Consider the following 57,671-nt stretch of genomic DNA (forward strand, 5'->3'; position numbering starts at 1 on the left):
AAACTACTGTTAAGGATCAATCTTCTACAGAGGATGCGATTTCGGGAGTACAACCTAAATCGGATAATTCTTCGGAAATTACTGGACAACCTCGAACAGTTGAAACTACTGTTAAGGATCAATCTTCTACAGAGGATGCGATTTCGGGAGTACAACCTAAATCGGATAATTCTTCGGAAGTTACTGTACAACCTCGAACAGTCGAAACTACTGTTAAGGATCGATCTTCTACAGCGGAAGAAACTCCTGTCTTAGAAAAAAATAATGTTACTTTAACAGGGGGCGGAGAAAATGTTACTAATGAGTTAAAGGATAAATTTACTAGCGGTGACTTTACTGTAGTGATTAAGTACAATCAGTCTAGTGAGAAAGGTTTACAAGCTCTGTTTGGAATATCTAATTCTAAACCCGGTCAACAAAATAGTTATGTAGATGTGTTCCTTAGAGACAATGGTGAATTGGGAATGGAAGCGCGTGATACTTCTTCCAATAAAAATCACCTAGTATCCAGACCTGCTTCAGTTTGGGGTAAGTACAAACAAGAGGCTGTGACTAACACTGTTGCAGTAGTAGCAGATTCAGTCAAAAAAACATATTCTTTATATGCTAATGGTACAAAAGTAGTAGAAAAGAAAGTGGATAACTTCCTAAACATCAAGGATATTAAAGGTATTGATTACTATATGCTTGGGGGAGTGAAACGTGCAGGAAAAACGGCGTTTGGTTTTAACGGGACACTAGAAAATATCAAATTCTTTAATAGTGCATTGGATGAAGAAACTGTTAAAAAGATGACAACAAACGCTGTTACTGGACATTTAATTTATACGGCTAATGATACAACAGGTTCTAACTATTTCCGTATTCCAGTTCTGTATACTTTTAGCAATGGTCGGGTTTTTTCAAGCATTGACGCTCGTTACGGTGGAACTCATGATTTCTTGAATAAAATTAATATTGCTACAAGTTATAGTGATGATAATGGTAAGACATGGACTAAACCAAAATTAACATTGGCATTCGATGATTTTGCGCCAGTACCATTAGAATGGCCTCGTGATGTTGGTGGACGTGACTTACAAATCAGCGGTGGTGCAACCTATATTGACTCTGTTATTGTTGAAAAAAATAACAAACAAGTACTCATGTTTGCTGATGTTATGCCTGCTGGAGTAAGTTTTAGAGAAGCTACTAGAAAAGATTCAGGTTATAAACAAATTGATGGTAATTATTACCTTAAATTAAAGAAACAAGGTGATACTGATTATAATTATACTATTCGTGAGAATGGTACTGTATACGACGATCGTACCAACAGACCAACTGAATTTTCAGTAGATAAAAAATTCGGTATTAAACAAAATGGTAATTATTTGACGGTAGAGCAATATTCGGTTTCATTTGAAAATAATAAAAAGACTGAATATCGTAATGGGACTAAAGTCCATATGAATATCTTCTACAAAGATGCATTATTCAAAGTAGTGCCAACGAACTATATTGCATATATTTCTAGTAATGATCATGGCGAATCTTGGTCTGCACCAACTTTATTACCTCCTATAATGGGACTTAATCGGAATGCGCCTTATTTGGGTCCTGGACGTGGAATCATTGAAAGCTCAACTGGACGTATTCTTATTCCGTCTTACACTGGTAAAGAGTCTGCATTCATTTATAGTGATGATAATGGAGCGTCTTGGAAAGTTAAAGTTGTGCCACTTCCTTCTAGTTGGTCAGCAGAAGCACAATTTGTAGAATTGAGTCCAGGAGTAATTCAAGCATACATGCGTACAAATAATGGTAAAATTGCATATTTAACAAGTAAAGACGCAGGTACTACTTGGAGTGCTCCGGAATATTTGAATTTTGTTTCAAATCCAAGTTATGGAACACAATTATCAATCATCAATTATAGTCAATTGATTGATGGTAAAAAGGCTGTCATTTTAAGTACTCCAAACTCCACAAATGGTCGTAAACACGGACAAATTTCGATTGGTCTAATTAATGATGATAATACAATTGATTGGCGTTATCATCACGATGTTGATTATAGTAACTATGGATACTCATATTCAACATTGACAGAGTTACCAAATCATGAAATTGGATTGATGTTTGAAAAATTTGATTCATGGTCTCGTAATGAACTTCATATGAAAAATGTTGTACCATATATAACATTTAAGATTGAAGATTTGAAAAAGAATTAAAGCTGAAATTTAAAAATATATAGAAAGAGGATAAAAATTATGGTAAATTACGGTATTGTTGGAGCTGGATATTTTGGAGCTGATTTGGCTCGCTCAATGAACAAAATTGAAGATGCAAAAGTGGTTGCGGTATTTGACCCAAATCATGGAGAAGAAGTTGCTCAAGAGTTGGGATCAGATGTTTGTGCAAGTTTAGATGAACTTGTAGCACGTGAAGATATTGATTGTGTGATCGTAGCTTCACCTAGCTACCTTCACCGTGAACCTGTTGTGAAAGCTGCTCAACATGGCAAACACGTATTTTGTGAAAAGCCAATTGCATTGTCTTATGAAGATTGTAAAGCCATGGTTGACGCATGTAAAGAAAATAATGTTATCTTTATGGCTGGTCACATCATGAACTTCTTTAATGGTGTACACCATGCTAAAGAATTGATTACTCAAGGTAAAATCGGTAAAGTTCTTTATTGCCATGCCGCTCGTACAGGTTGGGAAGAACAACAACCAACTGTATCATGGAAGAAACTTCGTTCTCAATCTGGAGGACATTTGTACCACCATATTCATGAATTAGATTGCATTCAGTTCATCATGGGAGGACTTCCTGAAAAAGCGACAATGGTAGGAGGCAATGTATATCATAAAGGTGAAAACTTTGGTGATGAAGATGATATGCTCATTGTAAACCTAGAATACTCTGATGATCGTTATGCTGTTTTGGAATATGGTAATGCTTTCCGTTGGGGTGAACACTACGTCTTGATTCAAGGAACTGAAGGAGCTATCAAACTTGACTTGTTCAATACTGGAGGTACTCTTCGTGTTAAAGGTGAAGGAGAATCACACTTCTTAGTACATGAAACTCAAGAGGAAGATGATGACCGTACAGCTATCTATACCGGTCGTGGTATGGATGGAGCAATTGCGTACGGTAAACCAGGAGTACGTTGCCCATTATGGTTACAAACATGTATTGATAAAGAAATGGAATATCTACATGACATCATTAAAGGTGGAGAAATTACAGAAGAATATGAAAAACTTCTCAATGGTGTAGCTGCTTTAGAATCAATCGCTACCGCTGATGCATGTACTTTATCAGTTAAAGAAGATCGAAAAGTAAGTCTTTCAGAAATCACAAATGCTTAACTATTGTAAAACAGAATAGTAAATTCTTGTCATTATATAATTTCTAAAGTTCTGTGATACAACTCATTGAATAAAGAAATAGAGATGGGACTGGGATAATGCCCAGTCCCATTTTTTATCAAAAAGTAATGAGATCAAAAATGTGGGAGTGATGAAATGAAGATTATAGGGATCGATATTGGCGGAACAACAATTAAGGCAGATTTATACGATGATTTTGGAACGAGTTTAAATCAGTTCAAAGAGATTGAAACAATTATTGACTATGATTTGGGAACGAATCAGATATTAAATCAGGTCTGTGATTTAATTGGTGAGTATATTTTAAATTATTCAATTGATGGTGTTGGTATTTCCACTGCTGGAGTTGTTAATGCTAATACAGGAGAAATCATCTATGCAGGCTATACAATACCAGGGTATATCGGAGTAAACTTTACTTCCGAAATAGAAAAACGTTTTGGGTTGTCTACTTTTGTTGAAAATGATGTTAATTGTGCTGCATTAGGTGAATTATGGAAGGGACAAGCCAAAGATAAGAAAAATGTAGTAATGGTTACTATTGGAACAGGTATAGGAGGCAGTATTATTGTTAATGGACAAATTGTTAACGGATTTAACTATACTGCTGGTGAAGTAGGCTATATTCCTGTAGGTAATTCGGATTGGCAAAGCAAAGCCTCAACAACCGCATTGATTCATTTATATCAAAAGAAGAGCTTGAAAACTAATCAAACTGGACGTACTTTCTTTACTGATTTAAGTTCTGGAGATAAAGTCGCTAAAGAAACTTTTGAAATTTTTGTAGAAAATCTAACAAAAGGTTTATTAACTATTTCTTATCTACTTAATCCAGAAATTCTCATATTAGGAGGTGGGATTCTGGCTAAAAAGGATATTTTGTTACCTGAAATTCAAAGTTCTTTAGCTAAAAATGCAATGGATAATAGGTTTTTGCCTAATAATGTTGTGGCAGCTACATTAGGAAATGAAGCTGGTCGTATAGGAGCTGTAAAAAATTTCTTAGATAGAATTTCTAATAAATAGTGTGAAAGATAAGGAGGTGTCACAATGACTAACTCTGTATTTTCGACAATGCAAGATATTGAGAATGTTGCAACCGATATTATAAAATCATATGATAATGAGATTTATACGTATAAAGCTGTCTCCCAAGAAGAATTGGAAGAACTAGAAAAAAGTTATGATGAAAAAAGTCACGAAGAATTAATTTCAATAGAAAGCAATTTGGAAATGCAACAACAGAACCTCATTGATGTGGTTAATAAAACAATCAAGGAAAATGATGCAAAGATTCAGTATATTTCATCAAGTAGGAGAGGAGAATTTGTAGAAAAAATTATTGGTAGGGTGGTAGAAAAATATGGCTATTAGTCAGATGAAAAGAATTTCTCTACTATTTTCTAAGAGTAGTCTTGATGATGTTTTAAAAACTATTCAAGAACTAGAGTCAGTGCAGTTCCGTGATTTAAAGGTTCAGGATAACTGGTCAGAAGCTCTAGAAAAAGATGAGGTTGTATTTCCAACTATTCAAATTTCTCATACTTCTAATTCCAATCATGGGGTTATTGAAGGAAATGATGCCTTGACTTATTTGATGAATAAACAACAACATTTGGAAGCAACTGTAGAGAAATTACAAGAATACCTACCGAAAGAAAACACGTTTAAGTTATTACAGCAACCTCCGATAACAACCTCTTATGAAGAATTAGAAAAATTTGGTAAAGCTAATGTTGCTGAGGGTGTTCTTAAAAAAGTGAATCATCAAATAAACAGAGTTCATGAATTAGAAAGAAACATTCAAAGTAATAATGAGGAAATAGAGAGATTAATAAAGTGGGAAAAATTAGAAATTATTCCTGCGCATTTAGAACAATTTTCTTTCTGTAGAGGAAAAATCGGAACAATTCCAAGGACTGTAGATAATCGCTTATACAATAATTTTTTAGAAAACAATATTGAAGTTCAAGAAATATTTTCTAATGATAGAGAGTACGGTGTTGTTGTTTTCTATCAGTCCAGTTGCTCTATTGATTTTGATGAATACTTATTTGAACCATTTGATTATTCTAGAAAGGAATTACCGAAGCAGCGAGTAGTAGATTTGGATCAAGAAAACATGCAGTTAATAACTGAAAAAGAGAATATTATCGCATCGTTGCAAGATTCAAAGAAAAATTTGATAGATTTACAATGGCAAATTGACTATATTTTATCTATCTATGCTCGTCAAATCTCTAAGAATAACCTTTTGAGCACTCCGCATCTAGTTGCATTAGAAGGATGGATAGAAGAAACTCGTATTTTATATTTTATAAAAGTTATGGATGAGCGTTTTGGACATTCTATTTATATTTATGAATCGGAAACATTGTCGGATAATCAAGATGAAATACCTATCAAATTAACGAATCACTCTTTAATTGAACCATTTGAATTATTGACAGAAATGTATGCTCTGCCCAAATATTATGAGAAAGATCCTACACCTGTATTAGCACCATTTTACTTTACATTTTTTGGAATGATGGTTGCTGATTTAGGCTATGGTTTACTATTGTTTTTAGGAACAATGTTAGCATTAAAAATTTTTCATCTACCTTCAGTAACTAAGAGATTTTTAAAATTCTTTAATATATTAGGGGTAGCCGTTGCAATTTGGGGTGGAATCTATGGCTCATTTTTTGGATATGAGTTGCCATTTCATCTGATATCTACAACCTCGGATGTCATGACTATATTAGTAGTGTCAGTTGTGTTTGGATTTATTACAGTATTTGTAGGTTTGTTAGCTTCAGGTCTACAAAAAGTAAGAATGAAGAAATATGCAGAAGCATATAATTCAGGATTTGCGTGGTGTGTTATTCTGCTTGGCTTGTTATTTATTGCTGTCGGAATGTTGATGCCTGATATTAGACCGTTATTTGTATTAGGGAAATGGGTATCTATTTTTAATGCTGTGGGGATTTTGATTGTTTCTATTATTCAAGCCAAAAGCTTGTCAGGTATTGGATCAGGATTGTTTAATCTATATAACATTTCATCTTATATAGGTGATTTAGTTAGTTTCACTCGATTGATGGCATTAGGATTATCTGGAGCAAGTATAGCATCAGCTTTCAATTTAATTGTTGGTTTGTTTCCGGGGACATTGGCTAAACTGACAATTGGATTAGTATTATTCATTCTTTTACATGCGATCAATATTTTTCTATCGTTACTATCAGGGTATGTTCATGGAGCACGTCTGATATTTGTTGAATTTTTTGGTAAGTTTTATGAGGGTGGAGGAAAACCATTTCAACCTTTGAAGGCTTCTGAGAAATATATTAAGGTTATTACAAAGAATTAATGGAGGATATATATAATGGAACATTTAGCAACTTATTTTTCAACCTATGGAGGAGCTTTCTTCGCTGCATTGGGAATTGTATTAGCGGTAGGATTAAGCGGTATGGGGTCTGCTTATGGAGTTGGTAAGGCTGGGCAATCTGCCGCAGCTTTACTGAAAGAACAGCCAGAAAAATTTGCCTCAGCTTTGATATTGCAACTACTGCCCGGAACACAAGGATTATATGGTTTTGTTATTGGAATTTTGATTTGGTTGCAATTAACTCCAGAACTTCCTTTGGAAAAAGGAGTTGCTTATTTCTTTGTAGCTCTTCCAATTGCTATTGTAGGATACTTTTCGGCTAAGCATCAAGGAAATGTAGCAGTAGCGGGAATGCAAATCTTGGCTAAAAGACCAAAAGAATTCATGAAGGGAGCAATTTTGGCTGCCATGGTAGAAACCTATGCAATTCTTGCCTTTGTCGTATCATTCATTTTGACCCTTCGTGTATAAGAAATTAATTTGCTATTCAAAGGAGGTGTCTAAATGAGCAATTTAGAAAACTTACGAGAGTCTGTTATTGAACAAGCTCATGAAAAAGGGCGTATGAAATTATTGGATTCCAAAAAGAAGATTGATGATGAATTTGAAATGCAAAAGTCGGTCATTGTAAAGAAAAAAGAAGCTGAACATGAACGAAAGTTAAAAGAATTACAACAGAAATATCAAATAATTTTTCAACAATTAAAAAATAAGGAACGCCAATCAACGTTAGTATCAAAACAGAAAATATTAAAAGAACTTTTTCAATCTGCTTTAATAGAAATGGAATCTTGGAGTGCAGATAAAGAAATGGAGTTCATCTATCGAATTCTGGAACGATATTCACAACAAGAGGTCATAGTAACTTTTGGGGAGCGGACTTTAGCTAAATTCAATTTGGAACAATTAGAGAAATTGAAATTCTCTTTTCCAAATCATTTATTTAGTGAACAGCCTATCTCAAATGAATCAGGCTTACTTATTTCAATAGGTAAAATTGATGATAACTATTTGTATAAAACATTAATTGGATCGATTTCTAAGGAAGAAAGTTCAAGTATCGCAAATCAAATTTTTATCAATTAAGGATGAAATTGGTTAATCCTTCTTAGAAATTTGGAGTATTCCAATAAAATTAGAAAGGTATTTTATGGATACTAATCTTTTTTCAAAAATAAATACGACGATTTCGGTAAAAGAAAACGATTTTATTACAGAAGAAAAATTTCAAAAAATTATACAATCCAAAGATACGGAGACATTGGCATTTATCTTAGAAGCAACTCCCTATCATTTATCGATTGACGTTTTAGAGAATCCTAGTCAGACAGAGATTTCGCTAATGACAAAATTAGTCAATGATTATAGATGGGCATATGCTGAAAGTCCGTCTGATAAAATTGTGACTTTATTTGCTTTACGATATGTTTATCATAATATCAAAGTTTTATTAAAATCTAAGGCGGCAATTAAGAAAGATTTTTCTAAATTATTAATTCCAATAGGGATTTTTGATATAGAAAGTTTAAAACATTTAGTTTCTTCCTTACATTCAGATACACTTCCTGATTTTATGGTTCATGAAGTAGAATCAATTTGGAATGAGTATGAAACTTTTAATAATATTCGTGTACTTGATGTCGGAGCTGATCTAGCATATTTTAAACATCTGAAACTTTTATCTAATGAGTTAGATGAGGTGCTGTCTCAGGTTATTGTTGCAATGATTGACTTTTATAATATTATTACTGTAAAACGTGGTTTATCTCAAAATAAGAGTCATGGGGATATTTTACAATTACTTTCAGATGAAGGAAGTATTTCTGCTAAAGAATTTATATACATTGTAGAAAATCAAGAAATATTTGTGTGGTTCAATAAAATAAATCCAAGCTTAGATTCAATCTTTTCAACTTACGAATTGAAGATGCAGGACGCAACAATTTCATCTTCTGAGTTAGAATTTTTATGTGATTTACTATTGTATAAAACTTTAGATCAAGGAAGGTATAATGTAGATGGGCCGTTAGTTCTTGCTAGATATTTATTGGGATGTGAGTTTGAAGTAAAGAATCTTAGAATGATCATATCAGCTCTTCAAAATACAATTCCTTTTGAATCAATAAAAGAAAGGATACGCCCGCATTATGGAAGCTAATAAGTATAAAATTGGCATAATTGGTAGCCATGATATTATTTTACCCTTTAGCATGATTGGGTTTGATATATTTCCTGCCTATCAAGAACAAGAAGCTATAAATACTCTAAGAAAATTAGTTCAATCTGATTATGGTGTCATTTATATCACTGAAGACATTGCTTCAATGATATTAGATACAATTCGCCATTATGATTCTCAAGTTGTGCCTGCTATTATTTTATTACCGACTCATAAACAAAGTTTAAATTTAGGATTAAAACGTATAGAGGATAATGTAGAGAAAGCAGTAGGACACAATATTTTATAATAATGTACAAAATTGTCTGTAATATTATTCTATAATTTTTGGACTTAGTAAGGAGAATAACTTTGACTCAAGGGAAGATTATAAAAGTATCGGGACCTCTAGTTATTGCATCAGGTATGCATGAGGCTAATATTCAAGATATTTGCCGTGTAGGTAAGCTAGGGTTAATCGGTGAAATTATTGAAATGAGAAGAGATCAGGCATCTATCCAAGTCTATGAAGAAACATCTGGTCTTGGTCCGGGAGAACCAGTTGTTACAACTGGAGAACCTCTCTCGGTTGAATTAGGGCCAGGATTGATTTCTCAAATGTTTGATGGCATACAACGCCCATTAGATCGATTTAAATTGGCTACTCATAATGATTTTCTAGTTCGTGGGGTAGAAGTTCCAAGTTTGGATAGAGATATTAAGTGGCATTTTGATTCCACTATAGCAATTGGTCAAAAAGTGAGTACGGGTGATATTCTTGGAACTGTCAAGGAAACCGAGGTAGTTAATCATAAAATTATGGTTCCTTATGGAGTATCTGGAGAAGTCGTTTCTATTGCATCTGGCGATTTTACAATTGATGAAGTTGTATATGAAATAAAAAAATTGGACGGTAGTTTCTATAAAGGAACGCTTATGCAAAAATGGCCTGTCCGCAAGGCGCGTCCTGTTTCTAAACGTTTAATTCCAGAAGAACCATTAATCACAGGTCAACGAGTTATTGATACATTCTTTCCAGTAACCAAAGGGGGAGCTGCAGCAGTTCCTGGACCGTTTGGAGCAGGAAAGACAGTTGTACAACACCAAGTAGCTAAATTTGCCAATGTTGATATTGTTATTTATGTCGGTTGTGGAGAACGTGGAAATGAAATGACGGATGTACTGAATGAGTTTCCTGAGTTGATTGACCCTAATACCGGACAATCAATTATGCAACGGACAGTTCTGATTGCTAATACTTCAAATATGCCTGTTGCTGCTCGTGAGGCTTCAATTTATACAGGAATTACCATGGCTGAGTATTTTCGTGATATGGGCTACTCTGTCGCCATTATGGCTGATTCAACTTCACGTTGGGCAGAAGCGCTACGTGAAATGTCAGGACGTCTAGAAGAAATGCCTGGTGATGAGGGTTATCCTGCTTATCTGGGAAGTCGTATCGCTGAATATTATGAAAGAGCAGGACGTTCTCAGGTTCTAGGGCTTCCAGAACGTGAAGGAACGATTACTGCTATTGGTGCTGTATCGCCACCTGGTGGAGATATTTCAGAACCAGTTACTCAAAACACTTTACGGATTGTGAAAGTTTTTTGGGGGCTTGATGCTCCGTTGGCACAGCGACGTCATTTTCCTGCAATTAACTGGCTTACATCTTATTCACTATATAAAGACAGTGTGGGCACTTATATAGATGGTAAAGAGAAGACAGATTGGAATAGTAAAATAACTCGTGCGATGAACTACTTACAACGGGAATCTAGTTTAGAGGAAATTGTTCGTCTTGTTGGAATTGATTCTCTGTCTGATACTGAACGACTAACGATGGAAATTGCTAAACAAATTCGAGAAGATTATTTGCAACAGAACGCCTTTGATTCGGTAGATACATTCACTTCGTTTGCAAAACAAGAAGCAATGCTAAGTAATATCCTAACTTTTGCTGATCAGGCAAATCATGCTTTAGAGTTGGGTTCTTACTTTACAGAGATTATGGAAGGTACCGTGGCAGTTAGAGACCGTATGGCTAGAAGTAAATATGTTTCAGAAGATAGATTAGATGAAATCAAAATTATATCAAATGAGATTACACATCAAATTCATTTGATATTAGAAACAGGAGGTCTATAAATGAGTGTTATAAAAGAATACAGAACTGCTAGTGAAGTTGTTGGGCCTCTTATGATTGTTGAACAAGTAAATAATGTGTCTTACAATGAGTTAGTTGAAATTCAACTTCATAATGGAGAAATTCGTCGTGGACAAGTTTTAGAGATCCACGAAGATAAAGCAATGGTTCAGCTTTTTGAAGGATCTAGTGGAATAAATTTAGAAAAGTCTAAAATTCGTTTTGCTGGTCATGCATTAGAATTGGCCGTATCTGAGGATATGGTTGGTCGTATTTTTAATGGGATGGGAAAACCAATTGATGGTGGACCAGATTTAATTCCAGAGAAATATTTAGATATTGATGGTCAAGCTATTAATCCTGTATCTAGAGATTATCCAGATGAATTTATTCAGACAGGGATCTCCTCTATTGATCATTTGAATACTCTTGTACGTGGTCAAAAATTACCAGTATTTTCAGGTTCGGGCTTACCTCATAATGAATTAGCTGCTCAGATAGCAAGACAAGCGACTGTTTTAAATTCTGATGAAAATTTTGCGGTTGTATTTGCAGCAATGGGTATTACTTTTGAAGAAGCTGAGTTTTTTATGGAAGAGCTCAGAAAAACAGGAGCGATCGATCGTTCGGTTTTATTTATGAACTTGGCAAATGATCCTGCAATTGAGCGTATTGCAACTCCCCGCATTGCTTTAACTGCGGCAGAGTATCTAGCTTTTGAAAAAGATATGCACGTTCTAGTTATCATGACGGATATGACCAACTATTGTGAAGCGTTACGTGAAGTCTCAGCAGCTCGCCGTGAAGTTCCAGGGAGACGAGGCTATCCGGGATATTTATATACAAATTTATCAACTCTATACGAAAGGGCTGGTCGCTTAGTTGGTAAAAAAGGTTCGGTGACACAGATTCCTATTTTAACAATGCCAGAAGATGACATAACACATCCAATTCCTGATTTAACTGGATACATTACTGAAGGGCAAATTATTTTGTCGCATGAGTTGTATAATCAAGGTTATCGTCCACCAATCAATGTTTTACCTTCTCTCTCTCGATTAAAAGATAAGGGTTCTGGAGAAGGTAAAACTCGTGGAGATCATGCTCCAACTATGAATCAACTGTTTGCAGCCTATGCCCAAGGGAAAAAGGTTGAAGAGTTAGCAGTAGTATTAGGAGAATCGGCTTTATCTGATGTAGATAAATTGTATGTGAGGTTTACAAAGCGTTTTGAAGAAGAGTACATAAATCAAGGATTTTATAAAAACCGAAATATAGAAGATACGTTGAATCTTGGGTGGGAATTACTATCAATTCTTCCTAGAACAGAGTTAAAACGTATCAAAGATGATTTGCTTGATAAATACTTACCTTTGGTAGAAGTTTAATCCAGAAATGGAGTGATTATCTATGGTACGTTTGAATGTAAAACCAACTCGTATGGAATTGAATAACTTAAAGGAACGTTTGAAAACAGCTGAACGTGGACATAAGTTATTAAAGGATAAAAGAGATGAATTGATGAGGCGATTTATTTCTTTGATTCGTGAGAATAATCAACTTCGGAAAGAAGTAGAAAGTTATCTAATTGATAATCTAAAATCCTTTGCAGTTGCTAAATCATTAAAGAGTTCTCAAATGGTGGAGGAATTATTTTCAATTCCATCGAAAGAAATTGAACTATTTGTTGAGAAAGAAAATATCATGAGTGTAACAGTTCCTAGAATGCATATGAATATTACTTCTCAAAATGAGAACAGTGAATACAGCTATTTATCTTCTAATAGTGAAATGGATGATGTATTTGCTACAATGAATAGTTTAATTGATAAATTACTAAGACTGGCAGAAGTTGAAAAAACGTGTCAGTTAATGGCTGATGAAATAGAAAAAACACGTAGACGTGTAAATGGTTTAGAATACTCGATTATTCCAAACTTGTCGGAAACTATTCATTATATAGAATTGAAACTAGAGGAGGCAGAAAGAGCCAATTTAGTTCGTATTATGAAAGTGAAGTAGATCCTTTAATTAGATTATTAATTAGATGAACAAAATATCAGCTTGGATAAGGCTTTTAGCCTTTCTAAGCTTTTTTTATTGACAGTATCAGGATATCTTTTTCAAAATTTTGGTTTGTTAGATAATGAAGATGTTTCTACTAATCTAGATTTAGGATTAATAAATCGTAAATGTAATTATAAAGAAAAAAATAAATTAAAAAAAGATGTATTAGCAAGAGTTGGTCTAACTCATATTCATCTGGAACAAAAGATATATGAATTGTCTGGCGGTGAAGCACAACGTGTTGCTTTAGCGAAAATCATTCTTAAAAATCCACCATTAATACTTGCGGATGAGTTGACTGCATCGCTCGACCCTACGACTTCACAAGGAATTATGAAATTATTATTAGATATGAAAAATGAAAATCGTCTAATCATCATTGCAACTCATAATCCCGATATTTGGAATCAAGCAGATGAAGTTATAAATTTAAATCAATTATAGTTACAGTCAATAGATATCTTCTATATTTTAAAGTTATTTTATCTGAATCCGTAAAAGCAGTTCAATCTTGTACTGCTTTTTTTCTTTTACGACTTACGCTGTTTGGTTTCATGAGCAAGTCCCTCAAAGTGAATTAATAACAAATCATTAGAAGTCATAGTGATGAAATTTATGTAACGGAAGTAGAGCGAATTGCTGAACCATTAAATGAGTATCTCTCGAAGTAGAAGCGCCTATTTTGACTTTTAATCTGATAGAGTGGTAGTTTGAAAATGTAAATGATAGCTACTGTTCATAAAACATAGAATGTATGTAGGGTGTTGTGAGAGGAGCTAGAAATTAGCACTTACCTGATTATTCCAACAACCCCAAAAATGTGATAAAAATTTCAACTACTCTTATCTATAATAAAGTTACCTGTTCTTTGAAAATTGAATCCACTCCGTCTTGATTAGCGTGCCTGTGTAAGTAGGGACTGAGAGTATTTCCCTGTGAAGGGCAACTGGCACAAGACGTGTGTGAGAATTTTCTAACAGACACGGAGTTTATCGTTACCAGACTCAAACGATGCGACAAACTAGATAAAGGAGTTAATCATGAAGGTAGTAAACTTGTATGATTTGAAACAAATGGGAAATAAAGGTGGTTGTACCATCCAATTGATTCATCACTTTCCCTTTGGTATGGGCTTAGGACATCTCAAAAAAGACTACATTGAATTTAAACGTGTTGGTATCTTTGATGGGAAAGCAGTAGAAGTCACTCTTCGAGAACCTTATTCGAGAGATCTACTGCAGGTTGTCAAGTCGATTAAGCAACATCAGAAATTGATAGCTTATCGCTATAAAGAAGGAAAACTGCTATTTGTTAAGAAGGAGGCGTCAGATGTCCTCTGAACAACAGGAACGAATGGCAGTTCAATATGCAGAGCGTAGTCTTTTATTTACTGTAAGAAGTCTCTTAAAGATTCTAGAATGGTCTAGACGTCAGGCTTTAGCACAGGATTCCGCCTATAAGATAGGTGTGCAGAAATTAGAAGAATTGCTACAATCTCCCTATGCGATTGATACGATTAATCTGAAGAAAGATTTTTTAGACAAACCAATTGATATAGAGAAATTTAAAGCTTTTTTAGAAAAAGAAGAGATTCCTTTGGCCATAGCTTGGCAAGGGGATTCTCTACATTTCTATACGAAAGACCGTTCGATTCTAGACAATCATTTAGACCATCTGTTAGAAAAAATGGTCAATGATCCGGAGAAATTAGCTGATTTTACCATGGATAAGTCATTAGACGATGCAATTGATGAAGCTAAATCCCAAATTACCTTTAGACAAGAAGGGGCCGTCAAACAGAAAGAGATGGTGAGATGATGTACAGTGGAAAGAAATTCCTACTATTCTCACTGTTAGGCGTCTTACTAGGCTATCTTTTTCATCGTTTGACGCTTTTGTATGATTCCTATACTGGAAATAGCTTAGATAAATGGACTCGTCTCCTGATGGAAGGTCAAGATGAAGTTCTTCAGTCGCCATGGAATCTTTCTTTTACTGGAAAATCAAGTGCTTTTTTTCTACTAGGTTTTGTGATGATGTTGCTGGTTTATCTCTATCTAGAGACCGGTAAGAAACAATATCGAGAAGGAGTAGAATACGGGAGCGCCCGTTTTGGAACTCTAAAAGAAAAGAAGCTCTTTTACGGTAAGGAATTTTCTCATGATACAATCTTAGCCCAAGATGTTCGTCTAACTTTGTTAGATAAAAAGCCACCCCAGTATGATAGAAATAAGAATATTGCGGTGATAGGAGGTTCAGGAAGTGGGAAGACATTTCGCTTTGTGAAACCCAATCTGATTCAGATGAATAGTTCTAATATTGTAGTGGATCCTAAAGATCACTTGGCTGAGAAAACAGGCAAACTCTTTATAGAACATGGCTACCAAGTAAAGGTGTTAGATTTAGTCAATATGAAGAACTCGGATGGCTTCAATCCTTTTCGATATATAGAGACAGAAAATGATTTGAATCGCTTGCTGACGGTTTATTTCAATAACACCAAAGGCTCTGGCTCCCGTAGTGATCCATTTTGGGATGAAGCTTCTATGACTTTGGTACGAGCTTTAGCCTCTTACTTGGTCGATTTCTATAATCCACCCAAAACAAGAGAACAGCTCATAGAAGAAAGTCGTTTAAGTCAAAAAGAATACCAAAACTTGTTGAAACGTCAAAAAAAAGAAGTGGAAGAGCGAAAAAAACGAGGGCGTTATCCAAGTTTTGCTGAAATCTCAAAACTCATTAAACATTTATCCAAGGGTGAAAACCAAGAAAAAAGTGTCTTAGAAATTCTATTTGAAAATTATGCTAAAAAGTATGGGACTGAAAATTTTACCATGCGAAATTGGGCAGATTTTCAAAATTATAAGGATAAGACTTTGGATTCTGTTATAGCTGTAACCACTGCTAAATTTGCCCTCTTTAATATTCAAAGTGTCATGGATTTGACCAAAAGAGATACCCTTGATATGAAGACATGGGGCCAGGAAAAATCAATGGTTTACTTAGTTATCCCAGATAACGATAGTACCTTTCGCTTTCTTTCAGCCCTCTTTTTTTCAACCGTGTTTCAAACCCTAACAAGACAAGCAGATATTGATTTTAAGGGTCAATTGCCTCTTCATGTAAGAGTTTACTTAGATGAGTTCGCAAATATCGGAGAAATTCCAGATTTTGCTGAACAAACCTCAACAGTCCGTTCTCGGAATATGAGTCTCGTTCCTATTCTACAAAATATTGCCCAACTTCAAGGGCTCTATAAAGAAAAAGAAGCTTGGAAAACCATTTTGGGGAACTGTGATAGCTTAGTCTACTTAGGTGGTAATGATGAAGATACCTTTAAATTTATGAGTGGATTACTCGGTAAACAAACCATTGATGTTCGAAATACTAGTCGTTCCTTTGGCCAGACAGGTTCAGGATCCCTTTCTCATCAAAAGATTGCTCGTGATTTAATGACACCTGATGAAGTCGGAAATATGAAACGGCATGAATGCTTGGTTCGAATTGCCAATATGCCTGTCTTTAAAAGTAAAAAGTACAATTCCATTAAGCATCCAAACTGGAAGTACCTAGCCAATCAAGAAACCGATGAACGGTGGTGGAACTATCAAATCAATCCTTTGAATCAAAGACAAGAAAATCATCTTGAAGGCCTTAGAATTCGTGATTTAACTTTTGAATCTAGTTTAAAATAAAAATAGAAAAGAGGAAATAGATGATTACGCATTTTAAAGGTTTTGTTTATGGAGTAGACGCAAGTGCTATGTTTGCACAAGCTATGTCTTTGTTACAGAAGGGATTGATTGCGGTTGGTGCCTTTCTCGTTGTTGTGGGGATTGTCAACCTTGCAACCAATATTAAAGATGGTGGACCAGGTGTTCGGAATGCCATTCTTGAAATTGTCGGTGGTGTTATGGTCGGGGCTGCTGGAGCCTTTGTAACCCAGATTTCAATTTAGGAGGATAAACAATGACATGAATCTTAGTTTAGTCTCACCCTTTGTTTACCTTGCATCTGAAAAAATATCAGCTGAAAATTTATTTGAAGGATTTAATGTGGATTTACAATCTACTGTAGATCTGATTAAATCTCTATCTAGCTACAATCCAACAGTTTGGACTTATATGTCTAGTATTACTAAAAGTGTCATGCAACCTCTTGGAGTTGCGATTTTATCAGTTGTTCTCATCCTAGAATTTTCGAAGATGGCAAAGAAAATTGCTAACTCTGGTGGAGCGATGACCTTTGAAGCATTAGCGCCGATGTTGATTAGTTATATTATGGTCGCAGTTGTAATTACCAATACTACCGTTATTGTAGAAGCTATCATCGGGATTGCGAGTCACGCCATTGAACAAGTGGCCTCGATTGTGGCTCACGGTGGGGCGAAGTATGATACCATCTCTGGATTAAAAGGGTCAGGATTTATTGGCCGGATGATTGTGGGCTTTTTCGCCCTCCTCATTTGGCTAGTTCGGATAGTAAGTGCAGCCATGGTCAATCTTTTGGTATCTATTCGATTTATTCAACTCTACCTTATGATTCCATTTGCCCCTCTTACGATTCCAACATTTTTAAGTGATGAGTGGAAGTCTATTGGTATTGGCTATTTAAAAAATATTATGGTCTATGCGGTACAAGGGGTTCTTATTTTTCTGATTGTTTCTCTTGTTCCTTTGTTTGAATCTGCTGGGAAAATAGCCGTTTCAAATGGTGCAGGAGTCCTGCAATCTCTTGCGATTATGTTTGGTAGTTTGGTACAAGCTATCTTACTGATTATTGCCCTCGTTGGTTCTCAACGTACGGCTCGCTCAATTTTAGGTATGTAATTAGATAAAGGCTAGGAAGTGATTGCTTCTTAGCCTTTTTAGAAAGGAAAGTCATGAATACACGTGTCTTTAAGGACATCTCAAAATACCAACACAGGGCTTGGTTAGGTTTCACCACAAGGCAAATCATCTTTGTTTTACCAGCCTTTATTGTCACAGTTATTGTTTTGGGCTTGAATCTCTTTTTCTGGCAATTAGGAGATTGGTTTGTTTACGGTTTTGTGTTTGCTTTTACCATCCCCCTCATGCTTTTTGGAGTCTATAAACCCAATGATTTATATTTTGAACATTATTTGAAATACCGTCTTCATTTTGAATTAACGGTTCCCCTACGCACAATTACAGGAAAGAAAGGACCTGAACATGAAAAGAAAATCAAATACATTAAAGAAACAAAAAACTTCAATGACTAATCAGAAAGAAGTAGTTAAAGGAAAAAAAGAGGAAGTGTTACCCTCAACGGCTAATACTCTTTCCTATCAAGCCCTGTATCAAAATGGTCTGATGCAGGTAAAAGAAGATTATTTCTCACAAAGCTATTTACTTGGTGATGTCAATTACCAGACCGTTGGTTTAGAAGATAAGGGCGCAATCATTGAGAAGTATTCTGATTTGATTAACTCCTTAGATGACCAAACCAACTTCCAATTGACCATCTTTAATAAAAGATTGAATTTAGAAAAGTTTAGACAAAGTGTTTTGTATGAGGAAAAAGAAGATGGATATGATACCTACCGTAAAGAATTGAATCGGATGATGAATCAGAATTTAGACAGTGGGGAAAATAACTTTTCAGCTGTGAAACTGATTAGCTTTGGTAGAAAGGATTCTAATCCCAAACAAGCTTATCGTTCCTTGTCTCAAATTGGAGAATATTTCAAGAGTGGTTTCTCAGAAATTGATGCTCGCTTTGAATCCTTGGCTGGAGAAAACCGTGTGAACTTGTTGGCGGATATGCTTAGAGGAGAACATCATCTTCCTTTTTCTTACCGTGATTTAACGAGATCTGGTCAGACAACTCGTCACTTCATAGCCCCTAATCTCTTGGATTTTAAAAACAAGAATTACCTACAAATCAATGACCGCTTATTACAGATTGTCTATGTGAGAGACTACGGCATGGAATTAGGAGATCAGTTTATCCGAGACCTCATGCAAGGAGATTTGGAATTGATTGTGAGCCTCCATGCTCAAAGTTCGACCAAGGCGGATGCCATGAAGAAACTACGAACAAAGAAAACCTTGATGGAATCCCAAAAGATTGGGGAACAACAAAAACTAGCTCGTACAGGTATCTATTTGGAAAAAGTAGGCCATGTATTAGAAAGCAATATCGATGAAGCCGAGGAACTCTTAAAAACCATGACCGAGACAGGAGATAAACTATTTCAAACAGTCTTCTTGATTGGGGTCTTTGGTCAGGATGAAGAAGAACTTAAACAAGCTCTAGACACTATCCAACAAGTGGCCGGCTCAAATGACCTAATGATTGATAAACTTCCATATATGCAAGAAGCAGCCTTTAATAGTTTGCTGCCATTTGGTTGTGATTTTTTAGAGGGAGTATCACGGAGTTTATTAACATCTAATGTAGCAGTGAACTCTCCATGGACTTCAGTAGATTTACAAGACCGTAGTGGGAAATATTACGGTATCAATCAAATATCAAGTAATATTATTACCATTGATCGCAGCCTATTAAATACACCGTCTGGTCTGATTTTAGGAACTTCTGGAGCTGGGAAAGGGATGGCAACCAAGCATGAAATTATCACGACCAAAATCAAGGAATCTGGTGAAAATACTGAAATTATCATCGTGGATCCAGAAGCAGAGTACAGTGTTATTGGACGGGCTTTTGGTGGAGAAATGATTGATATTGCGCCAGATTCCCAAACCTATCTCAATGTCCTTGACTTGTCTGAGGAAAATATGGATGAAGATCCTGTAAAGGTTAAATCAGAATTTCTTTTATCCTTTATCGGCAAGTTATTGGATAGGAAAATGGATGGGAGAGAAAAATCGATTATCGACCGAGTTACCAGACTCACCTATCAGTCATTTAAAGAGCCTTCTTTGGAAGAATGGGTTTTTGTCTTGAGTCAACAGCCAGAAGAAGAAGCGCAGAATTTGGCACTTGATATGGAACTGTATGTCGAAGGTTCTCTTGATATTTTTTCTCATAAGACCAATATTCAGACCGGATCCAATTTCTTGATTTATAACGTTAAGAAGTTAGGAGATGAGCTGAAACAAATCGCCCTTATGGTTGTTTTTGATCAGATATGGAATCGTGTCGTTCGGAATCAAAAATTAGGGAAGAAGACCTGGATTTATTTTGATGAAATGCAGCTTCTCTTATTAGATAAATATGCCAGTGATTTCTTCTTTAAATTGTGGAGTCGTGTTAGAAAATATGGAGCCAGTCCGACTGGAATAACCCAAAACGTCGAAACCTTATTGTTAGATCCAAATGGTAGACGGATTATTGCAAATAGTGAATTTATGATTCTTCTCAAGCAAGCAAAAAATGACCGAGAAGAACTAGTTCAACTCTTAGGATTGTCAAAAGAACTTGAAAAATACCTAGTCAATCCAGAAAAAGGTGCAGGACTGATAAAAGCTGGTTCCGTTGTCGTTCCCTTCAAAAATAAGATTCCTCAAGGTACTCAATTGTTTGATATCATGAGTACGGATCCTGATAAAATGGCTTCTAATTAAGGGGAAGGTAAATGAAGGATAAAAGAGAAATCATACGTGCCCGAAAGGCATTTAGAAGAAGTCTAAAAGATGAGAAGAAATTCTTGAAAAAAGGAAAGAAGGAGGTGAAGAAACAGAAAAAAAATTCTGCTGTACTGGATGAAAAAGCATGGAAAAAAGAGATAAAAGAAAAGCTAGAGGAGATGAGAGAAGCTTCAAAGGAGAGAGTAAAACAAGCAAATGAAGACTACAATCATATTCTTCAAAATAGTCCTCCATCTTTTTTGAATCGTAAAGAATTAAGAGACAGACGATTACCTCATGCTAGGAAACGATTGAAAATAGCCAAGAAGAAATTTAGAGAAGCAAAGGCACAGTCAAAAGAAGAAAGAAAAGAGAGTCGTAAAGAAAGAAAAACCAATCAAAAATTTCTTTATGGTCAGGAATCGAAAGCAAAATCTAATTTTTTCTTTCAAGGGAAGAGTTTAGAAGAATTAAAAGCTAAGAAAGAAGTCAAGGCCGCAAAAGAGAATCTAAAATCTACTAAACAAGCCTATAAGTCTAAAAAAGTCAGTAGGAAAGCTAAAACTTTTCTTTATGTCCTTGGACGTGAAGGAGGAGAGTTAGCTTCAGAAAATGAAGATTTAGAAGGCTATCGCACACTTCAAGAGACCATTAGAAAAGGGAAACGCTACAGTCGGCTTTCTTATAATCTGGGGAAAGCTAGTGTCAAAACAGGACAAGCAACAGGTCGTTTTACCAAGAAAAGACTGACCAACACAAAAGAGCGATACCATCATTTTAAGGATGGAAAAGGATGGAAACTAGCAAAAGATAACCCAAGTTCCTTTAAAAATCGATTTCGAAGATTAAAGAAACAAGGTCTTACAAGTGTCCGAAATATCTATCAAAAACTAAAAGCAGCCTTTTCCTTCTTTACATTTGCGGCTGGAAATCCTGCAACATGGATAGTTGGAGGAATAGTCTTTCTTCTTTTACTTATGATGAGCTTCTTTTTAGGATTTTCATCTGCTAGTTTGATTCAACAAGATGAATTTGAATTAACAAAAGCTTATACCCACCTAACTTGGGAAGACGCAGAACATACTCGTACAAATGACAAAGGAATTACTTATTACACAAAAGTTGATGATGTGATGGGCTATATGAACTTTAAATTCCATGACTATGAGTTAAACAAACCAGTTCACTTATTTAGTTCCGAAACTTACAAGGATTATCTGTCTACTTTGTGGCATGATTTAAACGATGGGGATGATTTGAAATCCATGCAAGACCTTTATGAAACTCCTAAGTATAAACTATCGAAAGACGATCAAGAGGAAATGAAGGAACTAAAAGAAGAAGGTGTGTATGCTTCCATGCAGGAATTGGACAATCCATTTGAGGGGAAAAGCAACGAAGATAGTCTAACCATGATTTATCGTTATGGATACTATGATTTAGACGGAAAACCTACTCTTCAGGAGTACATTCTACTAGAAGCGAAGGCTCACCAAACGATTGTCGCACCAATGGATGGGGTCGTATCACTAGATGGTGACAATATAATTCTCACTAACGGAAAAGGAGAGAATGAGAGTCGATTGACCTTGTATTCTATTCATAATGGCCGTGCGATTGAGGGTACAAGAGTCCTAACGGGTGATATTATTGGTGAAACATCAGACGATACAGGTTTGAAAGTTTCCTATCAAAAGTATAAGAACAAGAAAGAAAAATTGGTATATGTCAATCCGCAATTTTATTTTCCCAAAGTCATTCAACTTCAGACAACTATCTTACCTGCCATTGGTCAGTTTGGTGGAGATGAGTTTGAACGAGCAAAACATATTTATGAGTTTTTGAAATCTCAAGGGGCAAGTCCCCAAGCCATTGCGGCTATTTTAGGAAATTGGTCGGTAGAGTCTTCTATCAATCCTAAACGAGCTGAAGGGGATTATTTATCTCCTCCAGTTGGCGCTACCGATTCCTCATGGGATGATGAAAGCTGGTTAGAGATAGGAGGGCCAGCCATTTATAGTGGTGCTTATCCTAATATCCTTCATAGAGGTTTGGGGTTAGGTCAATGGACGGATACTGCAGATGGTTCAACACGTCATACAGCTTTATTGAATTATGCATACGCTAAAAATAAGAAATGGTATGATTTAGACCTACAACTTGACTTTATGCTTCATGGAGATAGTCCTTACTATCAAAGTTGGTTAAAGGATTTCTTTAAAAATACGGGTAGTGCAGCCAATCTGGCCCAACTCTTCCTTACCTATTGGGAGGGAAATTCTGGTGACAAACTACTGGAAAGACAAACCAGAGCAACGGAATGGTATTACCAAATTGAAAAAGGCTTTAGCCAAACAAACGGAGGACAGGCAAAAAGTGATCCACAATCCCTTGAAGGGGTTCGTGGGGACTTGTATGATCATTCTGTTCCTGGTGGTGGAGATGGTATGGCTTATGCCTATGGACAATGTACATGGGGTGTTGCGGCTCGTATGAACCAGTTAGGATTAAAGCTAAAAGGTAGAAATGGAGAAAAGATTTCAATCATTAATACCATGGGAAATGGTCAGGACTGGGTTGCGACAGCTTCAAGTCTTGGAGGTGAAACAGGTTCTACACCAAAAGCAGGTGCTATTGTTTCTTTTGTAGGAGGTACACATGGGACACCAGCAGACTATGGTCATGTGGCTTTTGTCGAGAAAGTATATGATGATGGTTCTTTCCTTGTGTCTGAGACAAACTATGGGGGTAATCCTAACTATACCTTTAGAAAAATCTCTCAAGCAGATAGTGCCATCAGTTTTGCTTATACGGTGAAATAAAAGAATCATGTCATCAGTTTAGGTGACATGATTCTTATTTTTTATAGAGTGACATATTTAATGCCATAGGCTGATAACTTACTTGATGATCGTCTTTAATCAATTGACTGTAAGCAACAAATCCAAACTGTTCATAAAATTGAATGACTTTAGGATGATTGATACTATCTAAAAATACCATCTGAGTTCCTACAATTGCTCGAAATTCTTCAATTTTTTGAATTACAATTTCAAATAACTCTTGTCCTGATAGTTTATTTAGCTTTGTGTTTTTGCCGAATTGACCGATAAGTAACACAGGGAGATAATCAATATTTTTGGGACTTTTCCCTTTTAGGACGAGTTTCTTTTTTAAGGATTTCTCTAAATCAGAAATATCAACAACTTTGAGAGATAAACTAAAGAATCCTATGATGTTATTTGTTTCAGTTTCTTCAACGATAAAATTACGAGAACGATGTTGTTTTTCAAAATTGGGAGCTTTATCAGATAGATAAGTCAACATCTCTTCATTACCGTTGAAATTAACATTTTCTAAAATGATAGTTTTAAATAGCTCCTGAACTTGTTTCTCAGTTTTATCAGGAGCCAGCACTTGAATATTTTCAAGATATTGTTTAAGTGGTGTTACTTGAATTGTCATCTTACAGATACTTTGAAATGAGTTTATTTTTCGTTGGAGCGGTAGCGTTTTGTGATTCAATAGATTTCAAGACTGCTTGTAGCTTTTTAGATGGTTTATGATTAAGAATTTTTAGAGCATCTTCGTTTGTTAGTTTTATATCACGTGTTAAACTGATTGTAGCCATTTGTTCTACCTCCTGTTTCTACTTAAATTCATTATAGCTTATTTTGAACAAAAGTTCAATCTAAAGATAGTGTATGTTTTCTATAGTGTATAAATCCAAAATAAGTTTTTCTCTTGCATTTGTAGCTCATATTCGTTAGAATAATGGTGTAAATGAGTGGTCGGCTCATGGTCAATCTGATAGTAATCTTGGACATAAGGGCCAAGCGGTGGCGGACACCAGAACGAAATCCGATAGCAATCTTGGACGTAAGGGCCAAGCGGTGGCAGACACCAGAATAAACCGACTGACTAGGTGGCTTACAGGTTCTGTAAGTCATCTTTTTTACTTTGATAATAATGTTTTATCATTTTAAGGAGAACGCAGTTTTGGCTCGTTCTCTTTTTTGTTGTGATATTTCTTTCAAGGAATATTTGGTAGGATTGGAGTGAAAAAAGATTAACTAGGAAAGAAGGAAGTATATGGAAGCCATTTATCAACGTGATTCGGATCAAGATGGACTAACTGATGCTCAAGAATTAGCGCTAGGAACCAATCCTCTTAGCGCAGATTCTGATGGTGATGGTCGTTCAGATTTAGTGGAAGTAGAAGAAGGAACCAATCCCTTAGAAAAGGATTTACAAGACATAGACCAAACAAGTATAACTGAACCGTCTTCAGTATTTATGGAAATGAAACAAAAGATTTCAGATATGATGGAGAGTCACTACAAGGAATTTATACAGGCTCTGATTAGTATTGAAACAGGGATTGAAAACCAACAAGACCTAGAAGACTTATATACTTACTACATGAGAACAGATGCCGTTTCTCTTTTGTCTAGTGATTTAGAAACCAGTCCTCAAGAGGTTGAAATGGAGATAGAGTTGTAGGGGAATCATGTGATTCTCCTATTTTCGTATAGATGAAAGGAGCGAGTATGGAAGTAATGCAATTATTGGCTATGTTTCGTGGAACGATTCCAAAAGATAGGGAGAAAATGGACCTATTTCTTCGTTATCAAGCGCAACATTTTGATGAGAAATGGCAGGACTTGGTAGAGAGTTTTTTGGCTGAAGAGAGCAAGATAGAAGAGATACCTCATGTCTATTCGTTTCATCAAGATATTATTTCTTTCCTAGAGGCCAGTTCTGAAAATAATGACCAAGATTTAGAAAGTTACACAAGAAGTTTTGGACAAGCGGGTCTAGATAAATTATCTCAATTAAGTAATTTTGAGAAAAACTTGGTGCTAGAAGTCGCAACCTATAACCTTTCCACTCGATTTTACATCCAATCTGAAAAAGAGAAGTTAGAACCATTAAGTGAGCTTGTATTTCATCAGAATCAGGATGTCAATTTAGTCAATGTCTATCGGGTTGCGAATAATCTATCTGACCGTGTTAGTAGAGATATAGAGGAATTTCTTCTAATGGTTGACTCAAAAGAGCTTAAAAAAGAAGTTCTTGAGATTCATTTTGAAGAAAAAGAGGGAGATGTTCTAGCTTATTTGGGTTCTGAATTAGTGGCTACTTTAGATACCGTGACGGATCTTGTCCATCATGAAGAAAACTACCAACAACTCCCACTGACACAAAAGCTGAAGATTATTACTCATTTTGATGATGTAAAAGCTAGAAGCGAAAAGTCTAATCAAGTAGAGGAAGTTTTATCTCCTTCAAGTGGTATTGAACAGGAAACGGAAGAAACGAACTCTTTTTCTAATGTCGATAAACTTGTAGAAGAAGCTTTGAAGGAATATCCAATCGGTTCACAAGTAAGTTATAAAGGACAAGTATTTCAGTTGGTTTCGATTGAAAATGCACAGTTAAATGACTTAGTTCGCCTAGAGTTATTCAATGATTCCAACCAGTTATTTGAAGAGAATCCTATCTTATACTTGAACACTTTGGAAGAGATTGAACAAGTATTGTCTCTCGTAGAACTTGAAAAAGAAGATTCAGAGATTGAGATTGATTCATCAAGTAAAAGTCAGGAAATAGATTTGTTTTCCTACCTGGAAGAAGAAAATGAAAATGAAAAGGATAAGGACAAGGAAACAAAACCTTTAATTTCGGGTATAAAAGAGACGGATGTCCCTGTTCAAGATTTTGTTTTTCCAGATGATTTAGAGGACTTTTATCCTAAGACAAATCGAGAAAAGATTGAAACGAATATCGCCGCAATTGAACTTGTTAAAAGATTAGAAAAAGAGGGACGACAAGCAAGTCCAGAAGAACAAGAACTACTAGCCAAGTATGTTGGATGGGGTGGTCTTGCCAATGAATTTTTTGATGAACTCAATCCAAAGTATGAGGCAGAACGTTTAACTCTTAAGAGCTTAGTAAGTAAATCAGAATACTCTACCATGAAACAAAGTTCTCTCACAGCCTATTATACAGACCCGATGATTATTCGCCAGATTTGGCAAAAGTTACTGGATGATGGTTTTGAGGGAGGAAGAATTTTAGATCCTTCTATGGGGACTGGGAACTTCTTTGCGGCGATGCCTAGAAGTATACGAGAGAAATCAGAACTCTATGGAGTTGAATTAGACAGTGTGACAGGCGCAATCGCAAAACAACTTCATCCCAATACTCATATTGAAGTGCGAGGATTTGAAGAAGTTCCCTATCAAAATAATAGTTTTGATTTAGTCTTAACGAATGTACCATTTGGAAATTTTCGCATTGCAGATAAAAATTATGATAGACCTTATATGATTCATGACTACTTTGTCAAACACTCACTTGATTTAGTAAGAGACGGAGGACAAGTGTCGATTATCTCATCTATTGGCACAATGGATAAGCGGACGGATAATGTCTTACAAGAGATTAAATCGAGCACTCATTTTTTAGGGGGAGTTCGTTTGCCGGATACGGCTTTTAAAAAGATTGCAGGTACTCGAGTGACCACAGACCTCCTCTTCTTTCAAAAGGATCAAGCAAAGAATCTTCATGAGGAGGAGCTTGTCTTTAGTGGCTCTATTCCCTTTGAGGAGGATAAGCGTGTCTGGATCAATCCTTATTTTGATGGGAAATACAATACACAAGTTTTGGGTGAATATGAGGTACGCAATTTTAATGGAGGAACTCTCAATGTTAAGGGGGAATCAGAAACATTCACTACTGACATCATGGAAGCATTAGAGAATGTGGAGGCACCTAAACCAATTGACAATTCTTTGAAAGAACCTGTTTTTATCCAAGAAAAAGTGGATCATTCTATCCCAAGTCGTATTCGTGAGAACTTAGCGCTCTATTCTTTTGGATATGAGGGAAATCAAATTTATTACCGAGATACACATGGCATTCGGAAAAGTTCAAAAGTAGACGAAATTAGTTATTATGTAGACGAGAAGGGAGAGTTTAAAGCTTGGGACAGTTCTTTGTCTGAACATAAAATAGACCGATTCGTGCAACTTCATTTGACTGATGAGGAAGCACTAGATGTTTACAAGTCAGAAGAAGCGAGTAAAAGGGGGAAATATAAGGGACTGTTCAAAAAAACTGTCTTTTATGAAAGTCCCTTATCGGATAAGGATATTAGTCGCATTAAGGGCATGGTTGATTTGAGAGAGACCTATCAATCCTTAATTGAAATTCAACGTCATCCAGATTATAGTCGAACAGATTTTCAGGTATTACTTAGTAAACTCAATCGTGACTATGACCGTTTTGTAAGTCAATTTGGATACTTGAATGCGTCCGTTAATCGGAACTTATTTGATAGTGACGATAAGTATTCCTTACTAGCTAGTTTAGAAGATGAATACATTGATTCTAAAAGTCAGAAAGTAAAATATAAAAAATCTTTAGCTTTTGAGAAAGCATTGGTTAGGCCAGAGAGAGTGATTGCAAGAGTATCAACGGCTTTAGATGCCTTAAACTCTAGTTTATCGGATGGTAGAGGGGTTGATTTAGACTATATGGTATCAATTTATCCCGAACATAGCCTAGCTGCTATTTTAGATGAGTTAGGAGACCAGATTTTAATGGATCCAGAAAGCTATTTAAGAGGAGAAAGAAAATATCTTTCTAAGAACCAGTTTTTATCAGGAGACATTCTCAACAAGATAGAAGTAGTTCAACTATTAGTGGAGGAAAACAATCAAGAATGTGACTGGACTCATGCTTTAGATTTGTTAGAATCTGTTCGCCCTCCAAGGATTCATCTGGCAGATATTGAGTTTAAAATAGGGTCACGTTGGATACCTCAATCCGTTTATGGAAAATTTGCCTTTGAATGTTTTACTAATCGTGAATTTGAATTGTCTTCGCCTGATGTGGAACAAGTCATTGAAGTGAATCCTGTCGATGGCCAGGTTCATTTAAGGACATCATTTGCTTATCGCTATCCAAGTGCCAAAGATAGTAGTCTTGGAGTCAGTGGGTCACGTTATGATACAGGAAGAAAGATTTTTGAGAATTTACTAAATTCAAACCAACCGACGATTACTATGACTGTTACGGAAGGAGAAAAGAAAAAGACTATCACAGATTTGGAAAAAACCTCTGTTCTAAGAGCAAAAGAGCAGCATTTACAAGAACTCTTTCAAGACTTTGTCTCACGGTATCCAGAAGTCCAACAAGTCATTGAAGAAAGCTATAATCGTCTTTATAATCGAACAGTTAGTCGAGAATATGACGGTAGCCATCTAGTCATTGATGGCTTGGCTCAAAACATTAGTCTTCGCCCTCATCAAGAGAATGCCATTCAAAGAATCGTAGAAGAAAAAAGAGCTTTATTAGCTCATGAGGTAGGTTCAGGAAAGACCTTGACCATGCTTGGTGCTGGGTTTAAATTAAAGGAGTTGGGGATGGTTCATAAGCCCTTGTATGTAGTGCCTTCTAGTTTGTCTGCTCAATTTGGCCAAGAGATCATGAAATTTTTCCCTACTAAAAAAGTCTTTGTGACTACTAAGAAAGATTTTGTGAAGGCGAGAAGAAAACAATTTGTGTCACGTATTATTACAGGAGATTACGATGCCATTGTCATTGGGGATTCTCAATTTGAAAAAATCCCTGTCAGTAAAGAAAGACAGATGAACTATATTGAGGATAAACTCAATGAACTACGAGAGATTAAAACACATTCTGAAAATAAGTATACCGTTAAAGAAGCAGAGCAATCAATAAGTGGTCTAGAGAAACAATTGGAAGAACTCCAACGCTTTAATCGTGATAGTTTTATTGATTTTGAGAACTTAGGAATTGATTTTCTCTTTGTGGATGAAGCACATCACTTTAAAAATATTCGTCCCATTACTGGACTTGGGAATGTAGCAGGGATTACTAATACAACTTCTAAGAAGAATGTGGATATGGAAATGAAGGTTCGACAGATTCAGGAAGAACATGATTTTAAAAATATTGTCTTTGCGACAGGAACACCTGTTTCCAATTCTATTAGTGAGTTATATACTATGATGAACTACATTCAACCAGATATCTTAAAACGCTATCAAGTTGATTATTTTGACTCTTGGGTAGGTGCTTTTGGAGAAATTCAAAACTCTATGGAATTAGCTCCTACAGGGGATAAGTACCAACCTAAGAAACGATTTAAAAAGTTTGTCAATCTACCTGAGTTGATGAAAATCTATAAAGAAACAGCCGACATTCAAACACAAGATATGTTGGATTTACCTGTACCAGAAGCCCATATTATCCCTATTGAGAGTGAGTTAACTGAAAACCAGAAACTCTATTTAGAAGAATTAGTTATGAGGTCAGATATGGTCAAATGTGGAACAGTTGATCCGAGCCAGGATAACATGTTAAAAATTACGGGTGAGGCACGGAAACTAGCAATTGATATGCGTTTATTGGACTCTAGTTATAGTCTAGCAGACAATCATAAACTGCTTCAGGTAGTGGATAATGTTGAAAGAATTTATCGTGAGGGAATGGAAAATAAGGCTACTCAGATGATTTTTTCAGATATTGGAACACCTAAGAAAAAGGACAATGGCTTTGATGTTTATTCTGAGATTAAGGCTTTATTAGTGGATAGAGGAATCCCTAGTAAGGAAATTGCCTTTGTACATGATGCCAATAGTGATGAAAAGAAGAATAGCTTGTCTCGAAAGGTCAATGCAGGAGAGGTGCGGATTCTTCTTGCCTCAACTGAAAAAGGAGGAACAGGTTTAAATGTTCAGAGCAAGATGAAAGCAGTTCATCACCTGGATGTCCCTTGGAGACCAAGTGACATTCAGCGTGCGTCCGTAAAGGCGGTATAGTAAATCTACTCTTGGCAAAGTAGTAGGCGTGACCTTAATGCCTATCATCACCCAACTGACCTGTGAGGGAAACCAAACATCAGGGAACAAAGCACGTTGGGAAACTCATAAGTTGATGAGTTATCACATCACGACTGAATGAGGAGATGATAATGTAACAGATGTTACTGAGATAATTATAAGGATAAAATCTAAACTGATTGAAGGATAGTCTAAACGGTCTGTGTCGGGACTGTGAGGTAAGATAACTAAAATCCTCATACTATGGAACTTCATTATCACTGTTGAAGATAGTGAAGCAAAGGGATTCCATAGCGTATTCATAGTAAATGAAAACAGATGAACGTCCTATCCGATGAAATTATCAAGCTATGTTACTATACCAGCTAAACGGAGATTACCTAAGTCAAAACGCTTGTAAAAGCTATTAAACATAAGGTTTATGAATATTTGATAAGGTAACGGAGTTCCCATAGTAGTCCGAGCGTGTTAATGGCACGTACATGGCGAAGGGGAACAGTTTATAACATTAACATTATGGAAAGGAAGGTGTGTGAGACACCATGAGAAATCCTCAAAATGTGTTAAACAATCTAACAAAACACAGTAAAGATAAAAACTATCAATTTGAGCGACTGTATCGTTTACTTTATAACAAAGAAATGTACTTAGTTGCCTATCAAACGATTTACGCTAACCCAGGACACTTGACACCTGGAGTAGACGAGGTGACGATTGATGGTATGAGTATAGCTAGAATTGATCAATTGATTGATTCCCTGAAAGATGAATCCTATCAGCCACACCCATCAAGACGAACCTATATTCCTAAAAAGAATGGGAAGCTACGTCCACTAGGTATTCCATCATTTGATGATAAGCTCTTACAACAGGTTATTAAAATGATTTTGGAAGCTATCTACGAGGGACAATTTGAACCCTCTTCCCATGGTTTTCGTCCGAATAAAAGTTGCCATACAGCACTTACTCAGATTCAGAAGACCTACACTGGAACAAAATGGTTTATTGAAGGAGATATCAAGTCATTCTTTGATAATATCAATCATGATGTGATGATTCACATTCTCCGAGAAAGAATTACTGATGAGCGGTTCTTACGCTTGATTCGTAAATTCCTCAATGCGGGATACGTGGAAGATTGGAAATTCTACAAAACCTACTCAGGAACTCCACAAGGAGGGATAATCAGTCCCATTTTAGCCAATATCTATTTGGATAAGTTTGATAAATATATGACGGATTATGTGAAGAACTTCTGCCAAGGGAAATACCGGAAACGTACCCCAGAATATCGCCAGAATGAGATAGAGTTGGGAAAAGCAAGAAGAGCATTAGAATATGTTTCAACGGAAAATCAACGACAAGAAGTTATCCAGCGTATTCGTCAATTGGAAAAGGAAAGAGTGTTAATTCCTCATAGTGATCCTATGGATAGTAGTTTTAAACGTCTAACCTACACCCGATACGCAGATGATTTTATCTGCGGTGTGATTGGCAGTAAAGAGGACGCTCTTCGCATTAAAGCAGATATTAAGGACTATTTGGAGGCAGTTCTCAAATTGGAACTCTCTGTGGAGAAAACCTTGATTACCAATGCGAGAGATAAAGCTAAGTTTCTGGGATATCATCTGTATATTCGCCAATCGAATTTAGCTAAGCGTGATTCGGCAGGACGATTGGTCAGAAATTATACAGGTAGATTAGTCCTAGAGGTTTCTATTGAAACGATTCGAGACAGATTACTGTCTTACGGAGCTATGAAAATGACTTATCATAGAGGCTACGAAGTTTGGAAACCAACGGCCCGTTATTTCATGAAAGATTGCGATGATTTAGAGATTCTAGAACGCTACAATGCAGAAATAAGAGGTTTTTATAACTATTATTGTATCGCTAATAACAGCTCTATCCTTCATCGCTTTAAGTACATCATGGAATATAGCATGTATAAAACTTATGCGACTAAATATCGTACGACTAAATCCCACATCATCCGTAAATATAAAAAGGATGGTCAATTTAGGGTACAGTATATTGGACGTAAAGGGGATACAATGACCCGTTATTTCTATAACGGAGGATTTAAACGTCAAAAGAAATCTTTCCTTGACAATGATAATTCGCCAAATACGGCGAAATATTTTAGTCGAACAAATTTAATTGATAGATTAAAAGCAAGCCGTTGTGAGTATTGTCAAGCGACCGACAGTTCCCTAGAAATCCATCATGTGAGAAAACTAAAGGATTTAAAGGGAAAGACTTTTTGGGAACGTTTGATGATTTCTAGACAACGGAAAACAATAGCACTGTGTAAAGATTGCCATAAGAAATTACATCATGGCAAGTTAGATTGAGTTTATAAACGGAGAGCCGTATACATTGAAAGGTGTACGTACGGTTCGGGGGCGAGTATTTGGAAACCTGCCGTAGTAATATGGTAAGGCGCTGGGTACTTAGCCTACAACGCAATGGACGGATTATCCGACAGGGAAATGAAAACAAGGAAGTGGATATTTACCACTACATTACTAAAGGTTCGTTTGATAATTATCTATGGGCAACTCAGGAGAACAAACTCCGTTATATTAAGCAGATTATGACTTCTAAGGAGCCGATTCGTGCTGCAGAAGATATTGATGAGCAGACCATGACAGCTTCTGATTTTAAGGCACTAGCAACAGGTAATCCTTATCTCAAGTATAAGATGGAATTGGAGAATGATCTAACCCTATTAGAAAATCAAAGACGCGCCTTTCAACGCAGCAAGGATCACTATCGTCATACAATCTCTTACTGTGAAGAAAATATACCCATTCTTGAGAAACGATTAAGCAAGTATGATGGAGATATTCAACAGTCTGAAATATCGAAAGACCAGGCATTTTCTATGACAGTAGGCAAGCAAGCTTTTGAGCAACGAGCTGAAGCAGGTGAATCTCTACATCGTCTTATCCGTCATAATCAAGCTGACAGCAAAGAATTCCGTACCCTAGCAAGCTATCGAGGATTTGACATTAAAATGCTTAGTCTTCCAACAAATCAACCTCTTCCTGAAACCTTCTCTGTTAAGATTGTAGGAGAAAATCAGTATTCTGTCAGTTTAGATTTGTATTCTCCTTTGGGGACAATTCAAAGGCTTCAGCATACGATTGATCACATTAAAGAGGACCAAGTGAAAACTCAGAACTTATTGGATGAATTAAAGGATAAATGGACTACTGCTAAGGTAGAAATTGAAAATAATTTTCCAAAGGAAGAGGATTATCAAACTAAAAAGGCCGAATACGATGTACTCGCGCCATTGATTGAAACAGAAACGGATTTAGATATTATTGATCAGGCCTTAAGACAATTCCACGAAAAAGGAAAAGAAAAAGAAGAACAACTTTCTTTTGAATTAGATTAAAAAATAGATATAAATAGCGGACAAGAAAAGAAAAGCGCGGTAGAATAAAGATAGAAAGAAACGAGGTAACAATTATGATGGAAGATACCTATTATCAGTTAGAAGAGGCCTTAGTACAGGGATTTCAAACACCTGAAGAATATCAAGCCTACAAGGAGTTAAAGGAACATTATGAGGAAGTGACAGGGGATTACAGCTTTTCCAAACGAGAACTTACTAGCCAATTGGAAATCGCTCTTCAGAATCATCGAGGTGTGGACTTTGAAGAACATGAAAAAGAGGAGTATTTGGACTTAGTTCAAAAGCTAGAGGAATTTGATTCCTCTCTTGCCACCCATTATCGTCAATTGATTGACTAGAGAGGAGAAAGTCATGAATGATTTACTCCTTATCCCAGTAATTTTTTTAGCAGTAGGAGGAATTCTCATTCTTTTATGGAGACTCTTTCTTATTGCCAGTGGACTTTTCCTTATTGGTTTTGTCAGTTTTCTTATTTTCGTAGAGGTCTATGGAATTTATTTGTTCTTTACTGAACCTAGTTTATATTTTGATGATATCAGACAACATGGTTTAACTAGTTTTACGGCTGTGTACCTTTTCATCAATCTGATGTTGGTTCTAGGATTCAGTTGGCGCTTCATTAACTCAATGAATAAGGAAAAAATGTGAACTTTTTAGGTAGTTAAAAGACTTTATCTGAATCTAAATTCGGATAAGGTTTTTTATTAGCCATGATTCTTTCATATACTTCATAGCTAAATTGGAGTAATAATTTATGAAAATCATTATCATCACTATTATTACTTGTATTTATGGCTCGTTTATGTCGTTCAATATGAGAAAGAGCTCTTCTCAAATTTTCTTCTTTTAATTTGTTCATGTTTATATTATAAGCTGAAGACAGCTGGTTTTGATATTTTTCTCTGAACTGTACGATTTTGCGCCTGAAATGTAGGAATCACCTTTCGTTGTGGTGTGATAAAACTTACAAGTTGTTTTTGTTATTCTTGACCTAGTTTTTATAGAAAGAAGGTCTAAGATGTTAAATAAAGTCAAAACTAAAGCCTTAATTAGTGTTGGAGCAGTTGCTGCAACTAGCTTTATTCTCATGATGGGATATACTGCTGGTCAACATTCTACTGCTAAACAAAGTCGCAAAGAAATCGAATTGGCTGCAGCTAAACTTGTAGAGGACAAACAAGCAGAAGATAAAGCCAGCATTTTGTCATCAGATACTGTAAAAGAATTTTTGACTCAGTACTATACGAAAGAAAAGCTCGGAGAAAATAATACACGTATTCAACCTTATATGACTGAATCGGCTTATTCTCAAGAATTGTCAAGTCAAAATGATGCCATGAACCAAGTGTATAAGGATTATATTTTGGATTATCATTTTGAAAAAGCTGATATCTTTGTCAATCAGACTACGAATCAAGCTATTGCCATGGTCTCTTATAATGTAACCTATGTATCTGATTTAAAGAACGCCAACCAATCAAAGACCAATCAGACAGAAACCAGAACGGTTAAGTTGTCTTATTCGAAACTACCAGGTAAGTTATTGGTCAACCAAGTACAGGTTTGGAAATCTGGGTTAGATGATTTGGATAAGGCCACTCCCAAAACTTTGGAAGAATCCTCATCTGTTCCATCACTGCCAAACACTACGACAAAATGATGATATTGCATGGAAATAGAAGAATGTAAGCAAATTTCAATTCTTGATGTAGCCAATCGTTTAGGTATCTCCTTTAAACAAGTTTCGAGCAGTGTCTATGAACATCCTGAACACGATTCATTCCGAATTTTTTCAACTACCAATACTTTTAAATGGTTTTCAAGAGATATTCAAGGTGATGTTATTGATTTTGTTCGACTTGTTAAGGGAATTTCCTTTAAAGAAGCTCTAGCTTTTCTTTCTGAAGAACCTTTTCAAAAAGAAGCTGTTCAAGAAAAAAGAGAGAGACCATTTTATTATCCTTTAAAGAGAGTAGAAGATTCTAACTGTAGTCTGGCCAGATATTACTTAACAAAATGTAGAGGAATCTCAGAAGAAATCATAGAAAAGATGATTCAACAAGGTTTGATAGCACAAGCTAGTTGGAAAACAAATGAAACTGTTGAACCTGTTATTGTTTTTAAAAGCTTTGATCATCGTCACAAGCTGCAGGCAGCAAGCTTACAAGGGATATATAAGAAACACTCTCTTCCTAGAGAGAGGTTAAAAACGATTCTAAAAGGAAGCCATGGACATGTTGGAATATCCTTTGATATTGGTAAACCAAATAGACTGGTCTTTTGTGAATCGTTTATCGACTTGATGAGCTATTACGAACTTCATCAACAAAGTCTAACTGATGTTCGTTTGGTATCTATGGAGGGATTAAAAAGGTCTGTTGTCGCTTATCAAACTTTACGACTGATAGCTGAAGAAAATCAGAAGTTGGAATTTTTAGATACAGTAACACCTTCAAAGTTATTGCCCTTAATCAATACAATTCGTGATACCACCAGCTATTTCGATAATCATCCTGATTTATTGACACTTGCGGTAGATTGTGATGATGCAGGTAAAGATTTTTCTGATAAGTTATCTCAATCAGGATTTCCTGTTTTACTGGATTTACCTGATAATGAATCTGGGAAAGAAAAAAGAGACTGGAACGATATTCTTCGAGAAAAGAAATCAGATTTACAATTGATGATCGAGAATGCAAAAGAGACATTGAGGAATCAACCAGTAAGACAAACCTCTCAATGTTTAGAATTGTGATAACAAAATCAAGATGTTTTAGCTAATATTAGAATGAAGGAGGATCGTATATGACCATTATTGAACGCTTAGAAGAAAAGGTCACTAGGCAAGAAAGCAAGGTAGCAAGAGAGACAGAAAAACTCGCTGCTTACAAAGAGCAACTGGAGACAGCGATGTTTGCGACGTTCAAAAGGCGTCAAAGCATCAGTCACATGAGTTTTGAAGAAGCTCTTGACCATGCCTTTGGTAAAGAAAGACAATTCGATGATTCTGAATTTAGAAAGGATGAAATGAGTGAATGACAAAAGATTGGAATTTTAATCAACCATTAGAAAGTAAATCAGAAAATCAAGGGGATTCAGATAAAATTGCGGCCTTATTTGGAAATCATCAAGGAGGTAATGATGTAAATTATGAAGCAGCTTTTCAAAAGCGAAAACAAGCGCCTGTGACGGAATCAAATTCTAGTTCTAAACCTAAAGTTACAGAGGTTAGAACAGGAAAAGAGACAGATATCACTACAAGTTATCAGCAACATCTTAAAAGACTTATTGCTGATAACAATAGCGATATTCAAAGCAGTCAAAAGAAAATTGAAGAGCTACATACGTTGATTGACACAAAGAATAAAGATAATAAGAAATTGCAGTCCATTTACGATGCGATTTCCGAATTACACTAAGCAGTCCTGATAGGCTGCTTTTTTTGAGAGGTTATAGATGTTTACAACATTTTTTAAGAAAAATCACGACAATAGTGATGTATTTAAAAAGCTGATTCATAGATTATCTGATATGTCTGTCCAAGATCTTGAAAAAATAGACCGACTGCTAGATATCATTTTTACTCCAGAACAAGAATCGGAACAACTAAAAACAGAATCAACTTATAGAGAAGAAACTTTGGACAACACATTAAAGGAAGCTAAGAATCAACTTCATAAGGAACAATTGGAGAAGAATTTAGAGAGATTTAGGAAAAATAGTCAATAACGCACCAAAAATGGTGCATTTGCTTTTTCTAAATGTTATAATGGTGGTATCAAATAAAAGGAGTTTGCCATGATTGGAAAAAACATAAAATCCTTACGTAAAACACATGACTTAACACAACCCGAATTTGCACGGATTGTAGGTATTTCACGAAATAGTCTGAGTCGTTATGAAAATGGAACGAGTTCAGTCTCAACCGAATTAATAGACATCATTTGTCAGAAGTTTAATGTATCTTATGTCGATATTGTAGGAGAAGATAAAATGCTCAATCCTGTTGAAGATTATGAATTGACTTTAAAAATTGAAATTGTGAAAGAAAGAGGTGCTAATCTATTATCACGACTCTATCGTTATCAAGATAGTCAGGGAATTAGCATTGATGATGAATCTAATCCTTGGATTTTAATGAGTGATGATCTATCTGACTTGATTCATACGAATATCTATTTAGTAGATAATTTTGATGAAATAGAGAGGTATAGCGGCTATTTGGATGGAATTGAACGTATGTTAGAGATATCTGAAAAACGGATGGTAGCCTAATGGAAATCCAAGATTATACTGATAGTGAATTCAAACATGCTCTAGCACGGAATCTTCGTTCTCTGACAAGAGGAAAAAAGTCCAGTAAGCAACCTATAGCGATTTTGCTTGGAGGGCAAAGTGGAGCTGGTAAGACTACAATTCATCGTATTAAACAGAAAGAATTTCAAGGAAATATTGTTATCATAGATGGCGATAGTTTTCGCTCTCAACATCCACACTATTTAGAACTGCAGCAAGAATATGGCAAAGATAGTGTAGAATACACCAAAGAGTTTGCGGGGAAAATGGTAGAGTCTTTAGTAACAGAATTGAGTCAATTAGGATACAATCTTTTGATAGAGGGAACTTTACGAACAGTTGATGTTCCAAAGAAAACCACACAACTCTTGAAAAATAAGGGATATGAAGTACAATTAGCCTTAATTGCGACAAAGCCTGAACTGTCTTATCTGAGTACCCTTATCCGATACGAAGAACTGTACGCTATCAATCCAAATCAAGCACGTGCAACTCCAAAAGAACATCATGATTTCATTGTTAATCATCTAGTTGATAATACACGACAATTGGAAGAACTGGCTATCTTTGAAAGAATTCAAATGTATCAACGAGATAGAAGTTGTGTATATGATTCAGGAGAAAATACAACTTCAGCGGCAACCGTTCTTCATGACTTACTATTTGGAGAATGGAATCAAGTAGAGAGGGATATCCTTAAATCAGGAGAAGAAAGATTGAAAGATTTAACTAAACGAAATGGTTTGTAGAGTTAGATTTTTAAAATAAAGTCTATTGGATCGTCAATTAAAAAATAACGATCCTTTTTTATACTCTCTATTTTCTTCTTCTTCATATTTTTTCAAAAGTTTTAGCATTCTTCAGTCATGATTTCCTAACACTATAAGTACAAATTTAGCGCAGTTTATGATTATTTTAAATCTTTGGGGTTTATTAAACTCTTGATTTTTTCAAGAAGCTATGGTATTCTTTTGTTAGTTAATAAACTTACAAAGGAGAAAAGATGTTTTCACCTACTAAATTAAAAGAAAAAAGAGAGAGTCAGGGCTTATCTCAATCTCAACTTGCATCCAGTTTGGGAATTAGTAGAGCTTCGTACTTTAATTGGGAATCAGGTAAAACAAAACCGAATCAAAATAATCTAAGCAAATTGAGTGAGATTTTTAATGTAGACCCTCGATATTTTGAATCAGAGTATGAAATAGTAGAAACCTATCTCAAGCTAACTAAAAAGAATCAAAAAGCAACACTTCATTATGCTACAGAATTGTTGAACAAACAGAATGCGAAGGTTGTAGAAATTCCTGAGCGTTTTGCTTATAAAGTTTACGAAAAATTATCAGCTGGTACAGGAACAGCTTATTTTGATGATGGTAATTACGATACAGTTTATTTTAATCATCAATTTGATTATGACTTTGCATCATGGGTGTTTGGAAATTCAATGGAACCGACATATGAAAATGGTTCTGTAGCCCTTATTAAGCAAACGGGATTTGATTATGACGGGGCTATCTATGCCATAGATTGGGATGGTCAAACCTATATTAAGAAAGTGTATCGTGAAGAAAATGGGCTTCGTTTAGTTTCACTCAATCGGAACTATTCAGATAAGTTTGCGCCTTATGATGAGAATCCTCGCATTATAGGGAAAATAGTTGGGAACTTTATGCCTTTAGAGGACTAAGCATGAGTTGGTTTGATTATAGTCTAGAACCTCAAAGTGACATTGCCTTTATTGATATGAAATCTTTTTACGCAAGTGTAGAATGTGTAGATAGAGGATTACACCCACTTAAGACTTCGCTTTGTGTTATGAGTCGTGCAGATAATTCTGCTGGTTTAATTCTTGCTTCCTCTCCTATGTTTAAAAAGGTCTTTGGAAAGTCGAACGTTGGACGTTCCTATGATTTACCATTTGATGTAAAGACTCGCAAATTCTCTTATTATAATGCTAAGAAGCAAGGTTTACCGACAACGATAGACTATGTCCGCTATATAGAGGAATGGGCAAAATCAACCGTGATTGTCCCTCCGAGAATGGATACTTATATAGCAGTCAATATGGAGATTCAAAAAATCTTTCATGATTTTGCGGCACCAGATGATATTTATCCCTACTCAATTGATGAAGGATTTATTGATTTAACAAGTTCATTAAATTATTTTGTACCAGATAAAAGTATTAGTAGGAAAGATAAATTAGATATTATTTCGGCTGCTATTCAAAAAAAGATTTGGAGAAAAACTGGAATCTATTCAACTGTAGGCATGTCTAATTCCAATCCCTTATTAGCTAAGTTAGCACTAGATAATGAAGCGAAAAAGACTCCGACAATGAGAGCCAATTGGTCCTATGAGGATGTCGAAAAGAAAGTATGGGCTATTCCTAAAATGACAGATTTCTGGGGAATTGGAAATCGGATGGAGAAGAGATTACATGGTTTAGGTATCTTTTCGATTAAAGAATTGGCACAGGCTAATCCTGACTTGATAAAAAAAGAGCTTGGCATTATGGGTCTAGAGTTATGGTTCCACGCCAATGGGATTGATGAAAGTAATGTTCATAAACCTTATAAGCCAAAGTCAAAAGGGATAGGGAACTCTCAAGTTTTACCAAGAGATTATATTAAACAAAGAGATATTGAGATCATACTTCGTGAGATGGCAGAACAAGTTGCAGTTAGATTGAGAAGAGCTGGTAAAAAAGCAACAGTAGTTTCTATACACTTGGGGTATTCTAAGGCGGAACAGAAACGATCTATTCATACTCAAATCAAGATTGAACCAACCAATCAAACAGCACTACTGACAAACTACGTTTTAAAGTTATTTCACACTAAATATACTTCAGGAGCTATCAGGAATGTGGCAGTGAATTATTCTGGTTTAGTGGATGAATCCTTTGGATTGATTTCATTATTTGATGATATTGAAAAAATAGAAAAAGAAGAAAGGCTCCAGTCCGCAATCGATGCTATTCGAACAGAATTTGGTTTTACTTCACTATTGAAAGGAAATGCCCTAGATCAAGCTTCTAGAACAATTGCAAGAAGTAAACTTATTGGTGGTCATTCAGCTGGAGGATTAGATGGACTAAAATGATGAATCGTTCTTATTTGCCTTTTTTGTCTGCAAGAGAGTATCAAGATCGTGGGATGGCTAAGTGGATGGGCTTCTTTTTGTCAGAACATTCAAGTTCTCTTTGGGAAGAAAAAAATAAAGAAGATATCTCCATTTCCCTATCAATGGAAGAGAAAGTTCTATTTGTTCGGCAACTGTATACAAATGTCTTCCCAGCAACTTTTGTTTTTAAGCATTCGAATAGAAGAAAAGTAGTATCAGGTATTGTAAAAGAAATTAGAAAAGAGTCTATATCTATTAAATCAGACACTGGTTTTTTACTATTAAAATGGGAAGATATACTCGATATTCAGATAGAAGGAGAGAGTCTAGATGAATCGGAAAGAATTATATGATGATAAATTGCAGCTAGATTATTTTTCTGATTCTTATTTACGGTTTGAATCAGATTTTTACAAGTATTCAGCTTTAGATATACCGTTAACATTTATCACTGATGACATTTTACGTACAATGGCTATGTCTCAAAAACATTATTTTAAACTTAATAAAAGCAAATCTTTAGACGGTCGTGATCATTACTTTGTTTTTTCTATCAAGATGAACAAAGACAGTAGTGGCATTAGACAGTATGAATATCAGAGACATTGTTTTAATTTGTAAGAGTCCGACAGGGCTCTTTTTCTGTGATAATTTTATCAAAAAGTATTTGTTATACTTTTTTTAATTTAGATTTATCTTGGGGGTTTGGGGGCGTGCCACCACATTGTCATATCGTTTGTTTTTTGAACCGTAAGGTTTGAAATGGCAGGCGATATGATTTTTGGGATATTGTGGACACAATATCTGAGCTCGCAAAGCCTTACAAAAATGTTGAAGCTATTTTGAAAAATGTACTGACAGTGTCTGTAAGCTTACATTGTCAGTACAGGTATCAATGAAGGAGGAAAAGTCATATGAAAAGAGATATACGTAGTATTCGGAAACAATTTCGCTTAACAGAAACGGAAGAAAAACAAATACTAGATTTAATGAGAGAGAAAGGAGAGGATAATTTTTCTGATTTTCTCCGTAAAAGCTTACTATTGTCTGATGGACAAAAACAGATGGAAAAATGGTTCAGTCTTTGGAAACAGCAAAAGTTGGAACAAATTAGCCGTGATGTTTATGAAGTATTGATAATTGCTAAAACAAATCATCAGGTTACTCACGAACATGTTTCTATTTTGTTAACTTGTATTCAGGAATTAATTAAAGAGGTAGAAAAAACAGCTCCTCTTAGTGAAAATTTTCGTAACAAATACATGAGGTAGTAGAGTGGAGCACCGATATAGAACAAATTTAAAAAAAGTCTTTTTATCTGACCTAGAATTAGTGAAATTGAATGAAAATATCTCAAAAAGTAACTGCTTATCATTCTCAGAATATGCTAGACGAACTCTACTAAATCCTGGTATGAATTTTATCACCATTGTTACAAATAGTTATCAAGATTTGGTTTTTGAATTAAAACGAATAGGAAATAATATTAATCAAATAGCTCGGAGCATAAATTATTCTAATTTAATAACGGAAGTTGAATTAAATGAGTTGAGAAAAGGTATAGAAGAGTTAATAGTAGAAGTGGAGAAAGATTTTCTTATTCAATCTGAAAAATTGAGGAAATTTTATGGTCATCACTAAACACTTTGCGATTCATGGAAAAAATTATCGTAGTAAACTAATCAAATATATTTTGAATCCAAGTAAAACAAAAAACCTAACACTAGTTTCAGATTTTGGAATGAGAAATTATTTAGATTTTCCTAGTTATGAAGAACTAGTGAAGATGTACAATGATAATTTTTTAAGTAATGATAGTCTTTACGAATTTCGTCATGATAGGCAAGAAGTAAATCAACGAAAAATTCATTCTCATCACATCATTCAGTCCTTTTCTCCAGATGACCATCTTACTCCCGAACAAATCAATCAGATTGGTTATGAGACAGTTAAAGAGTTGACAGGAGGTAGATTTCGTTTTATCGTAGCAACTCATGTCGATAAAGATCATATCCACAATCATATCATCCTAAATTCAATTGATCAGAATTCTGATAAAAAGTTTCTATGGGATTATAAGTCAGAACGTAATCTACGAATGGTTTCTGATCGTCTTTCAAAAATTGCAGGGGCAAAAATTATAGAAAATCGTTATTCGCATCGTCAGTATGAAGTTTATCGCAAAACAAATTACAGATATGAAATAAAACAACGGGTATATTTTCTAATCGAGAACTCGAAAAATTTTGAAGATCTTAAGAAAAAAGCTAGAGCTTTAAATTTAAAAATTGATTTTAGACACAAGCATGCCACCTTTTTTATGACGGATTCAACTATGAAACAGGTGGTGCGTGATAATAAATTGAATAGAAAACAACCTTATAATGAAACATATTTTAAGAAAAAGTTTGTTCAAAGGGAAATCATAAACATCTTAGAATTTTTACTTCCGAAAATGAAGAATATGAATGAATTGATTCAACGAGCAGAATTTTTTGGATTAAAAATAATTCCTAAAGAAAAACATGTTCAATTTGAATTTGATGAGATTAAGATTTCAGAGCAGGAATTGGTAAAAACGAATCGGTATAGTGTTAGTTATTTTCAAGACTATTTTAATAACAAAAATGAAACTGTTGTCTTAGATAATAAAAATTTAGTTGAACTTTACAATGAAGAAAAGCTAATTAAAGAACAAGAGTTGCCGACAGAAGAGGTGGTATGGAAATCCTATCAAGATTTCAAGAGAAATAGGGATGCAGTTCATGAGTTTGAGGTAGAGTTGAATCTTAATCAAATAGAAGAAGTAGTAGACGATGGAATGTACATTAAGGTACAGTTTGGCATCCGACAAGAAGGACTTATTTTTGTACCAAATATTCAAATAAATATGGAAGAAGAAAAAGTTAAAGTATTTCTCAGAGAAACTAGTTCTTACTATGTATACCATAAAGACTCAGCAGAAAAAAATCGCTTTATGAAAGGTAAAACTTTGATTAGGCAATTTAATCTTCAGTATGAACCGCAGCATATGTATGGAAGAATTCCTCTTAGCAAAATTAAAGAAAAAATAGAACAATTAGATTTTCTTATATCTGCGGAAAATAGTCCGAATGATTTTGAAGATATAACAAATGATTTCATTGCCCAAATATCATATCTAGAGAATATGATTGAACAAGTCCAAAATAAAATTGATGATTTAACTAATTTAGAGGAAGTATTGTTGAATAATATGGCAAATAGTTCTAGCAATTTAGAAAATAGTATTCAAGGTAAAAGTTCAGTAGATACAATAGAGAAGGATTTATACATATATAAAGGAAAGATTGAAACACTGAAGGAACAACATAGAGAAGCAATAAATTTATTTGAAATGTTTAATAAAACAATAAAGAAATATAAGGAAAAACAAAATATGAAATCTATTAAGGAAAATGAGATACATTTAGAGTAAACAGTTTCCTAAAAAGTATATATAGAATAGTTTCATGTGCCAATTTGTCACATATTTAAAAATAAGAAAATAACTATATTATACTTGTTTTAGGAGACATTGGATGTTGAAAAGGATTAGAGATTTACGCGAGGATGATGATTTGACACAAGAATATGTTGCAAAAACAATCTTAAATTGTACAAGATCAGCGTATTCTAAAATGGAATCAGGTACCAGGTTAATCTCTATAGATGACCTTATCAAACTTGCAGATTTTTATAATGTAAGTTTAGATTACCTTGTAGGTCGAGTGGATAATAAAGAAGACCATTACTCCAAAAAGTATTAGGTTAAGAAAGCACATTGACAATTGAATAGTCCAAAATGGTACTTTCCTCATTTGTGGAGCAGTTTTGAATGGCTCGCCATGATAAGAGCGACATTAAAACCATCAATAAAATAGAGCGATACTTTATATGCCATGATACAAATGATATACAATGATACTTCTGACCGTTCAGGCTGCCAACGTAAAAGAGCAGCAAGTGAAATTCTTATGATGACTTCATCAGTCATGCCATGGAGGAGATTGATAAAAGATAAAAGGGAAGTGATTTTTTGAAATCAAATTTAGAAAATTATATAGTCGAGCTAGAGATGCTAAATCTATTATTCTTAAAAAAACTTATTAGCGAAAAAGAATATGAAAAAATAAAGCTGAAACTGCGTAAAATATACACAAATTAGCTGACCTTTTTTATTGGTTGCGGTAAAATAAATGCAGAGAAATAGGAGGTTAAGCCATGTCAAACAACGTTGAAATTATAAAAGCAAATCCTTTAGTAACTAGAAGAAATGATAATAGTGGTTCTTTATCGAGGAGAGTAGCAGCATATTGTCGTGTTAGTTCCGATAGTGATGATCAAAAAAATAGCTATGATTCTCAAGTTCGTCATTATAGAGAGTATATATCACAGCACCAAGATTGGATTTTGGTTGACATTTATGCTGATGAAGGGATTTCAGGAACTCAAGTTGGAAAAAGACAAGATTTTCAAAGATTGATTTCAGATTGCCTTGATGGAAAAATAGACTATATCATTACCAAAGCCATTGCTCGCTTTGCTAGAAATACATTAGATACTCTCAAATATGTTCGTTTGCTCAAAGATAAACAAATTGGTGTATTTTTCGAAGAAGAAAATATTGATACTTTAACTATGGATGGTGAGTTACTATTGACGATATTAAGTTCAGTGGCTCAACAGGAAGTTGAAAATACATCTGCCCATGTTAAAAAGGGGTTAAAAATGAAGATGCAACGTGGAGAACTTATTGGTTTTCAAGGTTGTCTTGGTTATGACTATAATCAAGATACAAAGTCGATATCAATAAATGAAAAAGAAGCCAAGATAGTACGTTATATTTTTGAACGATACATTGATGGTATTGGGGGTAGGGCAATAGCTAGAGAACTTGATGAACTAGGTTATAAAACTCCGAGAGGTCTTGATCACTGGCAAGATACAACAGTTTTAGGAATTATTAAAAACGAGAAGTATAAAGGTGATATTCTAATGGGAAAAACTTTCACTGTTGACCCCATTAGTAAGAGACGTTTAATAAATTTCGGTGAAGAAGATAAATACTACATTAAAAATAATCATGATGCGATAATTAGTCCAGAAATTTTTACACAGGCGCAAGAAATTCGATTACGGAGATCAGGAAACAAAAAAACCATAGCAAATACAAAAGGTAAACGAGAAAGATATTCAAGAATGTACCCTTTTAGCAGTAGATTAGAATGTGGTTTTTGTGGTACTGTTCTGTCTAGAAGAAGTTGGCACTCTAGTTCAGAGTACAAAAAGATTATTTGGCACTGTACAACATCTATAAAGAGAGGTAAAAAGTATTGCACTCATAGTAAAGGAATAGAGGAAAAAGCAATAGAAAATGCTTTTTTACAGAGCTACCAACAGTTGTTTTATGAAAATAATAACCTAACTGAAGACTTTCTTGAAATTATAAAAGAAGAGCTTACTGATGATACCTTAAAAGTGGAGTTGACTAAGATAGTTAGTAAATTAAATTCGTTGTACAAAAAAGAAGAAAAATTAGTTTCAATGAATCTAGATGGAAAAATAAGTGATTCTGTATATGAAGATAAATTCAATCAAATACAAATTGAGAAAGAAAAACTTTTAGAAGAAAAAGTAAATTTAGAAGTAACTTTAAAATCAGAAGTTGATATAAAAAGTAGATTAGAGAATTTTAAAGAAATTTTAACTTCACAAAAAACTTTGACGGAGTTTGACAAGGACATTTTTGAAAGTATCGTTGAAAAAATAATAGTAGGCGGAATAAATTCTGATGGAGAAATTGATCCAGCAATGTTGACTATAATTTTTAAAACGGGAGATTCTTCGACTAAAGATGCAAAATCTTACAAATCTAAAAGAAAGAATGCTAAAATAGATAATGATAAATTGTGTTTTAATGCCGTAACCGATGACGAAAAAAAGTGTACAAATAAAGAAAACAACGCATGTCGAGTGTGTGAGTTTGTTAGTGAAACATTTTTAATATGCATAAGAGTTAAAATTGACTACTAAAAAAGGAATTATTATCATGGGAATATTCGATGATTTTGAGTACAAAGAAAACTACCAAAATGAAGAAAAAGTAATTGAAGTACTTAAAAATATTTTAAGAGCAATTCATCTAAATAACTATAGAGATATTATGGATTGTGTTGATGGTTCAGAAGTTGATGATATAAGAGAGTTACTTGAATATATTGACGATTCATTACAATTAAATGATTTTGATAAAATTGATGAATATGGCGTCGAATGTAATTTCTATCCGAATTATGAGTATTCTCAACTACAAGTTTATGAATTTAATGATCAAACTGGTTTTGCAGTTGAATATCAGATGACCTCCGATTCTGAATTGGTAGATTTAACCCTACAATTAGAATTTTTATACAATGAGGATGGCTACAAAATAACTTCTATAGATGTAGATCCTGGATAAACCAAACTTAATTATCTTCGTTATATAGTACCTTTGTATACTAAGGATAGATAATTAGATTATAAGTTGCTTAGAATCTCGGTTAGTTTTTCAAATATTGAGAGGATGAAAGATGTATCTATTGGAATTGTATCAAGGTGATTATCAAAAAGATTTAGTCGCTTTTGATTCTTTAGAAGAGGGGAAAGAATTTGTAGCCAAAATACCTGGATATACTCGAGAAAACAAAGATGGGTTTGAAGTGGAGTATGTGAATCCTAAATACTTGCCGGATTATATGGAAATTGTCTTTAATGGAAATATTGTCCCTTTATCTAGATTTTCCTTTGACCCTGCAGAAAATGTCGAAATTATTTGGAAAGAAATTTCGAATCTATCCGTTAAAAACGATAAAGTGGTCGAAGGAGCTACAAAAGTCGATGCTTATGTAGTGAATAACGATGAAGTGAAAGCCTATATCGAAGCCAGAGAAGCAAACTTCCGAAAGGCAAAAGCTTTCTTAGAAAGCAATGGGTATGAAGTTGATAGAAGCTATTTCGGAAGTGAAGATGGCGAAGCTATCGTCTATAGAAAAAAAGGGAGTGAAGATTGGCACTTCTTGTGTCACTTAGACCCAATGTTTGTAGAGATTGAAGATGTAGAAGGATATGTGAAAGAAGCGATGGAAGAGATACAATAGTTAAAATAAATTCCTTGTGAGTGTCTAGCTTTGCTGGTAAAAGCGTAAAAGCCTTGTAACAAAGAAAATCTTTTACGTTTTAAAGTAGATTGGTGAGTTTAAACATAATTTCTAGTATAGCTAGTAGGGTTGGAGAAATAAGTTGATTTGGGATAAAGAATATTTTTCAAAATTTGAATTTATTATCTATTGTGGATGTGAAATTATTGGTTATTTTAAGTGTAATTTGATGACCTCTGAACTGTCTTACCAAGAATCTAGTAATCGTGGAATCATCTCTTTTGAACATAGTCAGAAACTGTCAGAAAAAGCTCTGTCAAAACTAAAGCTCTATACGCATCTTATTGATTTTGAACAATATAGAACGGGGAACAATTCAAATAAGAAGGAAAAAATTATTGGTTATAGAGATGTATTTTCGATAACTTTTAAGGGCTATAGCCAAGATGGAAACCCTTTGCTGATTTATAAGATGGAATATGTATACAAGGATTGGTACAAAAGACCGATTGATAAACTATACAATTTTATCAGTAATACCTATTTTTCAGACTGCCAAAATAATAGTTGTTTTATTGCTCAAGGGTTGATGGCTGGTGTACTTCCATTTTAGGTATAATAGAAAGGTTTAATAGATAGTGAAATCAAAAAAATTATTACTCATAAATGGAATCAGTGCCATCATTGGATTTTATGTGATTGGTTACGCCTCTTCTGATTTTGAGGATTTTAAAATTTTTCATTTAATCTATCAGTTTTTTGAATCTCCTGATAGTGGTGCTGTCGTCAATGTAATCTGCTTTATTTTACTTATTTTAGCTTTTATAGCATTCTTTCTTCATGATGAGGACTCAAAAGTCAATAAGAAAACCTATCAGTTTCTGTTTACTGCATCCATTCTTGGCTTTGCCCCCTTTTTTTCCTACTTTTCTTGTATATTAGCTTTAGTTTCAGGTGTTTTGTACCTGACAGACTATGTGAGTTTATCTACGAAAGACGTGTAGGAGTTAAATTATTGTAGCTTTAATTTTTTTAGTGAGTTATTGGATCTATTTGTCCAAGCTTATAAATGGAGTTTCAATAACACAAATGATATAATCAGGTACTAGAAATTTTGCGATATCTTTAAGGAGAATTATAAATGAAAAAAATTATGTTAATTATTAATCCAACATCTGGAGGCGAAAAAGCCTTGGATTTTAAAGTTAAGTTAGAAAATAAAGCCTTAGATCATTTTGAGCATGTGGAAACCAGAATTACTGAAAAAGCACTTGATGCGACAAGCTTTGCGGCAGAAGCTTCTAAAGAGAAGTATGATGCTGTCCTTGTTTTTGGTGGAGATGGGACTGTCAATGAAGTCATTTCTGGTATTGCTGAAAGAGACTATATTCCTAAGTTAGGGATTATTCCAGGTGGGACGGGAAACCTCATTACAAAACTGTTGGAAATCAATCAAGACATCGATGGTGCGATTGATGAACTGGATTTTGATTTAACCAATAAGATTGATATCGGAAAAGCGAATGACAATTATTTTGGTTATATCTTTAGTATCGGTTCTCTACCTGAGGCGATTCACAATGTTGAAATCGAGGACAAGACAAAATTCGGTATTTTAGCCTATGCTGTAAATACCATGAAGTCTGTCATGACGGATCAGGTTTTTAACATTAAGGTTGAGACGGAAAATGGAAATTATATTGGTGAAGCTAGTCATGTTTTGGTTCTCTTGACAAATTACTTCGCTGATAAGAAAATCTTTGAAGAAAACAAAGACGGCTATGCCAATATTTTGATTCTAAAAGATGCCTCTATATTCTCTAAATTATCCGTTATTCCTGATTTACTAAAAGGAGATGTTGTCGGCAATGATAATATCGAGTATATCAGAGCTCGTAATATTAAGATTTCTTCAGATAGTGAATTGGAGTCAGATGTTGACGGCGATAAATCGGATAACCTACCTGTAGAAATCAATGTCCTAGCTCAGCGAGTAGAAGTATTTTCAAAACCGAAAGAGGATTAGTATATAGAGAAAGCCTTTTTTAAGGCTTTTTGTATACTTTAAAAGATTGTTCTTGTAAGGACGGACATTCCTTGCAAATAGTTTACAAAAATAGTATACTGGATTTATTGATTTTGAAAACGTTTGCGTAAAATTTGAATTAAAAATTTAGGAGACAAATTGATGGAATTAAGTGCTATTTACCATAGACCTGAGTCGGAGTATGCCTATCTTTACAAAGATAAGAAACTCCATATTCGGGTTCGAACTAAGAAAGGGGACATTGAAAGCATTAACTTGCATTATGGGGACCCTTTTATCTTTATGGAGGAGTTTTATCAGGATACAATAGAAATGTCCAAAATAACTTCTGACGCCTTATTTGACTATTGGCAGGTTGAAGTGTCAGTTGACTTTGCACGTATCCAGTATCTCTTTGAACTCAAGGATACAGAAGGTCAAAGTATTTTGTATGGTGATAAAGGGTGTGTGGAAAATTCTCTAGAAAATCTTCATGCTATTGGAAATGGATTTAAGTTGCCTTATCTTCATGAGATTGATGCATGCCAGATTCCTGACTGGGTTTCAAATACGGTATGGTATCAGATATTTCCTGATAGATTTGTCAATGGAAACTCTGACATCTCACCAGAAGGAACTTTAGACTGGGATTCATCTGCCACACCTAAGAGTGATGATTTCTTTGGTGGTGATTTACAGGGGATCATTGACCATCTGGATTACTTGCAAAACTTAGGCATTACTGGACTTTATTTGTGTCCAATCTTTGAATCTACGAGCAATCATAAGTACAATACGACAGATTACTTTGAAATTGACCGTCATTTTGGAGACAAGGAGACCTTTCGGGAGCTGGTCGAGCAAGCTCATCAGCGTGGCATGAAAGTCATGCTGGATGCTGTATTTAACCATATTGGTTCGCAATCGCCTCAATGGCAAGATATTGTCGAAAATGGTGAGGAGTCTGCTTATAAAGATTGGTTCCATATCCAACAATTCCCAGTGACGACTGAAAAACTAGCTAACAAGAGAGACTTACCCTATCACGCTTTTGGTTTTGAGGACTATATGCCTAAACTAAATACAGCCAATCCAGAGGTCAAAGACTATCTGTTAAAGGTTGCGACTTATTGGATTGAAGAGTTTGATATCGATGCTTGGCGTTTGGATGTGGCTAATGAGATTGATCATCAGTTCTGGAAGGATTTTCGAAAGGCAGTTTTAGCTAAAAAGCCTGATCTTTATATTTTAGGAGAAGTCTGGCATACGTCTCAGCCTTGGCTAAATGGAGATGAGTTCCATGCGGTCATGAATTATCCTTTATCTGATAGCATCAAGGACTATTTTTTGCGTGGGGTTAAGAAGACGGACCAGTTCATCGATGAAATCAATGGCCAGTCTATGTATTACAAGCAGCAGATTTCCGAAGTTATGTTTAATCTCTTGGATTCGCATGATACTGAACGAATCTTGTGGACGGCAGCTGAAGATATTCAACTGGTCAAATCAGCTCTAGCCTTTCTCTTTTTACAAAAAGGAACACCCTGCATCTATTATGGAACCGAGCTAGCCTTGACTGGCGGTCCAGACCCAGATTGTCGTCGTTGTATGCCTTGGGAACGCGTATCAAGTGACAATGATATGCTGAATTTCATGAAGAAGCTCATCCAGATTCGCAAACATGCGTCAGCAATCATTCCGAATGGCAAGTATAGCCTAAAAGAAGTCAAACCAGATCTAGTAGCCTTGGAATGGCAATACGAAGGACAGGTCTTTAAAGCCATCTTCAACCAATCAACAGAAGATTATCTTTTAGAGAAGGAAACCGTAGCACTAGCAAGCAATTGCCAAGAATCTGAGAATCAGCTTGTGATTTCTCCAAATGGATTTGTTATTTTCTAAAAAGTGGTTGATAAGATTATGATCTTTTACTCAACTTATCTAGTATAATAAGGCTAGTTACTAAACCTGTAAAAGGAGAAAGAGATGAAGAAATCAAGAAAATTAGCAACATTAGGAATCTGTTCATTCTTGTTTTTAGGCTTGGTTGCTTGTCAACAACAAAATACTACTTCTGAAGGGGCGAGTCAAAGGCTAATCAGTTCATCTAAAGTCCCATGGAAAGCTACATACACCAATCTAAACAATCAGGTAAGTACAGAAGAGGTCAAATCGCTCTTATCAGCCCATTTGGATCCAAATAGCGTTGATGCATTTTTTAATCTTGTAAATGATTACAATACCATCGTCGGATCAACTGGCTTATCAGGAGATTTCACTTCCTTTACTCATACAGAATATGATGTTGAGAAAATCAGTCATCTCTGGAATCAAAAGAAGGGCGATTTCGTTGGGACCAACTGCCGTATCAATAGTTATTGTCTTTTGAAAAATTCGGTCACCATTCCAAAACTTGAAAAGAATGACCAATTGCTTTTCCTAGATAACGATGCGATTGATAAAGGAAAGGTCTTTGATTCCCAAGCTAAGGAAGAGTTTAATATTCTATTTTCGAGAGTTCCAACTGAGGCAACGACGGATGTCAAGGTTCACGCTGAAAAGATGGAAAAATTTTTCTCCCAGTTTCAATTTAACGAAAAAGCTCGAATGCTGTCTGTAGTTTTGCACGACAATCTGGATGGTGAGTTTCTTTTTGTTGGACACGTTGGTGTATTGGTTCCAGCAGAGGAAGGCTTCTTATTTGTTGAGAAATTAACTTTTGAAGAACCTTACCAAGCGATTAAATTTGCCAGTAAGGAAGATTGCTACAAGTATTTAGGTACCAAGTATGCAGATTATACAGGTGATGGATTGGCTAAGCCGTTCATCATGGATAATGATAAGTGGGTTAATCTTTAAAGGTGGTATGATATGACAGTAATCTTAGGATTGTTATTTCTATTTTTCATGAGTTGGTGGGTTATTTCAATCGTTAATAGCCAGAAACCACGAAAAAATGAAACATTTATCGGATATATCCAAAGATATGATATTGATGGGGAAGGCTATCAAGCAGAAGTATGAGAAGTGACTGAGGAGGAAGATTCGTAATTAAAGAACAGAGTCATTGCTCATATTTCCAAACAGTCCATTTGTAGTTTTATCTGGATTGGTATATAATTTAACGTATAGAAAATAGGAGGACTAATCGAATGGAATTAAAAGATTTTACAGAAAAAGAGCAGGAAATAATTAAGAAGGGGCTTACGACATCTAAGGTTAGTGACAAGGAAACTGCTGAGAAGATTCTCGCACTCGTCCCACAAGACTTGATTAAGCGAATCCCATTTTTCGTTAGAAAACACGCTACGACACGTACGATTAAACGCATTTCCATTGAACACCCTGAACTCTACGCTGCAGCTCAAACAAGTGGTGAAATACCAGAAAAAGAACGTGAGGAATTGCGTCAGATTATCACGACTATCTTTGAACAAAAAATGAATAAGCATAGTATTAAGTAGAGAATGAAAATATATTTTATTGGCGGTTTGGGAAGCAATGTCTATCATAGCAAGGATTTTCTTCAAGAACTAGATTCGCAGGTCTATTTTCTGAATCCATATGAAACGCATCTTCGAGATGAAACAGAATTGAAATCATGGTTTAAAAATGAGATTGTAGGGGAAGAATCTATCTGTCTGATAGGTCATTCTCTTGGGGGAGATTTAGCTCGTTATCTTGCATCGGAATTTGAAGAAGTGAAGAAACTGATTCTTTTGGATGGTGGCTATTTAGATTTAGATAAGATTTTAACTTTAGATGTGGAATTAGAGGAAACTAAAAACTATATCAAATCTCAAATTATTTCGGACTTAGATGTTCTTATTTCTAAAGAAAAATCTGAAGCAAAGCATTGGTCAGAAAATATGGAGAAAGCCGTAAGACAGTCCTATCACTGGAATTCTGACTATAATAGATATGAGTTAGCTATAAATTATGAAAATATAGAAGCGATACTCAGCCTACGGAGGAAAATACAAGCTTTTAAGAGAGAAGTGGGAGATACCTTGTTTATCAGTCCTTGCTATTCTAATGAAGCTACATGGAGAGAGGAAGCCTTAAAAGAAATGCCAGATTATTTTGATACTATTTTTCTAGAAAACGTTAGCCATGAGCTTCATACTGAAGCCCCCAAAGAAATCGCTAGTATGATTAATGAATGGCTCTCTCATTCTTTCTGAGATGGTGATTGAATAGTGATTATTAATATAGAATCAAAGTCTACTTAGACTCAACACAAAATGAGCAGGCTCTTTTTCTGTGATTCAGAAGAGAACTTGTTCGTTTTGTATTTTTATTCTTTTAAAATATGTTACGACACATATGATTAAACGCATTTCAATTGAATACCCTGAACTCTATGCTGCAGCTCAAAAAAGTGGTGAAATACCAGAAAAAGAACGTGAGAAATTGCGTCAGATTATCACGACTATCTTTGAACAAAAGATGAATAAGCATAGTATTCGTTAAATACAAAATCTGAGAACTAGAGCTTTCTAGTTCTTTTTATATCCGTTTTCATATTATTAAACTTATACAAATCTATATAAAACAATATATTTCCGAACAAAAATAGATATTTTTTCAAAAAAGTACTTTACAGAGTGTTGGAAGTATGTTATATTAATAAAGCTTAGAAAATGAAATGATGTTTTCTAGCAAATATAAACCCGAGTAAAAAATGCCTACGGACAGGCAGGGTTGAATGCCGAAGCGTGGTTGAAAAACCACATTATTGATAGGGTTAAAAGCCTACTTTTATAAGTTGATGTTAGGACGTTTGTCCTAATTCATAAATTTTTAGTGTGGTGAAAGCACACGTCATCTTGTGAAACGATCAATAAAGTACGTAATATTTGCTACTAGAGAGTTAGGAAACATCGGGAACAGACATACTCAACAGAAACAAACATAAAAACGTCAGAAGATTGCAGAGCAGGTGAAAACCTGCTCTTTTTTCATAAGTATCCTTTAGCGCCTTGCATTGTTAAGGTGTAAAACTATGTAAAGGAGTATGTCTCTATAATGTTAAATCAAAACCAAGCTCCTATTTATGAGGGACTGGTCAAGTTACGAAAGAAAAGGATTGTTCCCTTTGATGTTCCAGGTCACAAGCGTGGACGAGGAAATCCAGAACTTGTCGAACTCTTGGGGGAAAAATGTGTTGGCATTGATGTCAATTCGATGAAACCCTTGGATAATCTAGGACATCCCATTTCGATTATTCGAGATGCAGAGGAGCTGGCTGCGGAAGCTTTTGGAGCTAGCCATGCCTTTCTAATGATTGGGGGAACAACTTCATCGGTGCAGACTATGATTTTGTCAACCTGCAAGGCTGGAGATAAGATTATTTTGCCGCGAAATGTACATAAATCTGCTATCAATGCGCTGGTTCTATGTGGTGCCATTCCCATCTATATCGAGATGAGTGTAGATCCAAAAATCGGTATTGCTTTGGGGCTTGAAAATGACCGTGTGGCACAGGCCATTAAGGACCATCCGGATGCTAAGGCTATCCTAATCAACAATCCAACCTACTATGGGATTTGTTCAGATCTTAAAGGATTAACAGAGATGGCTCATGAAGCTGGCATGATGGTTTTAGTAGATGAAGCTCATGGAGCGCATTTGCATTTCACTGATAAACTTCCAATTTCTGCCATGGATGCAGGGGCTGATATGGCAGCGGTCTCTATGCATAAGTCTGGTGGCAGCTTGACTCAAAGTTCCCTTCTTTTAGTTGGTGAACAGATGAATCCTGAATACGTGCGTCAGATTATTAATCTGACACAGTCAACATCAGCATCTTACTTGCTAATGGCTAGTCTCGATGTTTCTCGTAGAAACCTTGCCCTTCGTGGGAAAGACTCCTTTGAGAAAGTTATTGAGTTATCGGAGTATGCCCGCCGTGAAATCAATGCTATCGGAGGCTACTATGCCTACTCAAAAGAGTTAATAGACGGTGTGTCTGTCTGTGATTTTGACGTGACCAAGTTGTCAGTTTACACTCAAGGTATTGGCTTAACAGGTATCGAGGTTTATGACCTGCTGAGAGACGAATATGACATTCAGATCGAGTTTGGTGATATTGGCAATATCTTGGCCTATATTTCGATTGGTGACCGCATCCAAGACATCGAGCGCTTGGTTGGTGCTCTGGCTGACATCAAGAGACTCTACTCGAGAGATGGTAAGGACTTGATAGCTGGCGAATATATCCAACCAGAGTTGGTGCTATCTCCACAGGAAGCCTTCTATGCAGAAAGAAGAAGCTTAACCTTGGACGAGTCCGTTGGACAAGTCTGTGGGGAATTTGTCATGTGTTACCCTCCAGGGATTCCAATCTTGGCACCTGGTGAGCGCATTACACGAGAAATTGTCGACTATATCCAATTTGCCAAGGAACGTGGTTGCTCCCTCCAAGGGACGGAAGATCCAGAGGTCAATCACATCAACGTCATTAAGAGAAAGGAGAACTAGATGGATTTATGGTTTTCTGAAGTTCATACTCCAGATGTGAAATTGTCCCTGAGAACAGCCAAGCAACTCTACGCTGGAAAAAGTGAATGGCAGGATATCGAAGTCTTGGATACGCCAGCTTTTGGGAAAATACTGATTTTAAATGGGCACGTATTGTTCTCAGATGCGGATGATTTCGTCTACAACGAAATGACCGTTCATGTTCCTATGGCTGTGCATCCCAATCCAAAGAAAGTCTTGGTTATTGGAGGTGGTGACGGCGGTGTTGCCCAAGTATTAACCCTCTATCCAGAACTGGAACAAATTGATATTGTGGAACCGGATGAGATGCTGGTTGAGGTCTGTCGTGAGTATTTCCCTGATTTTGCTGCAGGGTTAGATGATCCTCGTGTTACCATTTACTATCAAAATGGACTGAGATTTTTGAGAAACTGTGAAGATGATTACGATATTATCATCAACGATGCGACAGATCCATTTGGTCATACGGAAGGGCTCTTTACCAAGGAGTTTTACGGAAATAGTTACCGTGCTCTCAAAGAAGACGGAATTATGATCTATCAGCATGGTAGTCCCTTCTTTGATGAAGACG

At 35.3% G+C, this 57,671-nt stretch carries 57 protein-coding genes and 3 pseudogenes (1 of these 60 only partly in view); 56 read left to right on the top strand and 4 right to left on the bottom strand.

Annotated features, from left to right (window positions below):
• The first annotated feature begins 140 nt into the window (after window positions 1-140).
• The 21 genes and pseudogenes from M1F37_RS00360 (at window position 141) to M1F37_RS00460 (ending at window position 23,508) form a co-directional block, all read left to right on the top strand.
• Window positions 141-2,216: a sialidase domain-containing protein gene (locus M1F37_RS00360; protein WP_419991943.1), complete on the top strand. Its 2,076-nt coding sequence runs from the start codon at window positions 141-143 to the stop codon at window positions 2,214-2,216.
• A gap of 39 nt (window positions 2,217-2,255) precedes the next feature.
• Window positions 2,256-3,365, top strand: coding sequence for a Gfo/Idh/MocA family protein (locus tag M1F37_RS00365; protein WP_000248712.1), 1,110 nt, complete (start codon window positions 2,256-2,258; stop codon window positions 3,363-3,365).
• A 156-nt stretch (window positions 3,366-3,521) separates the two neighbouring features.
• The gene (locus M1F37_RS00370) at window positions 3,522-4,412 is read left to right on the top strand and encodes an ROK family protein (RefSeq protein WP_101776866.1); all 891 of its coding nucleotides are present in this window, start codon (window positions 3,522-3,524) and stop codon (window positions 4,410-4,412) included.
• Window positions 4,413-4,436: 24 nt separating this feature from the next.
• Window positions 4,437-4,760 (top strand): hypothetical protein, encoded by a 324-nt coding sequence (locus M1F37_RS00375; RefSeq protein ID WP_101776867.1) that lies wholly within the window; start codon window positions 4,437-4,439, stop codon window positions 4,758-4,760.
• Window positions 4,750-6,741, top strand: a complete 1,992-nt coding sequence (locus M1F37_RS00380; RefSeq protein WP_125448101.1) for a V-type ATP synthase subunit I — start codon at window positions 4,750-4,752, stop codon at window positions 6,739-6,741. Before M1F37_RS00375 ends, M1F37_RS00380 begins: the two co-directional genes overlap by 11 nt.
• A 15-nt stretch (window positions 6,742-6,756) precedes the next feature.
• Window positions 6,757-7,233, top strand: coding sequence for a V-type ATP synthase subunit K (locus tag M1F37_RS00385; RefSeq protein WP_000400484.1), 477 nt, complete (start codon window positions 6,757-6,759; stop codon window positions 7,231-7,233).
• A gap of 33 nt (window positions 7,234-7,266) precedes the next feature.
• Window positions 7,267-7,848 carry a hypothetical protein gene (locus M1F37_RS00390; RefSeq protein WP_049500018.1) on the top strand — a complete coding sequence of 194 codons (582 nt, stop codon included), beginning with the start codon at window positions 7,267-7,269 and terminating at the stop codon, window positions 7,846-7,848.
• A gap of 64 nt (window positions 7,849-7,912) precedes the next feature.
• On the top strand, window positions 7,913-8,920 hold the full coding sequence (locus M1F37_RS00395; protein WP_125448102.1) for a V-type ATPase subunit: 1,008 nt from the start codon (window positions 7,913-7,915) through the stop codon (window positions 8,918-8,920).
• Complete coding sequence (locus M1F37_RS00400) at window positions 8,910-9,230, top strand: V-type ATP synthase subunit F (RefSeq protein WP_125448103.1); 321 nt, start codon at window positions 8,910-8,912, stop codon at window positions 9,228-9,230. The genes M1F37_RS00395 and M1F37_RS00400 overlap by 11 nt, the downstream gene beginning before the upstream one ends.
• A gap of 62 nt (window positions 9,231-9,292) precedes the next feature.
• Entirely contained in the window at window positions 9,293-11,068 is a 1,776-nt protein-coding gene (locus M1F37_RS00405) for a V-type ATP synthase subunit A (protein WP_125448104.1), read from the top strand.
• Complete coding sequence (locus M1F37_RS00410) at window positions 11,069-12,454, top strand: V-type ATP synthase subunit B (protein ID WP_000111248.1); 1,386 nt, start codon at window positions 11,069-11,071, stop codon at window positions 12,452-12,454.
• Between the two features lie 22 nt (window positions 12,455-12,476).
• A complete protein-coding gene (locus M1F37_RS00415) occupies window positions 12,477-13,088 on the top strand; it encodes a V-type ATP synthase subunit D (protein WP_101776872.1) in 612 nt (203 codons plus the stop codon).
• A 90-nt stretch (window positions 13,089-13,178) separates the two neighbouring features.
• A pseudogene (locus M1F37_RS00420) lies at window positions 13,179-13,577 on the top strand (ATP-binding cassette domain-containing protein); the annotation flags it as partial.
• 596 nt (window positions 13,578-14,173) lie between these two features.
• Window positions 14,174-14,473: a hypothetical protein gene (locus tag M1F37_RS00425; protein WP_003042486.1), complete on the top strand. Its 300-nt coding sequence runs from the start codon at window positions 14,174-14,176 to the stop codon at window positions 14,471-14,473.
• Window positions 14,463-14,951, top strand: a complete 489-nt coding sequence (locus M1F37_RS00430; protein WP_049522123.1) for a hypothetical protein — start codon at window positions 14,463-14,465, stop codon at window positions 14,949-14,951. Before M1F37_RS00425 ends, M1F37_RS00430 begins: the two co-directional genes overlap by 11 nt.
• Window positions 14,951-16,828, top strand: a complete 1,878-nt coding sequence (locus tag M1F37_RS00435; RefSeq protein WP_247934448.1) for a VirD4-like conjugal transfer protein, CD1115 family — start codon at window positions 14,951-14,953, stop codon at window positions 16,826-16,828. Before M1F37_RS00430 ends, M1F37_RS00435 begins: the two co-directional genes overlap by 1 nt.
• Before the next feature lie 20 nt (window positions 16,829-16,848).
• The gene (locus M1F37_RS00440; protein ID WP_000627865.1) at window positions 16,849-17,091 is read left to right on the top strand and encodes a hypothetical protein; all 243 of its coding nucleotides are present in this window, start codon (window positions 16,849-16,851) and stop codon (window positions 17,089-17,091) included.
• 16 nt (window positions 17,092-17,107) lie between these two features.
• Window positions 17,108-17,962, top strand: coding sequence for a conjugal transfer protein TrbL (locus tag M1F37_RS00445; protein ID WP_001054257.1), 855 nt, complete (start codon window positions 17,108-17,110; stop codon window positions 17,960-17,962).
• A 53-nt stretch (window positions 17,963-18,015) separates the two neighbouring features.
• Complete coding sequence (locus tag M1F37_RS00450; protein WP_247934303.1) at window positions 18,016-18,375, top strand: PrgI family protein; 360 nt, start codon at window positions 18,016-18,018, stop codon at window positions 18,373-18,375.
• Window positions 18,326-20,683, top strand: a complete 2,358-nt coding sequence (locus M1F37_RS00455; RefSeq protein WP_192855672.1) for a VirB4-like conjugal transfer ATPase, CD1110 family — start codon at window positions 18,326-18,328, stop codon at window positions 20,681-20,683. Before M1F37_RS00450 ends, M1F37_RS00455 begins: the two co-directional genes overlap by 50 nt.
• An 11-nt stretch (window positions 20,684-20,694) precedes the next feature.
• Entirely contained in the window at window positions 20,695-23,508 is a 2,814-nt protein-coding gene (locus tag M1F37_RS00460) for a phage tail tip lysozyme (RefSeq protein WP_247934304.1), read from the top strand.
• A 34-nt stretch (window positions 23,509-23,542) separates the two neighbouring features.
• Here M1F37_RS00460 and M1F37_RS00465 read toward each other — a convergent pair whose 3' ends face one another.
• Genes M1F37_RS00465 through M1F37_RS00475 form a run of 3 tightly spaced genes read right to left on the bottom strand, consistent with a single transcriptional unit; the run spans window position 23,543 to window position 24,636 of the window.
• On the bottom strand, window positions 23,543-24,151 hold the full coding sequence (locus M1F37_RS00465; RefSeq protein WP_061863369.1) for a hypothetical protein: 609 nt from the start codon (window positions 24,149-24,151) through the stop codon (window positions 23,543-23,545).
• A 1-nt stretch (window position 24,152) separates the two neighbouring features.
• On the bottom strand, window positions 24,153-24,317 hold the full coding sequence (locus M1F37_RS00470; RefSeq protein ID WP_023396273.1) for a hypothetical protein: 165 nt from the start codon (window positions 24,315-24,317) through the stop codon (window positions 24,153-24,155).
• Window positions 24,318-24,372: 55 nt separating this feature from the next.
• Entirely contained in the window at window positions 24,373-24,636 is a 264-nt protein-coding gene (locus tag M1F37_RS00475) for a hypothetical protein (protein ID WP_221762829.1), read from the bottom strand.
• A gap of 142 nt (window positions 24,637-24,778) precedes the next feature.
• On the opposite strand from M1F37_RS00475, the gene M1F37_RS00480 reads away from it, so the two are divergent.
• From M1F37_RS00480 to M1F37_RS00505, 6 genes and pseudogenes are all read left to right on the top strand, one after another.
• Window positions 24,779-25,189, top strand: coding sequence for a thrombospondin type 3 repeat-containing protein (locus M1F37_RS00480; RefSeq protein ID WP_037619229.1), 411 nt, complete (start codon window positions 24,779-24,781; stop codon window positions 25,187-25,189).
• Between the two features lie 47 nt (window positions 25,190-25,236).
• Window positions 25,237-30,537: pseudogene (locus M1F37_RS00485) on the top strand (SNF2-related protein); the annotation flags it as partial.
• Window positions 30,538-31,103: 566 nt separating this feature from the next.
• Window positions 31,104-32,915, top strand: a complete 1,812-nt coding sequence (ltrA, locus tag M1F37_RS00490) for a group II intron reverse transcriptase/maturase (protein ID WP_247934306.1) — start codon at window positions 31,104-31,106, stop codon at window positions 32,913-32,915.
• A gap of 107 nt (window positions 32,916-33,022) precedes the next feature.
• Window positions 33,023-33,967, top strand: a pseudogene (locus M1F37_RS00495) (helicase SNF2); the annotation flags it as partial.
• 74 nt (window positions 33,968-34,041) lie between these two features.
• The gene (locus tag M1F37_RS00500; protein WP_000969640.1) at window positions 34,042-34,326 is read left to right on the top strand and encodes a DUF5962 family protein; all 285 of its coding nucleotides are present in this window, start codon (window positions 34,042-34,044) and stop codon (window positions 34,324-34,326) included.
• 13 nt (window positions 34,327-34,339) lie between these two features.
• A complete protein-coding gene (locus M1F37_RS00505; RefSeq protein ID WP_005592253.1) occupies window positions 34,340-34,636 on the top strand; it encodes a DUF5966 family protein in 297 nt (98 codons plus the stop codon).
• Between the two features lie 13 nt (window positions 34,637-34,649).
• On the opposite strand, the gene M1F37_RS00510 is transcribed toward M1F37_RS00505, so the two are convergent.
• Window positions 34,650-34,847, bottom strand: coding sequence for a hypothetical protein (locus tag M1F37_RS00510; protein ID WP_005590070.1), 198 nt, complete (start codon window positions 34,845-34,847; stop codon window positions 34,650-34,652).
• Between the two features lie 159 nt (window positions 34,848-35,006).
• Here M1F37_RS00510 and M1F37_RS00515 point away from each other — a divergent pair, with 159 nt between their 5' ends.
• The 29 genes from M1F37_RS00515 to speE form a co-directional block, all read left to right on the top strand.
• On the top strand, window positions 35,007-35,648 hold the full coding sequence (locus M1F37_RS00515) for a hypothetical protein (protein ID WP_000933083.1): 642 nt from the start codon (window positions 35,007-35,009) through the stop codon (window positions 35,646-35,648).
• Between the two features lie 9 nt (window positions 35,649-35,657).
• On the top strand, window positions 35,658-36,743 hold the full coding sequence (locus tag M1F37_RS00520; RefSeq protein ID WP_247934307.1) for a toprim domain-containing protein: 1,086 nt from the start codon (window positions 35,658-35,660) through the stop codon (window positions 36,741-36,743).
• Window positions 36,744-36,793: 50 nt separating this feature from the next.
• Window positions 36,794-37,027, top strand: a complete 234-nt coding sequence (locus M1F37_RS00525) for a DUF5965 family protein (protein ID WP_000152419.1) — start codon at window positions 36,794-36,796, stop codon at window positions 37,025-37,027.
• The gene (locus tag M1F37_RS00530) at window positions 37,024-37,407 is read left to right on the top strand and encodes a DUF5945 family protein (protein ID WP_000159223.1); all 384 of its coding nucleotides are present in this window, start codon (window positions 37,024-37,026) and stop codon (window positions 37,405-37,407) included. Before M1F37_RS00525 ends, M1F37_RS00530 begins: the two co-directional genes overlap by 4 nt.
• Before the next feature lie 37 nt (window positions 37,408-37,444).
• The gene (locus M1F37_RS00535) at window positions 37,445-37,717 is read left to right on the top strand and encodes a hypothetical protein (protein ID WP_247934308.1); all 273 of its coding nucleotides are present in this window, start codon (window positions 37,445-37,447) and stop codon (window positions 37,715-37,717) included.
• A 69-nt stretch (window positions 37,718-37,786) separates the two neighbouring features.
• A complete protein-coding gene (gene pezA / locus M1F37_RS00540) occupies window positions 37,787-38,263 on the top strand; it encodes a type II toxin-antitoxin system antitoxin PezA (protein ID WP_247934309.1) in 477 nt (158 codons plus the stop codon).
• Window positions 38,263-39,033, top strand: coding sequence for a type II toxin-antitoxin system toxin PezT (pezT, locus tag M1F37_RS00545; RefSeq protein ID WP_247934310.1), 771 nt, complete (start codon window positions 38,263-38,265; stop codon window positions 39,031-39,033). The genes pezA and pezT overlap by 1 nt, the downstream gene beginning before the upstream one ends.
• 254 nt (window positions 39,034-39,287) lie before the next feature.
• A complete protein-coding gene (locus M1F37_RS00550; RefSeq protein WP_045773573.1) occupies window positions 39,288-39,971 on the top strand; it encodes a LexA family transcriptional regulator in 684 nt (227 codons plus the stop codon).
• 2 nt (window positions 39,972-39,973) lie between these two features.
• Window positions 39,974-41,389: a Y-family DNA polymerase gene (locus M1F37_RS00555; RefSeq protein WP_172923614.1), complete on the top strand. Its 1,416-nt coding sequence runs from the start codon at window positions 39,974-39,976 to the stop codon at window positions 41,387-41,389.
• The gene (locus M1F37_RS00560) at window positions 41,386-41,763 is read left to right on the top strand and encodes a hypothetical protein (RefSeq protein ID WP_125393988.1); all 378 of its coding nucleotides are present in this window, start codon (window positions 41,386-41,388) and stop codon (window positions 41,761-41,763) included. The genes M1F37_RS00555 and M1F37_RS00560 overlap by 4 nt, the downstream gene beginning before the upstream one ends.
• Window positions 41,741-42,031, top strand: coding sequence for a DUF5960 family protein (locus tag M1F37_RS00565; RefSeq protein ID WP_037606793.1), 291 nt, complete (start codon window positions 41,741-41,743; stop codon window positions 42,029-42,031). The genes M1F37_RS00560 and M1F37_RS00565 overlap by 23 nt, the downstream gene beginning before the upstream one ends.
• Before the next feature lie 293 nt (window positions 42,032-42,324).
• Window positions 42,325-42,681, top strand: coding sequence for an SAG1252 family conjugative relaxosome accessory protein (locus M1F37_RS00570; protein ID WP_150923003.1), 357 nt, complete (start codon window positions 42,325-42,327; stop codon window positions 42,679-42,681).
• Between the two features lie 4 nt (window positions 42,682-42,685).
• The gene (mobC, locus tag M1F37_RS00575) at window positions 42,686-43,051 is read left to right on the top strand and encodes a plasmid mobilization relaxosome protein MobC (protein WP_247934311.1); all 366 of its coding nucleotides are present in this window, start codon (window positions 42,686-42,688) and stop codon (window positions 43,049-43,051) included.
• Window positions 43,038-44,867, top strand: a complete 1,830-nt coding sequence (locus tag M1F37_RS00580) for an SAG1250 family conjugative relaxase (protein ID WP_247934312.1) — start codon at window positions 43,038-43,040, stop codon at window positions 44,865-44,867. Before mobC ends, M1F37_RS00580 begins: the two co-directional genes overlap by 14 nt.
• Before the next feature lie 103 nt (window positions 44,868-44,970).
• On the top strand, window positions 44,971-45,198 hold the full coding sequence (locus M1F37_RS00585; protein ID WP_000919632.1) for a helix-turn-helix domain-containing protein: 228 nt from the start codon (window positions 44,971-44,973) through the stop codon (window positions 45,196-45,198).
• Window positions 45,199-45,652: 454 nt separating this feature from the next.
• Complete coding sequence (locus M1F37_RS00590) at window positions 45,653-47,464, top strand: recombinase family protein (protein ID WP_247934313.1); 1,812 nt, start codon at window positions 45,653-45,655, stop codon at window positions 47,462-47,464.
• A gap of 16 nt (window positions 47,465-47,480) precedes the next feature.
• Window positions 47,481-47,891 carry a DUF7668 domain-containing protein gene (locus M1F37_RS00595; protein WP_247934449.1) on the top strand — a complete coding sequence of 137 codons (411 nt, stop codon included), beginning with the start codon at window positions 47,481-47,483 and terminating at the stop codon, window positions 47,889-47,891.
• 112 nt (window positions 47,892-48,003) lie between these two features.
• Window positions 48,004-48,570 carry a hypothetical protein gene (locus M1F37_RS00600; protein WP_247934314.1) on the top strand — a complete coding sequence of 189 codons (567 nt, stop codon included), beginning with the start codon at window positions 48,004-48,006 and terminating at the stop codon, window positions 48,568-48,570.
• Between the two features lie 142 nt (window positions 48,571-48,712).
• Window positions 48,713-49,183, top strand: coding sequence for a hypothetical protein (locus M1F37_RS00605; RefSeq protein ID WP_247934315.1), 471 nt, complete (start codon window positions 48,713-48,715; stop codon window positions 49,181-49,183).
• A 25-nt stretch (window positions 49,184-49,208) separates the two neighbouring features.
• On the top strand, window positions 49,209-49,574 hold the full coding sequence (locus M1F37_RS00610) for a hypothetical protein (RefSeq protein WP_247934316.1): 366 nt from the start codon (window positions 49,209-49,211) through the stop codon (window positions 49,572-49,574).
• A gap of 137 nt (window positions 49,575-49,711) precedes the next feature.
• On the top strand, window positions 49,712-50,596 hold the full coding sequence (locus tag M1F37_RS00615; protein WP_247934317.1) for a diacylglycerol/lipid kinase family protein: 885 nt from the start codon (window positions 49,712-49,714) through the stop codon (window positions 50,594-50,596).
• A 162-nt stretch (window positions 50,597-50,758) separates the two neighbouring features.
• Complete coding sequence (locus M1F37_RS00620; protein ID WP_247934318.1) at window positions 50,759-52,498, top strand: glycoside hydrolase family 13 protein; 1,740 nt, start codon at window positions 50,759-50,761, stop codon at window positions 52,496-52,498.
• A gap of 84 nt (window positions 52,499-52,582) precedes the next feature.
• On the top strand, window positions 52,583-53,455 hold the full coding sequence (locus M1F37_RS00625) for a DUF4300 family protein (RefSeq protein ID WP_247934319.1): 873 nt from the start codon (window positions 52,583-52,585) through the stop codon (window positions 53,453-53,455).
• 12 nt (window positions 53,456-53,467) lie between these two features.
• Window positions 53,468-53,620: a hypothetical protein gene (locus tag M1F37_RS00630; protein WP_247934320.1), complete on the top strand. Its 153-nt coding sequence runs from the start codon at window positions 53,468-53,470 to the stop codon at window positions 53,618-53,620.
• Window positions 53,621-53,748: 128 nt separating this feature from the next.
• A complete protein-coding gene (locus M1F37_RS00635) occupies window positions 53,749-54,060 on the top strand; it encodes a hypothetical protein (protein ID WP_247934321.1) in 312 nt (103 codons plus the stop codon).
• 3 nt (window positions 54,061-54,063) lie between these two features.
• Complete coding sequence (locus M1F37_RS00640; protein WP_247934322.1) at window positions 54,064-54,780, top strand: alpha/beta fold hydrolase; 717 nt, start codon at window positions 54,064-54,066, stop codon at window positions 54,778-54,780.
• Between the two features lie 142 nt (window positions 54,781-54,922).
• Window positions 54,923-55,069: a hypothetical protein gene (locus M1F37_RS00645; RefSeq protein ID WP_247934451.1), complete on the top strand. Its 147-nt coding sequence runs from the start codon at window positions 54,923-54,925 to the stop codon at window positions 55,067-55,069.
• Window positions 55,070-55,624: 555 nt separating this feature from the next.
• Window positions 55,625-57,079, top strand: a complete 1,455-nt coding sequence (locus tag M1F37_RS00650; RefSeq protein WP_247934323.1) for an aminotransferase class I/II-fold pyridoxal phosphate-dependent enzyme — start codon at window positions 55,625-55,627, stop codon at window positions 57,077-57,079.
• A protein-coding gene (gene speE / locus M1F37_RS00655) for a polyamine aminopropyltransferase (protein WP_247934324.1) crosses the window boundary here: on the top strand, window positions 57,080-57,671 show its 5' portion. 269 nt of this gene lie beyond the right edge of the window; 592 of the gene's 861 nt are visible here — the first part of the coding sequence; its start codon is at window positions 57,080-57,082; the stop codon falls past the right edge of the window.

The organism is Streptococcus mitis (assembly GCF_023109105.1).
GTDB classification, from domain to species: domain Bacteria; phylum Bacillota; class Bacilli; order Lactobacillales; family Streptococcaceae; genus Streptococcus; species Streptococcus mitis_BW.

Bases quoted from the DNA above. Each gene is read 5' to 3' on its own strand.
- M1F37_RS00365 (WP_000248712.1), top strand. From the start codon at position 2,256: ATGGTAAATTACGGTATTGTTGGAGCTGGATATTTTGGAGCTGATTTG.
- M1F37_RS00370 (WP_101776866.1), top strand. From the start codon at position 3,522: ATGAAGATTATAGGGATCGATATTGGCGGAACAACAATTAAGGCAGAT.
- M1F37_RS00375 (WP_101776867.1), top strand. From the start codon at position 4,437: ATGACTAACTCTGTATTTTCGACAATGCAAGATATTGAGAATGTTGCA.
- M1F37_RS00380 (WP_125448101.1), top strand. From the start codon at position 4,750: ATGGCTATTAGTCAGATGAAAAGAATTTCTCTACTATTTTCTAAGAGT.
- M1F37_RS00385 (WP_000400484.1), top strand. From the start codon at position 6,757: ATGGAACATTTAGCAACTTATTTTTCAACCTATGGAGGAGCTTTCTTC.
- M1F37_RS00390 (WP_049500018.1), top strand. From the start codon at position 7,267: ATGAGCAATTTAGAAAACTTACGAGAGTCTGTTATTGAACAAGCTCAT.
- M1F37_RS00395 (WP_125448102.1), top strand. From the start codon at position 7,913: ATGGATACTAATCTTTTTTCAAAAATAAATACGACGATTTCGGTAAAA.
- M1F37_RS00400 (WP_125448103.1), top strand. From the start codon at position 8,910: ATGGAAGCTAATAAGTATAAAATTGGCATAATTGGTAGCCATGATATT.
- M1F37_RS00410 (WP_000111248.1), top strand. From the start codon at position 11,069: ATGAGTGTTATAAAAGAATACAGAACTGCTAGTGAAGTTGTTGGGCCT.
- M1F37_RS00415 (WP_101776872.1), top strand. From the start codon at position 12,477: ATGGTACGTTTGAATGTAAAACCAACTCGTATGGAATTGAATAACTTA.
- M1F37_RS00425 (WP_003042486.1), top strand. From the start codon at position 14,174: ATGAAGGTAGTAAACTTGTATGATTTGAAACAAATGGGAAATAAAGGT.
- M1F37_RS00430 (WP_049522123.1), top strand. From the start codon at position 14,463: ATGTCCTCTGAACAACAGGAACGAATGGCAGTTCAATATGCAGAGCGT.
- M1F37_RS00435 (WP_247934448.1), top strand. From the start codon at position 14,951: ATGTACAGTGGAAAGAAATTCCTACTATTCTCACTGTTAGGCGTCTTA.
- M1F37_RS00440 (WP_000627865.1), top strand. From the start codon at position 16,849: ATGATTACGCATTTTAAAGGTTTTGTTTATGGAGTAGACGCAAGTGCT.
- M1F37_RS00445 (WP_001054257.1), top strand. From the start codon at position 17,108: ATGAATCTTAGTTTAGTCTCACCCTTTGTTTACCTTGCATCTGAAAAA.
- M1F37_RS00450 (WP_247934303.1), top strand. From the start codon at position 18,016: ATGAATACACGTGTCTTTAAGGACATCTCAAAATACCAACACAGGGCT.
- M1F37_RS00455 (WP_192855672.1), top strand. From the start codon at position 18,326: ATGAAAAGAAAATCAAATACATTAAAGAAACAAAAAACTTCAATGACT.
- M1F37_RS00460 (WP_247934304.1), top strand. From the start codon at position 20,695: ATGAAGGATAAAAGAGAAATCATACGTGCCCGAAAGGCATTTAGAAGA.
- M1F37_RS00465 (WP_061863369.1), bottom strand. From the start codon at position 24,151: ATGACAATTCAAGTAACACCACTTAAACAATATCTTGAAAATATTCAA.
- M1F37_RS00470 (WP_023396273.1), bottom strand. From the start codon at position 24,317: ATGGCTACAATCAGTTTAACACGTGATATAAAACTAACAAACGAAGAT.
- M1F37_RS00475 (WP_221762829.1), bottom strand. From the start codon at position 24,636: ATGACTTACAGAACCTGTAAGCCACCTAGTCAGTCGGTTTATTCTGGT.
- M1F37_RS00480 (WP_037619229.1), top strand. From the start codon at position 24,779: ATGGAAGCCATTTATCAACGTGATTCGGATCAAGATGGACTAACTGAT.
- ltrA (WP_247934306.1), top strand. From the start codon at position 31,104: ATGAGAAATCCTCAAAATGTGTTAAACAATCTAACAAAACACAGTAAA.
- M1F37_RS00500 (WP_000969640.1), top strand. From the start codon at position 34,042: ATGATGGAAGATACCTATTATCAGTTAGAAGAGGCCTTAGTACAGGGA.
- M1F37_RS00505 (WP_005592253.1), top strand. From the start codon at position 34,340: ATGAATGATTTACTCCTTATCCCAGTAATTTTTTTAGCAGTAGGAGGA.
- M1F37_RS00510 (WP_005590070.1), bottom strand. From the start codon at position 34,847: ATGAACAAATTAAAAGAAGAAAATTTGAGAAGAGCTCTTTCTCATATT.
- M1F37_RS00515 (WP_000933083.1), top strand. From the start codon at position 35,007: ATGTTAAATAAAGTCAAAACTAAAGCCTTAATTAGTGTTGGAGCAGTT.
- M1F37_RS00520 (WP_247934307.1), top strand. From the start codon at position 35,658: ATGGAAATAGAAGAATGTAAGCAAATTTCAATTCTTGATGTAGCCAAT.
- M1F37_RS00525 (WP_000152419.1), top strand. From the start codon at position 36,794: ATGACCATTATTGAACGCTTAGAAGAAAAGGTCACTAGGCAAGAAAGC.
- M1F37_RS00530 (WP_000159223.1), top strand. From the start codon at position 37,024: ATGACAAAAGATTGGAATTTTAATCAACCATTAGAAAGTAAATCAGAA.
- M1F37_RS00535 (WP_247934308.1), top strand. From the start codon at position 37,445: ATGTTTACAACATTTTTTAAGAAAAATCACGACAATAGTGATGTATTT.
- pezA (WP_247934309.1), top strand. From the start codon at position 37,787: ATGATTGGAAAAAACATAAAATCCTTACGTAAAACACATGACTTAACA.
- pezT (WP_247934310.1), top strand. From the start codon at position 38,263: ATGGAAATCCAAGATTATACTGATAGTGAATTCAAACATGCTCTAGCA.
- M1F37_RS00550 (WP_045773573.1), top strand. From the start codon at position 39,288: ATGTTTTCACCTACTAAATTAAAAGAAAAAAGAGAGAGTCAGGGCTTA.
- M1F37_RS00555 (WP_172923614.1), top strand. From the start codon at position 39,974: ATGAGTTGGTTTGATTATAGTCTAGAACCTCAAAGTGACATTGCCTTT.
- M1F37_RS00560 (WP_125393988.1), top strand. From the start codon at position 41,386: ATGATGAATCGTTCTTATTTGCCTTTTTTGTCTGCAAGAGAGTATCAA.
- M1F37_RS00565 (WP_037606793.1), top strand. From the start codon at position 41,741: ATGAATCGGAAAGAATTATATGATGATAAATTGCAGCTAGATTATTTT.
- M1F37_RS00570 (WP_150923003.1), top strand. From the start codon at position 42,325: ATGAAAAGAGATATACGTAGTATTCGGAAACAATTTCGCTTAACAGAA.
- M1F37_RS00580 (WP_247934312.1), top strand. From the start codon at position 43,038: ATGGTCATCACTAAACACTTTGCGATTCATGGAAAAAATTATCGTAGT.
- M1F37_RS00585 (WP_000919632.1), top strand. From the start codon at position 44,971: ATGTTGAAAAGGATTAGAGATTTACGCGAGGATGATGATTTGACACAA.
- M1F37_RS00590 (WP_247934313.1), top strand. From the start codon at position 45,653: ATGTCAAACAACGTTGAAATTATAAAAGCAAATCCTTTAGTAACTAGA.
- M1F37_RS00595 (WP_247934449.1), top strand. From the start codon at position 47,481: ATGGGAATATTCGATGATTTTGAGTACAAAGAAAACTACCAAAATGAA.
- M1F37_RS00600 (WP_247934314.1), top strand. From the start codon at position 48,004: ATGTATCTATTGGAATTGTATCAAGGTGATTATCAAAAAGATTTAGTC.
- M1F37_RS00615 (WP_247934317.1), top strand. From the start codon at position 49,712: ATGAAAAAAATTATGTTAATTATTAATCCAACATCTGGAGGCGAAAAA.
- M1F37_RS00620 (WP_247934318.1), top strand. From the start codon at position 50,759: ATGGAATTAAGTGCTATTTACCATAGACCTGAGTCGGAGTATGCCTAT.
- M1F37_RS00625 (WP_247934319.1), top strand. From the start codon at position 52,583: ATGAAGAAATCAAGAAAATTAGCAACATTAGGAATCTGTTCATTCTTG.
- M1F37_RS00630 (WP_247934320.1), top strand. From the start codon at position 53,468: ATGACAGTAATCTTAGGATTGTTATTTCTATTTTTCATGAGTTGGTGG.
- M1F37_RS00635 (WP_247934321.1), top strand. From the start codon at position 53,749: ATGGAATTAAAAGATTTTACAGAAAAAGAGCAGGAAATAATTAAGAAG.
- M1F37_RS00640 (WP_247934322.1), top strand. From the start codon at position 54,064: ATGAAAATATATTTTATTGGCGGTTTGGGAAGCAATGTCTATCATAGC.
- M1F37_RS00645 (WP_247934451.1), top strand. From the start codon at position 54,923: ATGATTAAACGCATTTCAATTGAATACCCTGAACTCTATGCTGCAGCT.
- M1F37_RS00650 (WP_247934323.1), top strand. From the start codon at position 55,625: ATGTTAAATCAAAACCAAGCTCCTATTTATGAGGGACTGGTCAAGTTA.